This is a genomic window from Marichromatium sp. PS1 (genome assembly GCF_041155115.1).
Classification (GTDB): Bacteria; Pseudomonadota; Gammaproteobacteria; order Chromatiales; family Chromatiaceae; genus Marichromatium; species Marichromatium gracile.
Genome location: NZ_BAAFHB010000007.1, coordinates 1 through 56,896, shown reverse-complemented (window position 1 = coordinate 56,896; position 56,896 = coordinate 1). Strand labels below are relative to the sequence as shown.

Genomic DNA, 56,896 nt, shown 5'->3' with positions numbered 1-56,896 from the left:
TGACCATCGCCACGGTGCTCACCCTGGTCGTCGTGCCGGTGATCTATGCCAGCGTCTTCCGCGTCGAGCCCGAGGCGACGCACCATGAGGCCCCCCCGGGCACGCGCGCGACACGACGCCGCTCGACCTGGCGCACCCGGCACGACCCGCACCACTGGCCGAGCATCGAGCGCTGAGCCCGCGCGGCGCGGGGACACCAATCCGCCACCGCGCCGGGGTCGCCGTCGGCAACCCCGGCGCGGCGCTCAGAGGATCATCCCCGCCCCCACGGTGTCGTTGGTGCTCTCGTCGATGAGCACGAAGGCGCCGGTGGCGCGGTTGCTGGCGTAGGGGTCGGGGTGGATGGGCTGGGCGAGCCGAAGGCGCAGCCGGGCGATGTCGTTCATCCCCAGCTCGGTGGCCGGTTGGTGCGTCAGCGCGTTGAGGTCGATGCGGTGCTCGATGGCCGCGACCCGGGCGCGAACCTCGCGGGTGGTGTGGCGCAGCAGGTAGTGACGCGAGGCCGACAGCGGACGCTCGGCGAGCCAGCAGAGATGGGCCTCGAGCTCGCGCCGGGGCGCCGGCGCCTGATCGGGGCGCACCAGCAGGTCGCCGCGCGAGATGTCGAGTGCATCCTCCAGCAACAGGGTGACCGACTGCTCGGGCCCGGCCTCGGGCTGACCGACCCCGCCGATCTGGATGTCGCGCACCCGGCTGGTCCGCCCCGAGGGCAGCGCCATCACCGCATCGCCGACGGCGATGGCGCCGGACTCCACCCGCCCCATGTAGCCGCGATAGTCGTGCAGCGCCGGATCGGCAGAGTCGCGCGGGCGACAGACGTACTGCACCGGGAAGCGGAAGACGTCCGGACGCGTGCCCTGGGCGCTGGGCGCGCGCTCAAGCAGCTCGACCAGGGTCGGTCCCCGATACCAGTCGAGGTGCGCGCCACGCTCGACGACGTTGTCGCCGTGGAGCGCCGAGATCGGCACGAAGCAGGCCCCCTCGATGCCGAGCCAGGCGGCGAAGTCGAGGAAGTCACGCCGGATGCGCGCGAACACCTCGGCGTCGTGATCGACCAGATCCATCTTGTTGACCGCGACCACCAGATTGGGGATGCCGAGCAGGTGGGCGAGATAGGCGTGGCGCCGGGTCTGGGTCTGCACGCCGCGGCGCGCGTCGATGAGGATGATGGCCAGATCGGCGTTGGAGGCCGCGGTGACCATGTTGCGCGTGTACTGCTCGTGGCCGGGGGCGTCGGCGATGATGTACTTGCGCGTGCCGGTGGTGAAATAGCGGTAGGCGACATCGATGGTGATGCCCTGCTCGCGCTCGGCGGCGAGCCCATCGGTGAGCAGCGACAGATCAACCCCGTCGAGTCCGCGTCGGCGCGAGGTGGCGGCGAGCGTCTCCAGGGTGTCGGCGAGGATCGCGCGGGTGTCGTGCAGCAGCCGACCGATGAGCGTGCTCTTGCCGTCGTCGACGCTGCCGCAGGTGAGAAAGCGCAGCAGGCCGTGGTCGTCGATCTCGGGGAATGCGTGTGGCGATGACATGGGGTGTCCTCTCAGAAATAACCGGCCTTCTTGCGTTCCTCCATCGAGGACTCGCTGGTGTGGTCGTCGAACCGGGTGGCGCCGCGCTCGCTCTGGGTGGCGGCGGCGGTCTCGGCGATGATCGCCTCCAGGGTGTCGGCCTCGGAGACCACCGGCGCGGTGCAGGTGATGTCGCCGACGGTGCGAAAGCGCACCCGCAGCGTCTCGATGCGCTCGTCCTCGCGCGCCGGGGTCAGCGGGGTGACCGGACGCAACCGCGACCCCACGCGCACCACCGGGCGATAGTGGGCGAAATAGATCGACGGCAGCGCCAGCCGCTCGCGGCGGATGTACTGCCAGACGTCGAGCTCGGTCCAGTCGCTGATCGGGAAGGCGCGGATGTTCTCGCCGGGGTGGGTGCGCGCGTTGTAGAGGCTCCACAGCTCGGGGCGCTGCTGCTTCGGGTCCCACTGACCGAAGGCATCGCGCAGGCTCATGATCCGCTCCTTGGCGCGCGCCTTCTCCTCGTCGCGACGCGCCCCGCCGATGCAGGCATCGAAGCCGAACGCCTCGATCGCCTCGAGCAGCGTCACCGACTGGTGACGGTTGCGCGACTCGCCGGGGTCGCGGAGCACCACCGAGCCGCGCGCGATCGAGTCCTCCACCGAGCGCACGATCAGCCGCGCGCCCAGCTCGGCGGCGCGCTCGTCGCGGAAGGCGAGCACCTCGGGATAGTTGTGTCCGGTGTCGATGTGCAGCAGCGGGAACGGCAGCGGCCCTGGGCGGAAGGCCTTCTCGGCCAGGCGCAGCAGGCAGATCGAATCCTTGCCGCCGGAGAACAGCAGCACCGGGTTGGCGCACTGTCCGACCACCTCGCGCAGGATGTGGATGGCGTCGGCCTCCAACCAGTCGAGATGGCTGAGCGTGCGGGTACGTGAAGGTGTCAGGGTGGTCATCTCTGGCCTGTGTGTCGATACGATGGGGCCCGCCCCGGCCGACGGCCGGGACGTGCTCGGGATGGCGGCGATCAAGGCGACGGCGCGTCGTGCGCGGCGCGGCGGTGCAGCCCGCACTCGCGGGTCTCGGGCTGCTCCCACCACCAGCGTCCGGCGCGGATGTCCTCGCCGACGGTGATGGCGCGGGTGCAGGGGGCGCAGCCGATGCTCGGATAGCCCTGGTCGTGGAGCGGGTTGTAGGGCACCTGATGGGCGCGGATGAAGGCCCACACCTCGCCCTCGCTCCAGTCGATCAGCGGACTGAGCTTCTCCAGCCCGTGCTCGGCGTCCCAGGCGCGCGGCGCCAGACCGACGCGGGTGACCGACTGCGCCGCGCGCAGCCCGGTGATCCAGGCCGCCTGTCCGGCCAGCGCCCGTCCCAGGGGTTCGAGCTTGCGCACCCGGCAGCACGCCCGGCGCGCGGCGATCGAGTCGTAGAAGCCGTCGATACCGTACTCGCGGGCATAGTCTTCGACCGCCTCGGGGCGCGGCGCATAGCGCGTAATGCGGATGTCGTAGTGACGCTCGACCCGCTCGATCAGCGCCAAGGTCTCGGCCGGCAGTCGCCCGGTGTCGAGGGTGAACAGGCCGATGGGCAGACGCTCGCGGCAGATGACCTCGGTCAGCACCATGTCCTCGACGCTCAGGCTGGTGGCGAAGACGATCGGCGAGTACGCGCGGCACGAGGCGCGCAGGCGCTCGACCAGCTCGCGCTCGCGGGCGGCCAACTGTTGCGGCGTCGGGGCGCGACGATCAGCCATGGGCCACCTCCCGCGACGCCGCGGCGGCACGCAGCTCCAGCGCCGCGCGGAAGGGCGCGGTGCCGACCCGGCGCACGGTGCCGGCGAAGGGCTCGCCGGGCAGGCGCCAGTGGTGATGGACGCCGAGCAGGGTGTCGATCACCTCGGGCACCTCGGCGGCCGCGAACGAGGCGCCCAGCGGCTCGCCGAGCCGCGCCCCGCGTCCGCCATGCCCGCCGATCAACACCTGATAGCGCGCCCCGCCCTGCTTGCGCAGCCCGCGGATGCCGATGTCGGCGAGGTTGTGGTGGACGCAGGCATTGGGGCAGCCCGAGATCCGCAGCGTCAGCGGGCCGATGTCGCGCAGCGCCGCGCGATCCTGGAAGCGGTCGCGAATCGCCGCGGCGATCGACTGCGGATCGCCGTGCGCCAGATCGCACTCGCGAATCCCCGGGCAGGCGACGAGATCGGTCAACAGCCCGACATTGGCCTCGGCCAACCCCTGGGCGCGCGCCTCGGCCCAGAGCTCGAACAGCCGCGCGCGCCGCACCCGGGGCAGCACCACCTGCTGCGCGCCGGTCAGCCGCGCCTCATCGTCGCTCGCCGTCTCGACCACCCCGGCGAGCCATTCGAGCTGCGCCGCCGACAACCAGCCGGGCAGCACGTCGCGCCCCTTGGTCGAGAGGGTGACGATGGCGCGCTCGGGATCGCGCTGGGCGCGCACATTGGTCGCCACCCAGTCGCGATAGTCGGCCGGGCCGGTGGTCGCGACGGGCTGCGCCGGCGCCTCGGCGGGGACGGGCGCAACGGCGAAGCGGTGCGCCGCCGCGGCGACCTGCTCCCGGTCGAGGGTCCCCGGGCCGTCGCGCAACCCCGCCCACTCGCGCGCCACCCGGTCGGCGAAGGCCGCCATGCCGATGCGTCGCACCAGGGTGCGCAGCCGCGCGCCGCCACCGTCGCGGGCATGGACCCGCAGCACCGCCTCGCTATAGGTGAGCAGGTGCGGCCAGTGGAGGAACCCGGTGAGTTCTTCGGCGAGTCGCGCATCGCGCCCCAGCCCGCCGCCGACCAGCACGCGGAAGCCCAGCTCGCCGCGCGCGTCGCGCACCAGATCGAGCCCGAGGTCGTGCGCGGCCAGCGCCACCCGGTCCTCACGCGCGCCATTGATCGCGATCTTGAACTTGCCGGGCAGACGCGAGGCGAGCGGCAGGGTCTCGCGCCAGCGATCGAGCAGCGCGCGCCACGGGCGCGGGTCCTCCAGCTCGTCGCAGGCGACCCCGGCCAGCGGGTCGAGGGTGATGCCGCGCACGCAGCCGCCCGAGGTCATGAAGCTCGACAGCCCGACCTCGGCCAGCTCGGCGAGGATCTCCGGCACCTCGGCGATCGCCGGGCCGCTGAACTGGAGGTTCTGCCGGGTGGTGAGACGGACGCCGCCCAGCCCGCGGCGGTGGGCGATGCGCGCCAGGGCGCGCAACTGCGCGGCGTCGAGCCGACCGTCGCGCACCGCCACGCGCAGCATGGTGGTCTCGCGCAGACGATAGAGCCCGTGCATCAGCCGCAGCGGGCGGAAGGCCTCCTCGCTGAGACGGCCATCGAGATAGTCACGGGTGAGGTCACGGAAGTGCTCGACCCGTCGTCGCGGGTCGAGTGGGGCAGCGGAGGTCTGTTCGGTCATCGGGGTACTCGCTGGGGATATCGATGGCGGCGATGCTAGCGAGCGCCCATAAGACAAAAAAGGAATTTATCGTTATCTTGATATTCCTTTGAGTTATTTAGAGCCCCGATGAACCTGCAACAACTGCGTTACGTGCACGAGGTCGCCCGCCAGGGGTTGAGCATCTCGGCCGCCGCCGAGGCGCTCTTCACCTCCCAGCCCGGCGTCTCCAAGCAGATCCGCCAGCTCGAACAGGAGTTGGGCATCGAGATCTTTCGCCGCCAGGGCAAGCGGCTGGTGGCGGTCACCGAGCCGGGCCGGCACGTGCTGGCGATCGCCGCGCGCCTGCTCGGCGAACTCGACAACCTGCGTCAGGTCGGCGCCGAGTACAGCAGCGAGAGCGCCGGCAGCCTCACCATCGCCACCACCCACACCCAGGCACGCTACGTGCTGCCGCCGGTCATCCACGCCTTCATGGCGCGCTATCCCGATGTCCGCCTGTCGCTGCGCCAGGTCAGCCCCACCCGGGGTTGCGAGCTGGTGGTCGCCGGCGAGGCCGACCTGGTGATCGCCACCGAGGCCGTCGCCGAGACCCCCGAGCTGGTGAGCCTGCCCTGCTACGAGTGGAACCGCTGCGTCATCGCCCCGCTCGGCCACCCCATCCTCGACACCTCGCCGCTGTCGCTGGAGGCGATCGCGCGCTGGCCGCTGGTGACCTACGACAGCGCCTTCACCGGACGCGGGCTGATCAACCGCGCCTTCCGCGCCCGCGCGCTGGAGCCGCGCATCGTCTTCACCGCGCTCGACGCCGACGTCATCAAGACCTATGTGCGCACCGGGCTCGGCATCGGGCTGATCGCGCGCATGGCGCACGACCCCGAGACCGATCACGGTCTCGGCGTGGCCGACGCCAGCCATCTGTTCGACACCAGCCTCACCCGCATCGGTCTCCGTCACAAGGCCTGGCTGCGCGGTTACGTCCATGCCTTCATCGAGTGCTTTGCCCCGCACCTCACCCGACGGGTGATCGAGCGCGCGCTGAGCGAGACGGGGAGCGCGTTCAGCATCTGAACGCGCGACGGGCGACGGGAGGAGCGCGCCGCCCCCGCCCCGGGGGCAAGGGCGAGACGGCGCACGCGGGAGGACTCAGGCGACGCGGTTGCGCGACGTGCCGGCGAGGAAGGCGGAGATATTGGCGGCGATCTCGTCGACCATGCGCTGGCGCGCCTCGCGGCTGGCCCAGGCGATGTGCGGGGTGACGATCAGGTTGGGGATCGTGGGGTCGAGCAGCGGATTGCCCGCGCGCGGCGGCTCGGCGCTCAGCACGTCGACCCCGGCGCCGCCGATGGTGCCGGCGCGCAGCGCATCGGCCAGCGCCTGCTCGTCGACGATCCCGCCCCGGGCGGTGTTGATCAGCAGCGCGTCGCGACGCATCAATCCCAGCTCGCGCGCGCCGATCAGCCCGCGCGTCGCATCGGTGAGCGGACAGTGCAGACTGAGCACGTCGACCCGTGGCAGCAAGGCCTCCAGCATCAGCCGCCCGACACGCAGCGCCCCGCCCGGGCGCTGCGCAACCAGCACCTTCATGCCGAAGGCCTCGGCCACCCGCGCCACCCCGCCGCCGAGATCACCCAGCCCGACGATCCCCAGGGTGCGCCCGGCGAGTTCGCGGATCGGGTAGTCCATCACGCAGAAGCTGTCGTGACGCTGCCAGGCCCCGGCGTCGATCGCGCGCTGATACTCGGGCAGCCGGGTGGTCAGCGCGAGGATCAGCGAGAAGACGTGTTGCACCACCGAGGGCGTCGCGTAACCGGCGACATTGGCCACCGCGATGCCCAGCTCGCGCGCCGCCTCCAGATCGACATTGTTGGTGCCGGTGGCGGCCACGCACACCAACCGCAGCGACCGCGCCCCGCTCAACGCCTGCCGGTCGAGCACCACCTTGTTGGTCACCACCACCTCGGCATCGGCGATCCGCGCCGCCACCTCGGCGGGCTCGGTATAGGCATGACGCCGCCACCCCTCGCACACCCCCGCCAACGCGGAGAGATCGAGATCGTCCCGATCGATCGTCGCAAGATCGAGCAGGACACCATTCTTCAGGGACATTGCAACACTCTTGGGAGAAAGGACTTGGTGGGATCATACCGAGGGGGTGGGAGGGGCGTCATCCGGGTCGGCGCAGGAGGGTGCTCGGGATGGTCATCAACCACGACGCCACTCAACGGCACCTGTTCGTGGTACACATCGAGCGATCGCCCGTTGGGCCACCCAAGAGGAGAGACGCACCCATGAGCATTCCTGACCGCATCAAGAGCCGTCTGCGCAAGGACCGCCCGATGACCAGCATTACCTTGCGCATCCCCGTCGACATGGTCGAATCGCTCAAGGAGATCGCGCCACTGCGCGGATTCTCCGGCTATCAGGCGCTGCTCAAGCTCTACGTCAGCGAGGGACTGCGGCGCGACGAGGCACGCTACGCCACGGACCAGACCGCGCGATTGATCGCGGCCCTGAAGAAGCGCGGCGTATCGGAGACGGTGCTGGCCGAGGCGGCGATGGAGGCCGAGCGCGCGGCGCATTGAGGACCGATGGGCTCACGCGCTCTGCTCATCCCGACTCCAACCTGTTCGGGTCATGAACTCTGAACTCGGGCGCAGCGGAAGCCAAGGTCGAAGTAACGGAAGGCGGGCTCGCGCCCGCTGCGGCAGGCAGAACGGCAGAACCGCGCCATGTCTGCCCAGGAGCCCCCGTGGGCGGCTCGCAGCGCACCGACCTCGGTCGGACCTTCAGGGTCGACCGCCATAGTCGGCTCATAATGACGTAGACCATCGGCACACAACTCCCAGACATTGCCGAGCATGTCGGTCAGGCCCCAAGGGTTCGGCTGCTTCCTGCCCACTGGATGGGTTCCCGAGCGGGGGTTCGGATGCTGCATATCAAGCCAGGAAGAAGAGTCGACCCCCTCTTCCAACTCGAAGTCGACGCCGCTGTTGCCGCCGTACCAGGCGATCGGGTCCAGCGCCGGAGCATTGTTCTCGCCAAGGATCTCGATGGGGCCGGTGTAGAGCGCGGTCTCGGTGCCCGCCCGGCAGGCATGCTCCCACTGGGCCTCGGTCGGGAGACTCAGCCCGAGGTCGGGAACCCGCGCATTGATCCGGTCGATGAAGGTCTGTACATCGTCCCAGCTCACCTGCTCGACGGGGCGATTCGGGCTCTTGAAGCGGCTGGGGTTCTCGTCCATCACCGCCTCCCACAACGCCTGGGTGCAGGGCGTGTCGAACAGCCAGAAGCCGCGCGAGATGATGACCGCATGCCGTGGATGCTCCTGCTCGAACAAAACGCGCTCTACATCGCTCTCGGCCAACCCCTGGGTCTCTTCCTCCAGCGAGCCCATCCGGAACCGCCCCGGCGGAATCCACCGCAGCCGCTGCGTGACCGCATCCAGGGTGAAGGCGACGAAGACACCGTAACGGTCCTCGCCCCACTCGCTCGCCCACGCGGGCGGGCAGCCGTTGATCAGCGGATGCCAGGACGGATCGATTGAGAGAACGCTGGCCATCTGAGCCCTGTCACCTGATTTCGCCAGCCGGAGCCACACCGGCACGACGAAGCAAAAATGAGCTGTCGCGCGCGCCCCGCCACCCGACGGATGACGACCGCCTCGCGGACAATACCTTGAACCCCATTGCCGTCATGGCGCCCGCTGCGGCTCGACGGCCCCTTTCAGCGTTGACGATCGAGATCGGGTCGACCCACCGGCGAGCCTTCGCCGGGCGACTGCGCCGGCTACCAGCACACCGGGGGTCATTGGGTTGCGGCATCGCGTCAACCGAGGTCGACGCCGGGGCTCGCGCAAGACCCCGCAATCATCAACCTTGCCGCGCCGGGTGGTCGGTGGTCGAGCGCCCTCGCCGGCCGGTTCGTAGGCAATGCAGAGGGCCCAGGCGCTCGCGCCGCCGTCCTCGATCAGATGACGCTCGACGGACAGGATCCGCTGGGCGGCCAGAAAGCGGTTCAGCGCCTCGACGGTCGCCTCACCCCCGTGGATCGGGATGGTGAAGAAACGCAGTTGCATACAAGATGCCTCCGGTTAGCGAGCGGGCACGCATGCCGGGCGTCTGTCGGAACAGGCCATCCCTGGCCATCGCGCTCCGCTCTTCCTAATCCTCGCCTGGCTCACAAGACCTGAACTCGGGCGCACCGGAAGCCAAGGTTGCAGTAGCGGTAGTCGGGCCAGTCCCTGAAGCGGTAGGCGGAACGACAGTACCGCGCATCGCTGAGCCAGGAGCCCCCGCGGATCACCCGCAGCGCGCCGAATTCAGCGGACTCCCAAGCCGAACTGTCGAGTGGCGCGCCCTCGTAGGAGTCATGCCAGGCATCCTGTGTCCATTCCAAAACGTTGCCGAGCATGTCGTACAGCCCCCAGGGATTGGGGAGCTTCCCTTTGACCTGACGCGTACCAGCCCGCTCATGGGGGTATTGTTTCTGCTTCCCCGACCACCAATCGCCGCTCGTCGTGTCCTCACCGTCGGCCAGATCATAATTCACCCCACTGTTGCCGCCATACCAGGCGATCGGGTCCAGGTCGGGGGCATCCATGTCGCCCCGGATCTCGATCGGACCGGAGTAGAGTGCCGTCTGCGTCCCCGCCCGACAGGCATACTCCCATTGCGCCTCGCTCGGCAAGATGAAGCCCGGAATGCGCTCGTTCAGCGCCGGTAAAAACCGCTGCTGGATCTCGTCCCAACTCACTTGCTCCACCGGCCGCGCCGGGTCCTGAAAGCGACTCGGATTCTCCAAACCCAGGGCCACCCATAGCGCCTGGGTACAGGGGGTGTCGAACAGCCAGAAGCCCTGACCGACGGTAACCGAATGTTGAGGCCCCTCGTCGCCCCAACGCCCCGGTTCGTCCTCCGGCGAGCCCATCAGGAAGCGACCGGGCGGAATCCAGCGAAGACGCTGGATCACGGGCTTCGACACGTTCTCGGGAACTGCTTGCGGCGCTTTATTGGGTGATACCGGCTCGATCTGGATCTCGGCCCAGAGACCAAAGCGATCGCGCCCCATGGCCTTGGCCCAGCCGGGCATTGCACAGCGCTGCAAGCGCAGGATCTCGCGATCGGTGCGGATCTCCAGCCCCGGCGCGTCCGGCAGTTCAACCGAGGCCGAGGCGGCGATGTCGAGTCGCAACAATTGCGGTTTGACGTGCCCCTGCCCGGCTGCGCGAGACGGAGCCGTCCCGCCCCGGCCTACTCCGCTCCGCGGGCCGGGTCGCGCCAGCTCCACTCGCTCCGCCTCCGGCGTGCCTGACTCACGGACCTGAACTCGGGCGCACCGGAAGCCAAGGTTGCTGACGCGGAGGCCGGGCCCGACCCTGCCGCGGAAGGCGGAACGACAGCCCCGCGCAACGCTGACCCAGGAGCCCCCGCGGATCACCCGCAGCGCGCCGGATTCGGCGGACTCCCAGGCCGAGCCGTCTTTAGGCGCACCTTTGTAAGTGTTGTGCCAAGCGTCCTGCACCCATTCGTCAACATTGCCGTGCATCTGGTAGAGCCCCCAACCGTTTGGAGGCAATGCCTTGACCGGGACGGTCCCCTGATGATTGCCAGCGTAGTTGACCTGCTCGGGGGTGATGGTCTCGCCGAAACTGAAGGCCGTATCGCTCCCCGCCCGACAGGCATATTCCCACCGCGCCTCGCTCGGCAGGCTCAACGCCAGTCCCGGCAGGCGGGCATTGATCGTCTCGATGAAGCCTTGAACCTGATTCCAGCTCACCTGCTCCACCGGACGCTCCGGACCTTGGAAACGGCTCGGATTCTCGCCCGTCACCGCCTCCCACAGGGCTTGGGTACAGGCGATCTCGAACAGCCAGAAGCCCTCTTGAATCGTCACCTCATGCCGCGGTCCTTCATTGCCACCTCGCCCCAGCTCGTCCTCCGGCGACCCCATCCAAAAGCGCCCCGGCTCGATCCAACGCATGCGCTGGGTGACCGGCTGGCCAGCCTTGTCCTCGATCGCGAATTCCACCCAGGCACCGTAGACGTCCCAGCCCCAGTCGGTGGCCCAGGGCGGTGCCCGCCCACCATCCCAAACCCCATCCCAGAAGCATGGATCAGCGCCTTCGATGACATGCAGATCCAATCGTCCTCCACGGCTGCCGATCTCGACCAGCGCACTGCCAGCCGCGCTGACCGTATCCACGAACGGCACGGCCATCAGCCGCTGTCCAAGCTGTCGTAGCATCCAACGTTCCGTCGACCGACACGCGGCCCCAGCCTGCTCCGCGCGAATCGCATCGGAGGCTGCATTCGGATCCTGACGATACCGGAGAAGCTCATTCGCCCGAGACGCCAAGTCACGACCAACCATGGGATCGGCCCATAGGTAGTCCGTAGAGCGAACCCGAATCCGCTCGAGCCAATCACGGTCATTCTCGGGCCATCCGGCGACCTGTTCGAGATCAGCCTCGTGACAGAACGCATGAAAATAGGCGCGCGCGTCTTCAAGGTCACGGCTCAGATCCTCCAGGCTGGAGTCTTCCAAACCTTTGCCCCGCGTTTCGTCCTCGACGTTGAGTAGTTCATCGAACCAGATCTCTGGGGGTCGCTCGTAGCGCCAGGCCTTGATCAGACGGATCAGTTGACGACGACGATCCAGGGGCTCATCACGACTGAAAGCAGTGCGCAACGCACGCGCCTGCTCCAGCTCGATCGTTGCGCCGGCGGGCGAGTCACCAACAAGTGCCGGGTGTTGCCAAACATCGCACTCGGTCGCGGCATCCGCCTGGTCCGGCGGCAATAGGAGCCGAGCGGCACGCAGCAGGCCCGGCTCGATGCGGGACGCGGGCGAGACCAACCGGAGCAACGCGTCTCGCCGCTCCTGGGCAGAACGGCCATCATGCGCGCGCGGGCGCTCCCAAGGGATCAGTCGCCACACGGCCGCCAACTCGGGCGGACACCGTTCGAGCGGGCCCGGAAAGAGCGCCAAGGGGAAACAGCCGGCCCCCAGGAGCGTGCGGCCAAGCTCTTGCCAGGCAGATTGCAGCTCGTCGCCGACAACCGCCAGGGCACCGAGATCGCTCATGGCAAGCACCAGCGTACCGGGCGGTGGCGGCCAGGAAACCGCTGAGCCGCGCGCGACACGCGGCCGCAGCTCGCCCAAGCCGACCGTGGCCTGGCCAAAGGCGTGAGCCGGCAGCAACCGCGCGAGCCAGCCTCGCACCAGTCGACGATCGAGAAGAAACGGCAACAGTCGGGGGCTGTCGTCGTTGAGCAGCATCAAGGCCGGCCCCCAACGGCGCCGACGCTCGCGGGGAAACCGAGTGAGGACCTGTCCGCGCCCGATGGCGCGGACCGCGCGCTCGACATCAAGCGTGCGACTCTCCCGGTAGTCGCTCAACACTCTGCGCAAGCGTGGCGCGAGTTCCGACCAAGACGTCAGAGGAAAGAACGGCGGCGGTACAGTTGGTCGATCGGTCCAGCCGCGATAGGCAGGCACCGGCATGCTCGTCTCGGTACGATCATGCTGATGAAAGACAACCGAGTGCGGAAACCAGAAACGTACCGGCTGGAACGAGCCGTCCGCCCGCAGCCTGATCGCCGCGTTCGATGGCTGCTCCGTCGTATCACTTGCGGACTCATCCGGAGGAGGTGCATCCAATGGCTGGTCGCGGAGTTCCTTGCGCTCCAGACCAAGCCGCGCGGCGATTGCGTCAGCGGTTACGTCGTCCGCCGCGGCCAACGCAGCGACCAGATCCGCTCGACCAAGCCTTGTTCGTCGGGTGATTGGGTCCATCAGCCCGTGCTATCCAGTGCCTCGCGCGCCGCATCCGGGTGTTTCTTGAGGACGAAGGCCGCAACCTGATCGATCAGCTCCAACTGACGGCTTAAGTCACCATCGGATTGCACAACGACGGCACGCACCAGATCCAGGTACTCGGCCTGTCCCGGCAGCGGACGCCACTGCCGGCGCTCGGCCTCGGCACGATCGTCGGCAAGCAGGTTGGCGGCGACCTCCAGAACCTCGGGGGCGACATCCAGGTCTCCGGTCTCGGCATTGCGAAAGTGTGTACAGCCACGCTCCATCAGTCTGGCAATGAGCGCTTCGCGCTCGCGTGGCAACGTCAGATGCAGCACCAGACAGCGACGGATGAAGGCGTCGGGTAGAACCCGCTCTTCGTTGGTCGTGATGATCACGAGCAACGGCGGACCCTTGGCAAGCACGGGCTGAGAGCGGCCAGGTGGCACAAAGCGTTGGGCACCCAAGGCCTCGAGCAGACCATTGGGGACATCGGACTCGGCCTTGTCGATCTCGTCGATCAGGACGACACACCCGCTCTCCCAATCGCCGCCATCGAGCTGCGGCGGCTGCTCGGCTGCGGCGTCGGGTGCCTGGCTGGCCGCATCCTGGTGATCGAAGGCCCACCAAAGTGCTCGTGGATAGAGGAAGTGGCGGACCGCCAGGTGCTTCTTAGGATCGGAGCCATATCTCTTCGCACAGCTTTTGTGACGTGACTGCAGGACCCCCTCGACCTGGGCAGCCGCAAGTCGTCCGACGGCATCGAAGTGCCAAAGCAGATCGTGCGACTCGGTGCGCGCATCGACTACATGCTGCACGAAAGCACGCTTGAGTACCTTGGCCGCCGCTCGGGCAAGCTGGCTCTTGCCGATACCAGGCTCGCCCCGGACCAGCAGTGGCCGCCCAGCCGAGAGCGCGGCGTTGATGGCTTTCAACTGCTCGGGCTCGAAGCGATGACGGGCAGCGGGATTGTTTCCGCTGGCGGCAAGATCCACCACCAGATCATCTCGGACAGGAAGGAAGCTCATGAGTCGCTCTTGGGCCTCTTGTAGAGCAAGGCCCGTAGATTGCCAAAGGGTTCAAGCTCATCCCAGGGTAGGTTCGGCTTCGGTGCCGTGCAGAGAATGGCGATTTGTGGAAATCGCGCCTTGATCTTACCAAGCGTCTCGTCACGGCGCGCTTGCTCTGCATCGGTGAGCGATGCCGGTGTCTCCACAACCAAGTAATACGTAAAGGAGCACCCATCGACCCGGTGATCTATGGCCAGATCATCCAGCTCATCATTGATCTTCCTGACCAGACCTTTCTCGAACGCCTCGCGTTCTTGGTCAGTCAATCCCTTGGGTTCTACCTGCCAGTCCTGGGGGAGGATGCACTTGAGATGTCCAAAAACGGCACGATCCAGGTCATCCGAAAACGCGAACTCACAGAGCGCGAGCAATTCGGTGGTGATATCCTGCAGGCGCTGATCGCCGCCCGGATCACGCCCCCCCTCCGGCACCCGCCCCACACAAGCCTTGCCTAACGGAAAAGTCCGCCGATCGTGCAGCGGCCGGAACAAGGTTTCGCGACCATCGGCGGCAGCCATCAGGATCTCAACCAAGGTAGGTGAGTGAGCATCAAGACGAATCAAGGCGCTTTCCGTGCCTGGCTGCGCCGGACGAATCTTGCCAAGCTCGGCTGGGTCCGCTCCGGTTGGGAGCAGCGCCTCGACGAAGCGGGCAACCACATTGGCGGCGGATTCCTTCCCTTTAGAGCGAAGCTCTGACTGCACCCCGCGTGCCGTGTCCACGACCTCTCTGAGAGGCAGTTCAAGGACACGGTTAGCGAGTTCCTCACGGCAAGCTTTCAGGTTTCCACACTCGGGAGCGAGCCGGGCCTTGAGCCCGTTAACGGCCTCATCGCTCTTGCCCAGCGCATCGATCATCAGGTTACGCGCACGCGTGCAGAGGTCAGGCAATGCGGCAAAGCCCATCTCGGCGCAGAACGTCGAGTCTTCGAGCATCCGGAAGGTCGGAACCGCACGGAGCAATTGATTGCCGAAGTGATCCGGCACCGCCTGGACGATACCCACGATGCGCTCGCCAACCAGGATTGGCATGCCCGAAGCCCCGCTCCAGTGCCTGGCTTCTTCGCCCGCCGGCAAGTCGCTTTTGACGGAAAAAAACGGATCCTCCCAGCCCATGCTCAGCACAGAGCCACAGAAATCGCCATGACCGCTTTCATCACCCACGACGCTGGCTTGAGGAAAGCCGCGACTCTCCCAGCACGCCAGGGCAGGCGGCCGGGAGATGGCGACACGATAGACCCGCATATCGCGTAACGCCTCGTGGCGTGGACAGACCAGCAGGGCGGCATCCAGGTCGCCCTTCCCCGTCCAGCGGATTGCCTTGTCGTCTTCCTCAAGCTCGACCCAGCCCGAGAAAGGATCATCGTCGGTGCACTGACCGTACCAACGGATTCGGATCGGATGCTCTGGATTGCGCTCCGGCGGCGAGACGACGTGGCGGGCGGTCAGGATCAGGTCCTCGCCGACGACGCAGCCGGTGCCAACAGCACCGTCCCAGGGACCATCTTTGCTGGGGTTGTCAGATCGAGTCGGCACCAGGATCGTGACGATAAGGGCCTTATCGGGGGAACGCATTGGTTTGCCTCCGTGCTACCAAGTGGAGAGGCGATCAATTACGGCGATTCGGACCCTGGCGACGACGCGTATCGTTGATCAGCAGTGGCTCACGATTACCCTTGTCATCGACACGATAAGGGCTCAGGGTGAGATGAAGCTTCTGCAGGGACTCGCCGGCAACCTCACCCTTCGCATCGCCGTTGATGACCCAAAGCTTAAAATCGGCCCCCGCTTCGGCACTCTTCGAGACCGTGACCTGAAGTTCGACGTCGATGGAGTCCACACCGAAGCGTATATCCTTACCCTCTCCTTCGCGCCACGCCTCCTCCAGCTCGCGGCGAAGCTCCTTCAGAGTGTCTGCCAGTGGTGTGCCGTCCTTCATCGTCGAAAGCTCCCCAATGATCATGGTATGCGCAGTGTACACCAGCAGACCGCAGGGCCATGAAGCTAGCCGCCAAGATGACGAGCACCGGCACCACTCCGGGAAACAAGGGGACAGCCATGGCCGGCTTCCCTTGCTCTCGCCCATCGCCCAGAGTGATGAATCAGCGTCACCGAACGGGCCAGAGCCCAAGCAAGTGGCGAGAGGCACGCTGCATTGTCGCGCTTCCCGTCCGGGCCAAGGACGGCCCAGCATGTTCATGCGCCGAAGCGACTGAACACCGGGCGACTCGCAAGCCGCGGTTTCAACTCGCGAGCCGATCGAGGGCGAGGCGGATCAAGCGATCATCGAAGAGGCGGCGCTTGCGTTCACCCGCATCCTTGCCGCCGGGCCAGGTAGCCAGAGCAGCGATCACGCCCTGAACCGACGGCTCACAGCCCTCGCGGCTCAGAAGCCAGTCGACCGTTGCCAAAAGCTCCATTCCGAGCGGCGACTGAAAGCCATCGATCAGGGCGACGGTCTCATCGAACGCCTCGCGATAAGAGGCCATCTCGGGACCGGTAAGATAGGTGCTCAGGTATTCCTTCCGGGCCTCTTCGAACCAGATCACGTCGAGGGGGCCGGCATCGGCCAAGCGCTTGTCGCAGTGCAGATAGCTGCCATCGAGGCCATCGAGCAGGTGGTGCAGCCGATGGGCATAGGGTCCGTAACGGTTGGCCTCGAAACGCAGGTCGAGCGGGTTATCCAGCTCATGACGCTCGATCGCACGCTCCAGCAGCCAGGCCAGCTTCTGGATCTCCAGGAGCGAGCACTCGAAACCGAGGATCCAATAACGCCGGACCAGCTCCGCAATCATCGCGCGGGCAGGGGTCAGCGTCTGGACCCCTGTGCGTTTGGCGACGTTCTGGTACTTGGCCGTCGGCTCGAACACGACGACGCGAACGGATTCGAGATCCCCGAGTGCGCGCTCGATGCAGGGTCTCACCGCTGACCAATCCAGCTTGCCGTTGCCAGCGCCCAGGGGCGGCACGGCGATCGACCGCACCTGGTTAGCCTCAATGAACTCCCGCAACTCGCGGAGGCCGGACTCGATCCATTCCATCTTGCTCGGATGGCGCCAGTGCTGCTTGGTCGCAAAATTCACGATCCAGAGCGGCCCCAACAGATCGCTCTGCCTGGTGACGAACAGGGAGCCGGGCTCGAACGCTCCAGCCTTGCAATAGGCCATGTAAGCCCGGTTGTTCTCGGGATACTTCTCCTTGAACATCAAGGCGATACCCTTGCCCATCACACCGACGGTGTTGACCGTGTTCACGATTGCATCGACGTCCGCATCCAGCAGGTTACCTTGGGTGAATTCGATCATCAGAAGTACCAGTTCGGGCGGCAGATCACTTTCAGATCCAGCCCCAGTGCGCTCACATCAGCGGTCACGCGATCCGTCAGCGCCTCCGCGTGACAGACGACCCCGAGTAAGCTCCGCGTCGGCACCAGATCGCGGATCAGCGCCTCTGCCTGATAGCGCTCGAACTTATCCGGGTCCTCCGGGTCGCGTTTGAAATCCCGGCGCTGGAGGAGATCCCAATCGACCCGATCGAGGTCCGCCAGATTGTTGAAATACTCGGCAGCGATCAGATAGGCGTGCCGATTCGTGAAGACGAACTGCAGGCCATCCTGTTCCGCGCGGCGCAGACTGGACACCAGGATCACGATGTCGTCGTTCGGCACGCGCGGGATGCCGCCATACCCGGTCTTGATGTTCAAGAGCATCGGGGAAAACGGGGTGAAATAGAAGGGCACATAGTCTGCGAGGGTGCCTCCAGGCGCGATCGGAACCGGGCGATGGCATCGCGCCTCGATCAGCTCCGGGTTGCCGATGCGACGAAAGCGCGGATCTTGCCGTGCTCCGCCTCGGCAGGCGATGCCGTTGCGCAGGATCCACCGCAAGTTGTCCCGGTGCGTGATGCGAAAGATCAGCGCTTTGTCCGGGTTGAGGTTCGACTGTCTTGTCATTTGTTCAGCGCCCAGCCAGAGAGCCAGCACCAGGTGGTCAGGCTACCCCGATAGATATCCCCACACGAAGGCTGCGAATTCACCTCGGTTGTGAAGGACTGACGCCGCTACTGCGATCGGCGCGGCATAGTTCGATGATCCCGCCGCGCAAAGGCGTGTGTAAGCCGTTTGCTTGCCCTCAGACGCTCAACAAGCCCGGCAGCCAGAGCCGTCATCAGACCATCGCATGAAAGCCCCGCCTTGAGGGGCCAAAAACCGAGAAAACCTCATTTCTACAGACACAAAAAAAAGCGGCCCTGCCAAAGCAGAGCCGCTTTTTTTATTTTGGTCGGGGCGAGAGGATTTGAACCTCCGACCACCTGAACCCCATTCAGGTGCGCTACCAGGCTGCGCTACGCCCCGTGAAGAGACCGAAATAATATCGGGCTAGCGGTCTCTTGTCAACGCCTCAGGACCTGAAGGATCTCTTCGAGTTCCAGACGCATCTGCCGGAGCAGTTGGTGCGTCTGGTTGAGGTCGTTGCGTGCGCCTTCACCGCTGAGCTGCTGACGGGCGCCACCGATGGTGAAACCCTGGTCGTAGAGCAGGTTGCGGATCTGGCGCACCATCAGCACGTCGTGGCGCTGATAGTAGCGGCGGTTGCCGCGCCGTTTCACCGGTTTGAGCTGGGGGAACTCCTGTTCCCAGTAGCGCAGCACGTGCGGCTTGACGCCGCACAGCTCGCTGACCTCACCGATGGTGAAATAGCGCTTGCCGGGGATGGGCGGGAGTTCGCCCTCCCCCTGGCTGCCGACGCTACCTTTCGTTTCCGGCATAGGCTTCCACCCGCGATTTGAGCTTTTGGCCTGGACGGAAGGTGACGACGCGACGCGCGGTGATCGGGATCTCTTCCCCGGTCTTGGGGTTGCGGCCGGGTCGCTCCTTCTTCTCGCGCAGATCGAAATTGCCGAACCCGGACAGCTTGACCTGTTCGCCGCGCTCGAGCGCGGTACGGATCTCCTCGAAGAACATCTCGACGATGTCCTTGGCCTCGCGCTTGTTGAGCCCCAGCTCGTCGAACAGATGTTCAGCCATGTCGGCTTTGGTCAAAGCCATACCGTCAATCCCTCAATCGTGCGTCAAGTTCGGACGTCAACCGGGCCAGGATGCGGCCCACCGCGTCGTCGATCACTTCTTCGGTAAGTGTCTGAGAAGAAGCCTGTAAAATCAATCCCAAAGCCAGACTTTTTCGTCCTTTCTCGATGTTGTCGCCGGCATAGACGTCGAACAGCACCAGGTCGCGCAGCAGCTCGGAGCCGGCGGCGCGGGCGCAGGCGGCGACGGCGGCGAAGTCGACCTCGGCATCGACCACGATGGCGAGATCGCGGCGGATGCTGGGGAAACGCGAGATCGGACTGAAGCGCGGCGCGACGCCAAGATCCAGCGGGGCCAGCTCCAGCTCGAAGAGGAAGGCGTTGCCGTCGAGGTCGAGTTCGGCGGCGAGCGCCGGGTGGAGCATGCCGATCCAGCCGATCGGCGCGCCGTCGCAGTCGATGCGCGCGCTCTGCCCCGGGTGCAGCGCCGGGTGGGCGGCAGCGACGAAGGCGAAACGCTCGGGCGCGCCGGTGAGCGCGAGCAGCGCCTCGACGTCGGCCTTGAGGTCGAAGAAGTCGGCGGCACGCTCACCCTGCCCCCACTGCTCGGGCGCCACCGCGCCGAGGCTCAGGCCACCGATGGCCTCGCGCTGAGCCAGTCCCTCGGACTCGGGGATGAAGCGCAGCCCGCTCTCGAAGATGCGCACTCGCGCCTGCTGGCGCGCCTGGTTGTGACGGGCGCACTGCAGCAGGCCCGGCCACAGGCTGGTGCGCATGCAGGAGAGTTCGCTGCTGATCGGGTTGGCGAGCTTCAGCGGCTCGCGCTCGGGGTCGATGCGCGCCTGCAGCTCGGGGCCGACGAAGCTGTAGGTGATGACCTCGTGATAGCCACGATCGACCAGCGCGAGTCGCGCGCGATCGGTCTCGAAGGCGCCCTCGGGCACCGGACGCATGGCGCTGTTGGTGGTGGCCTGGCGCACCGGGATGTTGTCGTAGCCGTAGATACGACCGATGTCGGCGATCAGGTCGACCTCGTGGAGCAGGTCGAAGCGCGCGCTCGGCGGGGTGACGCGCCAGCCACCCTCGACCATCTCGAGCGTCATGCCGAGACGCTCGAGGATGTCGACGATGGTCTCGCGCTCCAGCGCGACGCCGAGCACCTGCCCCACCCGCGCCTCGCGCAGGGTGAGCGCGGCGCGTTGCGGCAGCGCCGACTCGGCCACCGCCTCGACCACCGGGCCGGGGGTGCCGCCGGCGATCGCCAGCAGCAGCGCGGTGGCGCGTTCGATCGCCTGGCGCTGCAGCTCGGGGTCGACGCCGCGCTCGAAGCGGTGCGAGGAGTCGGTGTGCAGACCGTAGCTGCGCGCCTTGCCGCTGACGGCCAGCGGCGAGAAGAAGGCGCTCTCGAGGAGCACGTCGCGGGTGTCCGCGCCGACGCCGGAGCCGGCCCCGCCCATGATGCCGGCGACGGCCAGCGGACGGCTGGTGTCGGCGATCACCAGGGTGTCGGCGCGTAGCTCGATCTCGCTGTCGTCGAGCAGCACGAGGCGCTCGCCGGGGGCGGCCATGCGCACCTGGATCTCGCCCTCGACGCGAGCGAGATCGAAGCCGTGCAGCGGCTGGCCGAGTTCGAGCAGCACGTAGTTGGTGACATCGACCACCGGGGAGATGGCGCGCACGCCGCTGCGGCGCAGCCGCTCCTGCATCCACATCGGCGTGGTGGCGGCGGGATCGATGCCGCGCACCACGCGGCAGAGATAGCGCGGACAGGCCTCCTCGGCGAGCAGGCGAACCTCGACGCGATCGTCGCAGACGGGCGCGACCGGGGCGAAATCGGGGCGGGTGAGCGCGGCGCGGTTGATCACCCCGACCTCGCGGGCGAGCCCGGCGATGCTCAGGCAGTCGCCGCGGTCCGGGGTCAGGTCGACCTCGATGCAGTGATCGTCGAGCCCCAGCCAGGCGCGGAAGTCGGTGCCGATGGGCGCGTCCTCAGGCAGCGGCAGGATGCCCTCGGAGGACTCGGCGAGGCCGAGTTCGCTCGCCGAGCAGATCATGCCGAAGGACTGCACGCCGCGCAGCTTGGCCTTCTTGATCTTGAAGTCACCCGGCAGCCGCGCGCCGATGGTGGCCACCGGCACGCGCATGCCGGCGGCGACGTTGGCCGCACCGCAGATGATCTGCAGCGGCTCGTCACCACCGACGTCGACGGTGCAGACGCGCAGCTTCTGGGCGTCCGGGTGCTGTTCGAGCGCCTGCACCAGACCGACCACGACGCCGCTGAAGGCGGCCGCGGCGGGCTCCACCGCGTCCACTTCCAGTCCTGCCATGCTGAGCTGATCGGCCAGAGTCTGAGTATCGACCGGCGGGTTGACCCACTCCCGCAGCCATGCCTCGCTGAATCGCATGTCCCGCTTTCCTGTGCTTCGGTCCCGGCGCGCGTCGGTGCCGGGGCCTCGATGAAGATGTTGGCGAAAGGCCGAGCGGCTCGGCGCTTTCCGTGGCACCCGCGGGTGCCGTCCCGAGCGGAGCGCGGCGCGCGCCTGGGCTCAGGCGCGCGCCGCGCTCCAGCGCGCCTCAGGCGAACTGTCGCAGGAAGCGCAGATCGTTGTCGAAGAAGAGTCGGAGGTCGTCGATGCCGTAGCGCAGCATTGCCAGTCGCTCCACGCCCATGCCGAAGGCGTAACCCTGGTGGCGGTCGGGGTCGATGCCGACGTGGCGGAACACCTCGGGGTAGACCATGCCGCAGCCCAAGACCTCGAGCCAGCCGGTGTGCTTGCACACCCGACAGCCGTCGCCGCCGCACATCACGCACTGGATGTCGACCTCGGCGGAGGGCTCGGTGAAGGGGAAGTAGGAGGGGCGGAAACGCAGCTCCAGATCGCGCTCGAAGAAGTTGCGCAGGAAGTCGTAGAGCACGCCCTTGAGGTCGGCGAAGCTCATCTGCTCGTCGACCACCAGACCCTCGACCTGATGGAACATCGGGGTGTGGGTCAGGTCCGAGTCGCAGCGATAGACGCGCCCCGGGGCGATGAGCTTGAGCGGCGGCGCCTGCTCCTCCATCACCCGCACCTGCACCGGCGAGGTGTGGGTGCGCAGCAGCAGCTCGGCGTTGAAATAGAAGGTGTCGTGCATCGCCCGGGCGGGGTGGTGCGCGGGGATGTTGAGCGCCTCGAAGTTGTGATAGGCGTCCTCGACCTCGGGGCCCTGCTCGACGGCGAAGCCGGCGTCGGCAAACAGCCGCTCGATGCGGCGCAGCGCGCGGGTGACCGGGTGCAGACCGCCGGCGGAGATGCCGCGTCCGGGGAGGGTGACGTCGATGCGCTCGGCGGCGAGGCGGGCCTCGAGCGCGGCCTGTTCCAGCGTCTCGCGACGTGCGTCGAGCGCGCTCTGGACCTGGCCCTTGGCCTGGTTGATGCGCTGCCCGGCGACGGGACGCTCGGCCGGCGGCAGGGTGCCGAGCCGTTTCAGCAACGCGGTCAGCTCGCCGCTCTTGCCCAGATAGCGCACCCGCGCCTGATCGAGCGTGGCGAGATCGGGGGCGGCGGCGATGGCCGCGAGCGCCGTCTCGCAGAGGGTGTCGATATCGAGTCCGATTTCTTCTGCCATACCTGGATCTTCCGACAGGGGTGTCTGTTGAACGGCCTGCCAGCCCCATGACGCAAAAAGAGGGAAAGACCGGGGCCTTTCCCTCTTCCGTTCGGCGGCTACGCAGGCGGGATGGCGGCGAGCGCGGGGCGGGTCGCGATCTCGGCGACGCACCCCTGGCGTTGTCGAGCGACCCGATCCCTGGGAAGGTGTTGCAGGCAGACGCTCGTCACGCGCCCATACCGACCGCCGTCACCGGCGTGGTCAGCCGAGGCGGACCACGCCGCGCGCCTCAAGCCAGCGCTTCCTTCGCCTGAGCGGCGAGCGCGGCGAAGGCGACGCTGTCGTGGTAGGCGATGTCGGCCAGCACCTTGCGGTCGACCTCGACGCCGGCCATCTTCAGACCGGCGATCAGGCGGCTGTAGGACAGACCGTTGGCACGCGCAGCGGCGTTGATACGGGCGATCCACAGGGCGCGGAACTGACGCTTTTTCTGGCGACGGTCGCGATAGGCGTACTGGCCGGCCTTGATGACGGCCTGCTTGGCGACGCGATAGACCTTGCGGCGGGCACCGTAATAACCCTTGGCCTCGTTCAGAACCTTCTTGTGGCGGGCGCGAGCGGTAACACCGCGTTTCACTCGTGGCATGTGGAGTCTCCGGTTGGAATCAGCGGGTTAGCAGTAAGGGATCATGCGCAGCGCTGCACGCACATCCGACTTGTGGATGCGCTGCGGCGCACGCAGCTGACGCTTACGCTTGGTGCTCTTCTTGGTCAGGATGTGACGCCGGTGGGAGGCGTTGCACTTGACCGAACCGGATGCGGTGCGCTTGAAGCGCTTCGCGGCTCCGCGGTTGGATTTCAGCTTGGGCATTCGATACTCCGCTATTTGCTGATCTTTTGTTTTTACAGCGACGGCAACGAACCGACGACGCCACATCGCCCGACCGTCGTGTCGACGACGGTCGGGCGGCGGCCACGCCGGGGCGTGCTCTTCGGGGAAGAGGATCGACGATCCGTTCGGTGTCGCTATTTCTTCTTGGGACCCAGCACCATCACCATCTGCCGCCCTTCCATCTGCGGCTGCTGCTCGACGGTACTGATCTCGGCCAGGTCGCTCTCCACGCGCCGCAGCAGCTCGAGCCCGAGTTCACGGTGAGCATGCTCGCGACCACGAAAACGCATGGTGACCTTGGCCTTGTCCCCTTCCTGCAGGAAACGCGTCAGGTTGCGTAGTTTGACCTGATAGTCTCCCTGATCCGTTCCAGGACGGAACTTGACTTCCTTGACCTGAACCTGCTTTTGCTTCTTCTTGGCTTCGTTCTTCTTTTTCTTCTGATCGAAGAGAAAACGACCGAAGTCCATGAGCCGACACACCGGCGGATCGGCATTAGGAACGATCTCGACCAGATCGAGCGACGCTTCCTGGGCGAGGGTGAGAGCCTCTCGCGTACTGACGACGCCGACCTGGTTACCGTCCGCGCCGATCAGACGTACCTCCTGTACGTTGATTTCCTTGTTGACGCGGTTTCTCTTTGGTGCAGCGATAGCAGGTTCCTCCAAAAGCACAGATCACGATCGATCGGGCATCAGGCAACGTCGATCGTCGTCCGCGCAGCCCGACCGGGTTAGGCGATTCGGTTTGTCATCTCCTCGCCTACACGCTCGACAAAGGCGTCGAGCTCGAGCGTTCCGAGATCTTGGCCCTTGCGGTCACGCACGGCGACGGAGCGGGTTTCCACCTCGCGGTCACCGATGACGAGCAGATAGGGCACCCTCTGCAGGGTGTGCTCGCGGATTTTAAAGCCGATCTTCTCGTTTCTCAAGTCGGTCTCAACACGCAAGCCCTTTGCACGCAAGGTCTTAGCGATCTCAGCGACATAGTCGGCCTGGCGATCGGTGATATTGAGCACCACCACCTGCACCGGAGCGAGCCACAGCGGCAGCAGGCCGGCGTAGTGTTCGATGAGGATACCGATAAAACGCTCGACCGAACCGAGCACCGCGCGGTGGATCATCACCGGGGTCTGCTTGCTGTTGTCCTCGGCGATGTAGTGCGCGCCGAGCCGCCCCGGCATCGAGAAATCGACCTGGATGGTACCGCATTGCCAGGCCCGACCGATGCTGTCGTGCAGGGTGAACTCGATCTTGGGACCGTAGAAGGCGCCCTCGCCCGGCTGTACGCGATACTCGAGACCCTTGGCGTCGAGCGAGTGCTTGAGCGCCGCCTCGGCCTTGTCCCAGAGTTCGTCGCTGCCGACCCGCTTCTCGGGGCGCAGCGAGAGCGCCAGCTCGATGTTGTCGAAGCCGAAATCGCGATAGGTCTCGAAGACCATGTCGATGAGCGTGGCGACCTCGGGCTGGAGCTGCTCCTCGGTGCAGAAGACGTGGGCGTCATCCTGGGTGAAGCGACGCGCGCGCATCAGCCCGTGGAGGGTGCCGGAGGGCTCGTTGCGATGAACCACGCCGAACTCGGCCATGCGCAGCGGCAGGTCGCGATAGCTCTTCAGCCCCTGGTTGTAGAGCTGGATGTGGCCGGGGCAGTTCATCGGCTTGATCGCGAAGTCGCGATCGTCGAGCTGGGTGGTGAACATGCTCTCGGCGAACTTCTCCCAGTGCCCGGAGCGCTCCCACAACGAGCGGTCGAGCACCTGCGGGGTCTCGACCTCCTGATAGCCGTACTCTTCCAGCTTCTCGCGCATGTACTGCTCGGCGAGGCGGTAGACCACCCGGCCCTTGGCGTGCCAGAAGGCCATGCCCGGGGCCTCGTCCTGGAAGTGGAAGAGATCGAGCTGCTTGCCGAGCTTGCGATGATCGCGCTTCTCGGCCTCTTCCAGACGACGCAGATAGGCCTTGAGTTCCTTCTTGTCGCGCCAGGCGGTGCCGTAGATGCGCTGCAGCATGGCGTTGGCCGCATCACCGCGCCAGTAGGCGCCGGCGAGCTTGGTCAGCTTGAAGCCGTTGCCGAGCTTGCCGGTGCTCGGCAGGTGCGGACCGCGACAAACGTCGAACCAGTCACCCTGGCGATAGAGGGTGATGGTCTCGCCTTCGGGGATGGCGTCGATGATCTCGACCTTGTAGTGCTCGCCGAGCTCGGCGAAGACCCGCTTGGCCTCCTCGCGCGGCAGCTCCTCGCGCACGATCGGCAGGTTGCGCTTGACGATCTCGTGCATCCGCGCCTCGATCCGCTCGAGGTCGTCGGGGGTGAAGGGCTCGTCGCGGGCGAAGTCGTAGTAGAAGCCGTTCTCGATCGCCGGGCCGATGGTGACCTGGGTGCCGGGGTAGAGCTCCTGGACGGCCTGGGCCATCACGTGCGCGGCATCGTGACGGATCAGCTCGAGGGCGATCTCCTCGTCCTTGCTGGTGACGATGGCGAGTTCGACATCGCGATCGATGCGATAGGAGGTGTCGACCAGCTCGCCATCGACGCGACCGGCGAGCGCCGCCTTGGCGAGACCGGGACCGATGGATGCGGCAACATCGTGAACACTGACCGGCGCGTCGAACTGACGCGTCGAGCCGTCGGGAAGGGTAATCTGAGGCATGCGCGGACCTTGGGTGTTCAGTGGTGATCGATACGAGGGATCACATGAAAAAAAGCCGCCAGCCTCCTTGGTCGTCGCCACCGTAGTGGGGCATACTGACGTTTGGAGACTGACGGCCCGGTGCTTGGTAGGCGCAATTGGACTCGAACCAACGACCCCCACCATGTCAAGGTGGTGCTCTAACCAACTGAGCTATGCGCCTGTCGTCGTGAGCCATGTATACTACAGACCCTCCCCTGATCGCGCAACCCCTTTTTTGAAAAAAATGACAATCGAGGGTTTCTGACCCTTCGTCCATGTAATGAACGCGCGGGCGCGCGCGAGGCGGCACGCCAAACCCGATTGATATACTGGCGCGAACAGACCGGCCGCCGGCGATGGCGACCACTGCAACACGGGGCGCGCCATCGATGACGGCGAGCCCCTCCCCCACAGCCAAACAGCCACGAGAGACGATGACCACCATTCGCGAGTCTGACTTCGTCGAGAGCATCGCCGATGCCCTTCAGTTCATCTCCTACTACCACCCGCAGGACTACATCCGCGCCCTGACCGCGGCCTACGAGGCCGAGGAGTCGCCGGCGGCCAAGGACGCCATGGCACAGATCCTCGTCAACTCGCGGATGTGCGCCGAGGGCCGGCGCCCGATCTGCCAGGACACCGGCATGGTGGTGGTCTTCCTCAAGGTCGGCATGGAGGTGCGCTGGGAGACCGACAAGAGCGTGCAGGCGATGGTCGACGAGGGCGTGCGCCGCGCCTACACCCACCCCGACAACCCGCTGCGCGCCTCGATGGTCACGCCGCCGATCGGGGCGCGCAAGAACACCCGCGACAACACCCCGGCGATCGTGCACATGGAGCTGGTGCCGGGCGACAGCCTCGAGGTGAAGATCGCCGCCAAGGGCGGCGGCTCGGAGAACAAGTCCAAGTTCGCCATCCTCAACCCCAGCGACAGCCTGGTCGACTGGGTGCTGAAGACGGTGCCGACCATGGGCGCCGGCTGGTGCCCGCCGGGGATGCTCGGCATCGGTGTCGGCGGCTCGGCCGAGCAGGCGATGCTGATGGCCAAGGAGGCGCTGATGGAGCCGATCGACATCCACGAGCTGCAACAGCGCGGCGCCGAGGACGAGATCGAGGCGCTGCGTCTGGAACTGATGGAGAAGGTCAATGCGCTCGGCATCGGCGCCCAGGGGCTCGGCGGACTGGCGACCGTGCTCGACGTCAAGATCCACACCTACCCCACCCACGCAGCCTCCCTGCCGGTGGCGATGATCCCCAACTGCGCAGCCACCCGGCACGTCGAGTTCACCCTCGACGGCAACGGCCCGGCGAAGCTCGAGCCGCCGCGCCTGGAGGACTGGCCGGCACTGGAGTGGGACGGCGCCGCCGGCGCGCGTCGGGTCGATCTCGACACCCTCACCCGCGAGCAGATCGCCGCGTGGCAGCCGGGCGAGCGCCTGCTGCTCTCGGGCAAGCTGCTGACCGGACGCGATGCCGCGCACAAGCGCATCACCGAGATGCTCGCGCGCGGCGAGTCGCTGCCCGAGGGGGTCGACCTCACCAATCGCTTCATCTACTACGTCGGCCCGGTCGATCCGGTCGGTGACGAGGTGGTCGGCCCGGCCGGTCCCACCACCTCCACGCGCATGGACAAGTTCACCGAGCAGATGCTCGCCGAGACCGGGCTGATCGGCATGGTCGGCAAGGCCGAGCGCGGCCCGGCGGCGGTGGAGTCGATCGCACGACACGGCGCGGTCTATCTGATGGCCGTCGGCGGCGCCGCCTATCTGGTGGCCAAGGCGATCAAGTCCTCGCGCCTGGTCGCCTTCGAGGACCTGGGGATGGAGGCGATCCGCGAGTTCGAGGTCGAGGACATGCCGGTCACGGTCGCCGTCGACAGCCGCGGCGGCGCGGTGCACCAGAGCGGCCCGGCCGAGTGGCGCGCGCGCATCGGCAAGATCCCGGTCGAGATCGAGTAAGACGGGCCGGGCGACGCCGCAAGGCGTCGTCCGGGTGCCGCGCAGGCGGCACCCGCCCTGCCCTCACCCCGCGGCGCGCTGCGCCGGGGTCAGGGTGCGGATCGAGATGGCGTGCAAGGCGCCGCTGGCGATCTCCGCCTTGACCGTCTCCATCACCAACCGCTGCTTGGCCAGCGGCGTCAGCCCCTCAAACCGCTCGCTGACCACCACCGCGTCGAAGTGCTCACCATCGCCGGTGACCTCCACCTCGGCCTCGGGCATCCCCCGACGAATCAGATCGGCAACCGCTGTCGTCTCCACGTCTCGACTCCTGCGCAGGCTTGAGAATGAACGCGCACCGACTCGGCGCACCCGCCAGAGATTGGTGCGGCGCGGCCCTGGCTCAAGCCACGGCCAGCTACCAGCTACCAGCTACCAGCTACCAGCTACCAGCTACCAGCTACCAGCTACCAAGGGGATTGAACCGCAAAGCCGCGAAGGACGCGAAGGACGCGCAGAGAAGAAAGGCTTGCAGTCACCAGTCACCAGTCACCAGTCACCAGTCACCAGCTGCCAGCTGCCAGCTGCCAGCTGCCACCCACCGTGGGAAGCCGGCACCACCGCCGAGACCTCGATTCCATCAAGTCTTCTTCGCGTCCTTCGCGGCTTTGCGGTTCGAATCAGCATCCAGCATCCGGTCGGCGAAGCTGGTGTGCTTGATCGGCGATTGACGGGCAAGACGGTATCTTGGCGGTTCAACCATTTCCCCGCCCGAGCCGCCCACCCGGCGGATGAACGCAACCGGGTCGCGGGGATATAATCGGCGGTTTTCCCAGTCCGCAGCCAGCAACGCCAGACACCTCTTATGAGCGAGCTTCAAGCGCAACTCGACAAACGTCGTACCTTCGCCATCATCTCCCACCCCGACGCCGGCAAGACCACCCTCACCGAGAAGCTCCTGCTGTTCGGGGGCGCGATCCAGCTCGCGGGCACGGTCAAGGGGCGCAAGGCCGCCCGCCACGCCACCTCCGACTGGATGGAGCTGGAGAAGCAGCGCGGCATCTCGGTGACCTCCTCGGTGATGCAGTTCCCCTACGGCGAGGCCACCGTCAACCTGCTCGACACCCCCGGCCACGAGGACTTCTCCGAGGACACCTACCGCACCCTCACCGCGGTCGACTCGGCGCTGATGGTGATCGACGTGGCCAAGGGCGTCGAGGACCGCACCATCAAGCTGATGGACGTCTGCCGGCTGCGCGACACCCCGATCCTCACCTTCGTCAACAAGCTCGACCGCGAGGGCCGCGACGCCATCGAGGTCCTCGACGAGATCGAGGAGGTGCTGAAGATCCAGTGCGCGCCGGTGACCTGGCCGATCGGCATGGGCAAGCGCTTCCGCGGCGTCTACGACCTGCGCGACGGGCGCACCCATCTGTTCTCGGCCCAGCACGGCGGGCGCATCGTCGAGGGCGAGGTGATCGAGGGGCTCGACAACCCGCGCATGGACGAGGTGCTCGGCGATCAGGCCGAGGAGCTGCGCGAGGAGCTGGAGCTGGTCGAGGGCGCAAGCCACCCGCTCGACCTCGAGGCCTACCGCGCCGGGCGCCAGACCCCGGTGTTCTTCGGTTCGGCGATCAACAACTTCGGCGTGCGCGAGCTGCTCGACGCCTTCGTCCAGTACGCCCCGCCGCCGCGCCCGCGCAACACCCTGCAGCGCCCGGTCGAGCCCGCCGAAGAAGGCTTCACCGGCTTCGTGTTCAAGATCCAGGCGAACATGGACCCCGCCCACCGCGACCGCGTGGCCTTCATGCGGGTGTGCTCGGGTTGCTACCGCAAGGGCATGAAGATGCGTCACGTACGTATCGGTCGCACCATTCAGATCGCCAACGCCATCACCTTCCAGGCCGATGAACGCCGTCACGTCGAGGAGGCCTGGCCGGGCGACATCATCGGTCTGCACAACCACGGCACCATCCAGATCGGCGACACCTTCACCGAGGGCGAGGAGCTCAAGTACGAGGGCGTGCCCTACTTCGCCCCCGAGCTGTTCCGCCGCGTGGTGCTCAAGGACCCGCTGCGGATGAAGGCGCTGCAGAAGGGCGTGGTACAGCTTGCCGAGGAGGGCGCGACCCAGGTCTTCCGCCCGCTCAAGAACAACGACATGATCCTCGGCGCGGTCGGCGTGCTGCAGTTCGACGTCGCCGCCTACCGCCTCAAGGACGAGTACGGCGTCGACGCCATCGTCGAGGCCGTGAACGTCCAGACCGCGCGCTGGGTGAGCTGCGACGACGCCAAGCTGTTCGAGCGCTTCAAGGACAAGAACCACGAGTATCTCGCCCTCGACGGCGACGACCAGCTCGTCTATCTCGCCCCCACCCGCGTCAACCTCAGCCTCGCCGAGGAGCGCTGGCCCGAGGTCCGCTTCTCCGCCACGCGCGAGCTATAAGCCCCCAACCGCAAAGACGCGAAGCACGCAAAGCAATCCTCGTCACTCGCAGTCAGTCGCCTCCAGCGACTGACTGTGGCGCCATCGTCGTCGAGGCACCTCCCTCCCCTGCAACGCCTTCGCGCGCTTTGTGTCTTTGCGGTTCAATCCCCGGCCAACGCGCCATGCATCCCAGCGAGCTCCCGCGCCAGCACCAGGGCGTCCTCGCGGCCATTGGCGGCGGGGTAGTAACCGCGACGACGGCCGATCTCACAGAAACCCTCGGCCTCGTAGAGCGCGCGCGCGGCGGTGTTGGAGGCGCGCACCTCGAGAAAGGCGGTCTGCGCCCCCTTGGCGCGGGCGCGCTCGACCAGCGCGCGCAGCAGGGCGCGACCGAAGCCGCGACGCTGGCAGTCGGGATGGACGGTGATGTTGAGCACGTGACACTCACCGACCGCCACCGAAACCACCGCATGGGCCACCGGCCTGCCGTCGAGCTCGCCCACCCGGCAGTCGTAGCCGGCGCGCAGACAGTCGCGCATCACCCCCTCGCTCCAGGGGTGGGGATAGGCCGCACGCTCCACCATCATCACCGTCGCGAGGTCGGTCTCGCGCATCTCGCGCAGGGCCAACCCCGCCTGTTCGATCACTGCATTCATCAGGGTTCCTGACATCATCCCCGTCGGTCGATCGCCGCTTGCCCGGCGATCAAAAGCATTCACAGATAGCGACTATAGTTGATCGGGGCGACGTGCCGGACGCCGGATGACAGACCGGCTCGCGCCCCAGTGGTCGGGACAGCCTCCGGACCAGGGGTCACGAGCAACCGCCGCGCCCCCGCTCCAGCCACCTCGCAACCCGGGACAGATCGATGTCGCACACAGAAATGGTCTCGCTCGACGGCAACGAAGCCGCGGCCTACATCGCCCACATGACCAACGAGGTCATCGCCATCTACCCGATCACCCCGGCCTCGCCGATGGGTGAGTGGTCGGACGAGTGGTCCTCGCTGGGGGTCACCAATCTGTGGGGCACGGTCCCCGACGTGGTCGAGATGCAGAGCGAGGCCGGTGCCGCCGGCGCGGTCCACGGGGCGCTGCAGGCGGGGTCGCTCGCGACCACCTTCACCGCCTCGCAGGGGCTGCTGCTGATGATCCCCAACATGTACAAGATCGCCGGCGAGCTGACCCCGACGGTGATCCATGTCTCGGCGCGCTCGCTGGCCGCCCAGGCGCTGTCGATCTTCGGCGATCACGGTGACGTCATGGCCTGCCGCGGCACCGGCTTCGCGATGCTGTGCGCGGCCTCGGTGCAGGAGGTGATGGATTTTGCGCTGATCGCCCAGGCCGCGACCCTGGAGAGCCGGGTGCCCTTCCTGCACTTCTTCGACGGCTTCCGCACCTCGCACGAGGTCAGCAAGATCGCGCGCATCCCGCGCGAGACGGTGCGCGCGCTGATCAGCGAGGAGCAGGTACGGGCCTGTCGCGCGCGCGCCCTCAACCCCGACCGACCGGTGATCCGCGGCACCTCGCAGAACCCCGACGTCTATTTCCAGGGGCGCGAGTCGGTCAACCCCTACTATGAGGCCACCGCGGAGATCGTCGCCCGGGTGATGACCCGCTTCGCCGGACACACCGGTCGTCACTACCAGCCCTTCGACTATGTCGGCGCACCCGACGCCGAGCGCGTGCTGGTGCTGATGGGCTCGGGGATCGGGGCGGCCGAGGAGACCATCGAGCACCTGGTCGCGCGCGGCGAGCGGGTCGGGCTGGTCAAGGTGCGGCTGTTCCGTCCCTTCGCGCCCAAGGCGCTGCTCGCCGCGCTGCCCGCCAGCGCCGCGCGGATCGCGGTGCTCGATCGCACCAAGGAGCCCGGCGCCGACGGCGAGCCGCTCTACAAGGACGTGCTCACCGCCCTCGCCCAGGCCCATGCCAGCGGCGCGCGCGCGACGATGCCCCGGGTGATCGGCGGGCGCTTCGGGCTGTCCTCCAAGGAGTTCACCCCGGCGATGGCCAAGGCGGTGCTCGACGAGCTCGCCGCCGAGCAGCCGCGCTGCCCCTTCACCGTCGGCATCATCGACGACGTCGGCCACACCAGCCTCGACTGGGACCCCGCCTTCCGCCCCGACGCCAGCGCCGGCGTGAGCGCCTGCGTCTTCTACGGACTCGGCTCGGACGGCACCGTCTCGGCCAACAAGAACTCGATCAAGATCATCAGCGAGGAGACGCCCAACTACGGCCAGGGCTATTTCCAGTACGACTCCAAGAAGGCCGGCGCGGTCACCATCAGCCATCTGCGCTTCGGCCCGCGACCGATCTCCAGCACCTATCTGATCGGCGCCGACGAGGCGCAGTTCGTCGCCTGTCACCAACCGACCTTCCTCGAGCGCTACGACATGCTCGCGCTCGCCGCCCCCGGGGCGACCTTCCTGCTCAACAGCGCCGCCCCGCCCGATCAGGCGTGGAACGGCCTGCCACGGTCGATGCAGCAACAGATGATCGACAAGGGGCTCGCCTTCTATGTCGTCGACGCCTATGGCATCGCCGCCGCGACCGGCATGGGACGGCGCATCAACACCATCATGCAGACCTGCTTCTTCGCCATCTCCGGGGTGCTGCCCCGCGACGAGGCCATCACCCACATCAAGGAGGCGGTGCGCAAGACCTACGGACGCAAGGGCCAGCGCCTGCTCGATCGCAACTATCGCGCGATCGACGCCGCGCTCGCCGGGCTGCACCAGGTCAGTGTGCCGGCGACGCCGAGCAGCGACTTCGAGCGCCCGCCGGTGGTCCCGGCCGATGCCCCCGAGTTCGTCCGCCAGGTCACCGCACCGCTGATCGCCGGACTCGGCGACCGGCTGCCGGTGAGCCTGATGCCCGCCGACGGCACCTGGCCGACCGGCACCACCCGCTTCGAGAAGCGCAACATCGCGCTGCAACTGCCGCTGTGGGAGCCGGAGCTGTGCACCCAGTGCGGCAAGTGCCCGCTGGTCTGCCCGCACGCGGCGATCCGCGCCAAGGTCTATCCGGAGGAGACGCTGGCGAGCGCGCCCGCGGGCTTTCTCAGCGCCCCGGTCAAGGGACGCGACTTCCCCGCCGGACACCGCATCAGCTACCAGATCGCCCCCGACGACTGCACCGGCTGCGGGCTCTGTGTCGAGGTCTGCCCGATCCGCGACCGCAAGGACCCGAGCCGCAAGGCGCTCAACCTGGTCGAGGCCGGCGAGATCCATGCCGCCGAGCAGACACACTGGGACTTCTTCCTCGATCTCCCCGAGTACGACCGCACCCAGCTCGAACCGACCAAGATCAAGCACGCGATGCTGATGCAGCCGCTGTTCGAGTTCTCCGGGGCCTGTGTCGGCTGCGGCGAGACGCCCTACGTCAAGCTCGCCACCCAGCTCTTCGGCGACCGCATGCTGATCGCCAACGCCACCGGCTGCTCCTCGATCTACGGTGGCAACCTGCCGACCACGCCCTACACCACCGATCCCGAGGGCCGCGGACCGACCTGGAACAACTCGCTGTTCGAGGACAACGCCGAATTCGGCCTGGGCATGCGCCTGGCGATCGACAAGCAGCGCGATCAGGCGCGCGAGCTGCTCGGTCGGCTCGCCGACACCATCGGCGTGGGGCTGGCGCGCGAGATCCTCGAGGCCGGGCAGTCCGACGAGGCCGGCATCCACGCCCAGCGCGCACGCATCGAGCGGCTGCGCCTGGCGCTCAGCGGCATCGACGCGCCCGAGGCGCGACTGCTCGAGGGGCTGTGCGATCAGCTGGTCAAGCGCAGCGTGTGGATCGTCGGCGGCGACGGCTGGGCCTACGACATCGGCTACGGCGGTGTCGATCACGTGCTCGCCAGCGGACGCGACGTCAACCTGTTGATCCTCGACACCGAGGTCTATTCCAACACCGGCGGCCAGACCTCCAAGGCCACCCCGCTCGGCGCCGTGGCCAAGTTCTCCGCCGGCGGCAAGCCGACCTTCAAGAAGGACCTGGCGCTGATGGCGATGGCCTACGAGAACGTCTATGTCGCCCAGGTCGCCTTCGGCGCCAAGGACGTGCAGACGGTGCGCGCCTTCCTCGAGGCCGAGTCCTACCCCGGCCCCTCGGTGATCATCTGCTACGCGCCCTGCATCGCCCACGGCGTCGATCTCTCCAACAACCTGCGCCAGCAGGACATGGCGGTCAACTCGGGACACTGGTCGCTGCTGCGCTACGACCCGCGCCGCGCCGCCGCCGGCGAACACCCGCTGCACATCGACAGCAAGCCGCCGAGCCTGCCCTATCGCGACTTCATCGCCACCGAGACCCGCTTCAGCGTGCTCGAGCGCATCCACCCCGAGGCCGCCGAACGCTACCTGCAACAGGCCCAGCGTCATGTGCAGACACGCTTCAGCCTCTACGAGCAGCTCGCGCAGATCGCGCTGCAGAAGGCGCCAGCGGCCGATGCCGACGAGCACAACCACTGAACACACCGTCCCGGACCGAACACGGAGCCGATCATGGATCTAGCGACCAAGTATCTGGGTCTCGACCTCAGCAACCCCTTCGTCCCCTCCGCCTCGCCGCTCTCACGCAGCCTCGACCAGGCGCGCGCGCTCGAGGACCACGGCGCCTCGGCGATCATCCTCTGGTCGCTGTTCGAGGAGGCGGTCAGCGCCGAGTCCGAGGCCATGGTGCGCTTCCTCCACCACCAGGAGATCGGCTTCGCCGAGGCCGATGACGGCTTCCTGCCCGACTATCACGACTTCGACAGCCCGCTCGAGCAGTACCTGGCGCACATCGGCCGGCTCAAGGCGGCGCTCGACATCCCCGTCATCGCCAGCCTCAACGGCGTCACCCCCGGCGGCTGGATCGCCCATGCCGGCGAGATCGAGCGTGCCGGGGCCGACGCCCTGGAACTCAACGTCTACTATGTCGCCGGCGACATCGGTCAGGACGGCGCCACGGTCGAGGCACGCTATCTCGACCTGCTGCGCGACCTGCGCGCTCACGTCGCCATCCCCATCAACATGAAGCTCTCGCCGAGCTTCAGCTCGCTCGGCCACCTGATCGGTCAGCTCGCCGCCGCCGGGGCCAACGGGGTGGCGCTGTTCAACCGCTTCTATCAGCCCGACATCAACATCGACACCCTGCGCCTGCAGCCGAGCCTGCACCCCTCGACCTCGGCCGAGGCGCTGCTGGCGATGCGCTGGATCGCCCTGCTCCACGGTCGCTTCGAGGGCCTGTCGCTGGGCGCCACCGGCGGCGTGCACACCGCCGCGGACGCGATCAAGCTGCTGCTCGCCGGCGCCGACGTGGTACACCTGTGCAGCGCGCTGCTCGCCCACGGCCCGGCCTATCTCGGCGAGGTGATCGGCGGGGTGGAGCAATGGATGGAGGAGCAGGGGTTCGAGTCGGTGGAGGACTTCCGTGGCCGGGTCAGCGCCCTGGCCGTGCCCAACCCGGCGGAGTTCGAGCGCGCCAACTACGTCAACGTGCTCGACAGCTACAGCGCCTCGCCCGGGGTCAGGCTGTGAGCCTCAGCCGGCGAGCGCGTGACGGCGCGGGGCGTCGTCGACCCCCGGGGTGAAGAAGCGATAGCGCCCCTTGCCGGCGAGCTTGGCCTGATACATCGCCTGATCGGCGCGGCGCAGCAGCAGATCCGGGGTGATCTCGTCGCCCTGCTTGAAGCAACTGACGCCGAGGCTGGCCGAGACCTGCACCAGGTGATCGGTGATCGGCATGGGGCGCGAGAGCGCCTCGAGCAGACGATCGAGCAGCGGCGCGAGTTCGGCGATCCCGCCCGGATCGAGCAGCACGGCGACGAACTCGTCACCGCCGAGCCGGGCGACGGTATCGCCCTCGCGCAACACCCCGCGCATCCGCACGGCGAGGCCGGCGAGCAGGCGGTCGCCGGCCTCGTGGCCGAGCCCGTCGTTGACCGCCTTGAAGCCGTCGAGGTCGAAATAGACCAGCGCCAGGGCGCCGCCACGTCGCTGCACCTGAGTCATCGCCTGCTCGAGCCGATCGAACAGCAGCGCGCGGTTGGGCAGCCCGGTGAGGCCGTCGTAGTGCGCCGCCTGTTCGAGCCTGCGCTGTTGCAGCTTGAGCGCAGTGATGTCGTGATAGAGCAGGACATAGTGCTGCAACGCGCCCGCCTCGTCGCCGACCGCGGTCATGGTGATCATCGCCACATAGCTCTCGCCGCCGCGTCGTCGGCCCCAGAACTCGCCCTCCCAGTGGCCCTGATCGGCCAGGGTCTTCCAGATCGCCTCGACGGTGACGGCATCGCTGCCACCGAGCAGCCCGGCGCCGGACTCGAGCACCGCCGGACGGCGACCGAGCAGGGTCTCGCGCGACTCGCCGGTGATCTCGACGAAGGCGGCATTCAGGTCGACGATGACCCCCTGCGGGTCGGTGATGACGATGCCCTCGCGGGCATGGGTGAAGACGTTGGCGGCGAGCTGGCGCGCCTCCTCGGCACGGCGCCGCTCGGTAATGTCGCGCACGCTGACCAGTACGCCGTCGATCTCCGTACCCTGATCGCGGTAAGGGGCATAGATCACGTCGAGATAACAGCGCCCGGTGCTGGGCCGCTCGAACCAGGCCTGATAGTTGACCGTCTCGCCGGCCAGACAGCGCGCCAACCGCGGCGCCACCACGCGCTCGAAGGTCTCGTCGCCGAGCAGCTCGCGGGCCGAATGGCCGACGATGTCGTCATAGCGACGCTCGAAGATGCGCAGATACGACTCGTTGACCAGCAGATAGACGGCATTGCGGTCGATCAGCGAGATCGAGTCCTGGGTCGCCGAGACCACCTGGCGATAGCGCCGCAACGCCTGCTCGGCGGCACGCCGCTGCACGACCTCGCGACGCAGCCGCCGATTCCAGATCAAGAAGGTCACCACCAGCAGCAGCAACGGTCCGATCAGCCACGCCGGCTCGATCAACCCCGCCACCGGCTCGGCGCTGGCCGCACCGCTCCAACCCACGGCCACCACCGCACCCGCCACGCGCCACACCGCGACGCGCCCACTGCCATCACGCACTAAACCTCTCCTGGATAATCGGCGATGCCGGGGTTGTCGGCGACGCCCTCGAGACGTGGGGTCTCGAGCCGGGCGATGTCGATCCGCTCGCGATCGCGCAGATAGGTCGCCACCGTCTCCCAGATCGGCTCGCCCTCGGCCTGGGCGCCGACGCTCGCCCAGCCGGCCACCACATAGCGCCTGTCGGCCTCGATGGGCGTGCCGTCGGCGAGACGCAGCGACCGGATCCGCGAGCCGATCGCCGCGCCCGGCTCGCAGACATAGTCGAGCCCGCCGCTACGCACCATGTCGCCGCCCTGCTGGACATAGGGATCGGGGTTGAAGAGGTTGTCGCAGACGTCCTCGAGGATGGCCTTGAGCTCGGCGCCGGTCATCTCGCGCCGATAGGTCTCGGGATAGGTGATGCAGGTCTGGTCGAGCACGTGTTCCATGGTGATGGTCTGCCCCGGCAGCAGGGTGGTCCCCCAGCGGAACCCGGGCGAGAGGGCGATCTCGGCGTCCTTGACCGTGCGCAGCGCATCGCAGATGAGCTGGTCGAAGGTGCCGTTGAAGTTACCGCGACGATACAGCGTCTGCCCGGCCACCGCCAGGGGCTCTTCGAGGCGCGCGCGGTAGGGTGCACGCACCCCGGCGATATAGTCGGTCATCTCCGGATCCGGCGCGATCAGGTCGGAGAACACCGGCAGCAGCCGATAGCGGAAGTCGCGCAGCCCCCCGGGGCCGACATCGAGGTCCATCACCCCGAGGAACTTGCCGTTGGAGCCGGCGTTGGTCACCAGGGTGCGCCCGCCCGGGTTGTCGACCACCTGCGGCGCGGGCACGCCGTCGTGGGTGTGACCGCCGAGGATCAGATCGATGCCACGCACCCGCGAGGCGAGCTTGAGATCGACGTCCATGCCGTTGTGCGAGAGCAGCGCCACCAGCGCCGGGCGCTCGCGCTCACGCACCCGATCGACGATCTCCTGCAGCCGTCCCTCCTGGATGCCGAAGGTCCAGTCGGGGATGAATCGGCTCGGATTGGCGATCGGGGTATAGGGGAAGGCCTGGCCGATCACCGCCACCCGCACCCCGCCGGCCTCGCGGATCACATAGGGGTCGAAGGCCAGCCCGAGGTCCTCGTCGAAGCCGGCGAAGTCCTCGAAGCGATAGTCGAACAGCGCCTCCTCGCGCACCTTGACGTTCTGCGCCACGAAGTCGCCGGCGAAGGCGGCGATGTTGTCGATCACCTCGGCATCGCGATAGGTGAACTCCCAGTGCCCGGTCATCACGTCGACGCCGAGCAGGTTGCAGGCGCCGACCATGTCGCGCCCACGGGTCCAGTAAGCCGTCCCCGAGCCCTGCCAGGTGTCGCCGCCGTCGAGCAGCAGGGTGGCCTCGCGCCCGCGCTCGGCGCGCAGCCGCTCGACCAGGGTACGCAGCTGGGCAAAGCCGCCGACCCGGCCGAAGCGCTCGGCCTGCTCGGCATAGTCGAGATAGGTCAGCGCATGGGCCTCGAGCCCCCCCGGTGCGACCCCGAAGTGATCGAGCAGCGCCTGCCCGACCAGGTGCGGCGCTCGCCCACGCGCCGCCCCCAGCCCGAGGTTGACGTTGGGCTCGCGGTAGTAGACCGGGTTGAGCTGGGCATGGGTGTCGGTGATGTGGAGCAGCCGGAGATTGCCGAAGACCGGCAGGTCGTAGGGATCGGCGGGGATGCGCCGTGCGGCGCGGGCACTGAGCGGGAGCATGCCGGCGGCGCCGGCGAGGGCGAGCAGGCGCACGAAGTCACGTCGCGACAGGGTCATCGAGGCTGTCCTCCTGCTGGGTTCTCTCGGGCTCGGCATCGGGCCGTGCGGACTAACAAGACAAAGAAATCGGCGCTCCCGCCACGATTGCAAGACACCCCGCGACGACATCGAAGGTGTCACGACGAGATTGAAAACACCGGTCGTCACCTTCACCTTCGGCGCACGGGGCGGCGCACACAATAACGATAGAAGACATCCGGTACCGTTCGACCCGGCGCGCACCGCTCCACGATGCGCGCGACACCACCGACGCTCGACCGGATCGCCGACGATCACGCCCCTGGCCGCCCCAGACCACCACCGTCACCAACGGAGATCCAGGAGGCCCCGCATGAGCTCGTCCCCGCACCCCAGGCTGGTGCTGACCGCACTCTCGCTCACCCTGGCGCTCGGCACCGCACCGACGCGCGCCGAGATGCCCTCCGACCTCACGCTCGAGGGCGACATCGAGGCCGGGCGCATCGTCGCCACCACGCGCGCCAAGGGCAATTGCGTCGCCTGCCACGTGATCGCCGGCGCCGAGAGCCCTGGCGCCATCGGCCCGATACTGATCGCCATGCAGACCCGCTACCCGAGCAAACGCGCGCTCGCCGAACAGATCTGGGACCCCACGGCGCAGAACCCCGAGGTGGTGATGCCGCCCTTCGGCAAGCACGAGATCCTCACCGAGCGGGAATTCGCCGATGTGGTCGAGTTCGTCTGGTCGCTATAGAGGATCACGGCACCGCAGCCACCCGACACGGAGGAGCACGCATGACAGCCAAGACCAGCCATCGCGCCCTGGCGCTGCTCGCCGGCGCACTGCTCGCCGCCCCGGTCGCGGCCGGTCCCGAGGAGGACCGCGCCGCCTTCCAGCAGTATTTCGAGACCCGCTTCCCCGCCATCGCCACCGAGGACTTCATCAACGGCGCCTACGCGCTCGACCCGGTCGGGCGCGAGAACTGGGAGGCGATCGAGGAGTTCCCCCCCTACGAGACCGCCCTCAGCAAGGGCGAGGAGATGTGGAACACCCCCTTCGCCAACGGCCAGGGCTATGCCGACTGCTTCCCCGACGGGCCGGCGATCGCCGGGCGCTATCCGCACTGGGACCGCGAGCGCGGCATGGTGATCACCCTGCCGCTGGCGCTCAACGACTGCCGCGCGGCCAACGACGAGCCACCGCTGAAGTACAAGAAAGGCCCGATCGCCGACCTGGTCGCCTACATCGCCTTCGCCTCGCGTGGCCAGATCACCGCCGTCGAGATCCCCGAGGACGACCCCCGCGCGCTGGCCGCCTACGAACAGGGCAGACAGTTCTATTTCGCCCGTCGCGGCCAGCTCAACTTCGCCTGCAGCCACTGCCACATGGGCAACTCCGGCACCACGCTGCGCACCGAGATCCTCAGTCCCGCCTACGGCCACACCACCCACTTCCCGGTCTATCGCTCCAAGTGGGGCGAGATGGGCACCCTGCACCGCCGCTTCAGCGGCTGCAACGAGCAGGTCCGCGCCAAGGCCTTCCCCGCCCAGGGCGAGGAATATCGCAACCTGGAGTTCTTCATGACCTACATGAACAACGGTCTGCCGCTCAACGGCCCGGGTGCGCGCAAATGATCCCGGCCCACGCACCAGAGGAGATGACGGCATGACGCCATTTCGCACCCGCGCCCGCTTCACCCTCGTTCTGGCGCTCACCACACTGATGATCGCACCCGCCTGGGCCACCCACCGCAGCGAGGCCGAGGCGGCGATCGCCGCGGCGCGCGCCGCTCACGAACGCGCCGTCGAGGCCGGGGCCGAGGTCGCCGAGACCGCGGCGCTGATCGAACGCGCGGCGGGGCTGCTGCCCTCGCGCCAATACACCAAGGCGGTGCGGATCGCCGAGCAGGCGATCGCCCAGGACACCCATGCCTACGAACAGGCGCAACGCGACGAGACCGAGCCCGGCGCCGCCGCAGCCGAGGCGGCGATCGCCGCGGCCGAGGCCGCACGCGCGCGCGCCGACGCGGTCGGCGGCGAGTGGCGCGACACCGCCAAACTGATCGCCGAGGCGCAGGGACTGGCCCGCGCCGGTGACTTTGAGGCCGCCATCGCGCTCGCCGAACGCGCCCGCCGCCAGGGCGAACTCGGTCACGCGCAGGCGCTGCGCGAGCGCGACGCCGACTTCCCCGACTATATCCGCCAACCCTGAGCCCAGGAGACCTCCATGCACGCGAACAGCACCCTGATCCTGGTCGCGCTGACCGGCGCGCTCGGCGTCGCCACCGCCGCACCGGCCGCCGAGAACCGGATCTCCCCCGAGATCGAATCGGTCACCGTCACCCACCAGGGCGAGAGCGTCACCATCGCCCGCGGTCACGACCGCGACGCGACCCTGCCCGAGGCGTTCCAGAAGACAGATCGCGGCTGCCCGCCCTTCTGCGTCCAGCCGATGGTCGCCGTCCCCGGCGTCGAGACCATCGGCGAGCTGGAGCTGCTCGACTATCTCAAGCGCATCGAGCAGGGCGACGACAACATCCTGGTGGTCGACTCGCGCACCCCGGACTGGGTACTGCGCGGCACCATCCCGGGATCGGTCAACATCCCCTGGAACACCATCAGCCGCGACAACGCCGGCACCTTCGAGACCCCCACCGAGGCCGACACCTTCCACCACGTGCTGGCCGACACCTTCGCCGCCGAACCACTGGCCGGGGGCGGCTGGGACTTCGGCGAGGCCAAGACCCTGGTGCTGTTCTGCAACGGCATCTGGTGCCCGCAGTCGACCGCCAACATCAAGAACCTGGTCGAGATCGGCTATCCGTTGCACAAGCTAAAGTGGTATCGCGGCGGGATGCAGGACTGGGTGAGCGTCGGCCTGACCACGGTCACGCCCTGAACGACACGGGCGCCGATGGCGATCGGCGCCCGTTTAATCTCGCGGTGGATTCGGTATAGAATGATGCGCTTGCGCGGGTGGCGGAATTGGTAGACGCGCTGGATTTAGGTTCCAGTGGAGCAATCCGTGGGGGTTCAAGTCCCCCCTCGCGCACCAGCCTCCCTCCTCTCTTCCTTGTCCCACCGGCGATGGCCGACCGGGATCTCCCTCAGCCCTCGCCGTCGATCACCCGCCGGTGGAATGCGGCGAACATGAACAGACTCCAGATCGCCGGACTGAACTCGCGCATCCCCGACTGATGCTGGTCGACGATCCAGGCGAGCTGCTTGCTGTCGAACAGCCCGGTGTCGGCGAGCCGGTCGCCGAGCAGGGTCTCGCGCACCTGCTCGCGCAGCGGCCCGCGGAACCAGGCCGAGAGCGGCACCGCGAAGCCCATCTTCGGACGATAGAGGATCTCCGGGTCGAGATGGCGCTCGAGCGCGCGCTTGAACACATACTTGCCCTCGCGCCCGGAGAGCTTGAGGCCGGGGGCGAGCCCGGCGCTCCACTCGAGCAGCTGGTGGTCGAGGATCGGCACCCGCACCTCCAGCCCGTGGGCCATGCTGGCGCGATCGACCTTGGTGAGGATGTCGCCGGGGAGATAGGTCTTGAGGTCGAGATACTGCACCCGCGAGAGCGGATGATCAGGGGCGCGTTCGGCATGACGACGCAGCACCTCGACGGCGCGATAGCCCTGTAACTCGCGCCTGAAATCGGCCGAGAACAGCGACTGACGCAGCCCGTCGCCAAGGATCGAGACGCTCTCGAAATAGCCCTCGAGCGAGTCGCGCGCCAGCGCCTGGAAGGTCGACTTGGCGCGCAGCACCTTGGGCGCCCAGTCGGCCTTGGGATAGACCCGCCCGAGCAGCCCGAACAGCGGCCCGCGCATCCCCTGCGGCAACAACCGGCGCAGCCGTTCCTCGTAGAGATGCCAGCGATAGCGGCGATAGCCGGCGAGGCTCTCGTCGCCGCCGTCACCGGAGAGACAGACGGTCACGCGCTTGCGCGCCAGCTCGCAGACACGATAGGTCGGCAGCGCCGAGCTGTCGGCATAGGGCTCGTCGTAGAGCGCCGAGAGCCGTTCGAGCAGGGCGAAATCGTCGGGGTCGACCGATTCGACCAGGTGCCGGGTGGCGAAGCGCCCGGCCACCTGCTCGGCATAGCGCGACTCGTTGTAGCGCGGATCGCCGAAGGAGATCGAGCAGGTGTTGACCGGCTGCTCGGAGAGCCCGGCCATCATCGCCACCACCGCGCTGGAGTCGACCCCGCCGGAGAGGAAGGCACCGAGCGGCACCTCGGAGATCAGACGGATACGCACCGCCTCGCGCAGCCGCTCGATGAGCTCCTCGCCGGCGCCGTCGAGATCGCGCACGCCGTTGTCGGCGAAATCCAGATCCCAGTAGCGGCGCGGCTGCGGCGGCGCCGTGCGGCCCCGGCGCAGGGTCAGGGTATGACCGGGTTCGAGCTTGCGCACCGCGCCGAAGATGGTGCGTGGATCGGGGATATAGCCGAAGCCGAAGTATTCCTCGATCGCCTGGGGGTCGAGCGCGCGCGGCAGCGTCGGGTCGACCAGCAGCGCCTTCAGCTCGGAGCCGAACAGCAGCCGGCCGTCGTCGAGCAGCGCGTAGTGCAGCGGCTTGATGCCGAGCCGGTCACGGGCGAGGAACAGGGTCTCGCGTCCGCGATCCCAGATGGCGAAGGCGAACATGCCGCGAAAGCGCTCGACACAGGCCTCGCCCCAGGCCTCCCAGGCATGGACGATCACCTCGGTGTCGCTGTGGGTGCGGAAGCGGTGCCCGGCGGCGCGCAGCTCGGCGGCCAGTTCCTGGAAGTTGTAGATCTCGCCGTTGAACACCACGGCGACGGTCTCGTCCTCGTTGAACAGCGGCTGATGCCCGCCGGAGAGGTCGATGATCGACAGACGTCGGTGCGCCAGCCCCACCCCGGGCTCGATGTGGACCCCGCCGTCGTCCGGGCCGCGATGATGCTGCGCCTCGTTCATCCGTCCGAGCAGCTCGGGGTCGATCGGCCCCGGTCCCCGGGTATCGAAGATGCCTGCGATTCCGCACATGATGGACTGTCCTACTCCCCCGGCCCCGCGAGGAGCCCGTCATAGACCTCGAGATAACGCGCGACCATGGTGCCGAGGCCGAACTCGGCCTCGATTCGCGAGCGCGCCGCCGCGCCCTGGGTACGCGCCAGCGCCGGGTCGGCGAGATAGCCCCGCAGCGCGGCGGCAAGTGCCTGGGTGTCGTCGCGCGGCACCAGGGCGCCGGTCTCCCCGGCCACCACCAGCTCGCCGTTGCCGCCGACCTCGGTCGCCACCACCGCCAGCCCCGAGGCCATCGCCTCGAGGATGGTGTTGGAGATGCCCTCGCCGAGCGAGGGCAGCACGAACAGATCGAGCGCGCGCAGACAGGCCGGCACGTCGTCGCGACTGCCGGCGAACCACACCTGGGCGCCGAGCCCGGCGGCATCGACCAGGGCGCCGAGCCGGGTGCGCTGCGAGCCGTCGCCGATCAGCACCAGCCGCAACCGCGCGCCGCGCGCCGGGTCCTCGCGCACCAGGGCGATGAAGGCACGCACCAGGGTGGCCTGATCCTTCACCGGCTCGAGCCGCCCGACGGTGCCGATGACGAGGTCATCCGGTCCGGCGAAGCCCGCGGGCAGGACCGCGCGCGGCTCCTCGTCGGGCCGCGCGGGGCGGAAGCGCTGCTCGTCGACCCCGTTGCGGATGGTGTGGATGCGTTCGGGCGCGACCCCGATATCCACGCGCAGATACTCGGCCAGCTCGCGCGAGAGCGGGATGTAGGCCTCGACCAGCGGACGGAAGGCACGGCGCAGCCAGCGATACCGGCGGCGGGTGTTGTCGAGGTCGTGGACGTCACGCCCGTGCTCGCCGTGGACGCGGTGCGCCACCCCGGCCAATCGCGCCGGGAGCTGCATCTCCAGGGTGGCGAGGTTACGGGTATGGACGATCGCCGGGCGCAGCCGCCGCAGCGCGCGCCACATCCGCAGATAGAGCCCGAGGTCCTGCCCCGGACGCTTGGCGAGGTCGTGGACCTCGACCGGTCGCTCGATGCGCGCGCGGAAGTCAGGATCCACGCCCTCGAGGGCGAGGATCGCATGACGATAGCGCCCCTCCGGGGTGCGGTTGATCAGGTTGACCAGTCCGTTCTCCAGCCCGCCGACGGCGAGCCGGTGGATGACATGGACGATCAGCGGCGGATTATTCTCGGCCATCATGGACTCCGGCGGCGGGACGACTGGGGGCATCGAGCAGGGCGTCGAGCGCGGGGCGCAACGGCTCGGCCAGGGCACGCAACCGCGCGCGCGCGGCCTGCGGATCGAGTCCGAGCGGGGTGTAGATCACCACCCCGGCCTCGTGACGCCCGCGCCCCTGGAGCAGCGCCAGCGCCTCATGGAGCTTGGCCAGGTAGTCGTTGGCGAGATGCGCGCCGTCGATCCAGTACCAGTGCCACACCAGCAGGGTCTGCTCGGGGGTCCGTACCCGCGACTCGATCAGCCCCAGCGAGCCACCGGCAAGATCCTCGCGACGCGGCGCCTGCTGCGGCATCTTCCACCTCGGGTGCTTCTGCGCGACCAGCACGTTCTGCGAGTTGACCAGCTCGCCGCCCTCGCCGGCATAACCGGCGAGATAGAACCCGACGGGCTCGCCATCGCGGACGAAGACCTGCTCCAGGGTGGCGCTCGCGCCGAGATAGGTCGGGCGCCACTCGGTGAAGGCCGCGCCCGTCGTCCAGCCGGCGGGGGCCGCGAGCGGCGCGAGCGCGAGCGGCTGAATCGCGCGCGGGCGCTCGAGGTCGGCGGCGAGCGCCGGCCAGGCGAGCAGCAACGCCAGCCCGAGCGCGGGCAGCGCGTGTCCGCCACGCCGCCGCGCGCCCCGCCGATCGGCGGTGGAGGACACCGTCGGCGTCTCTGGCTCGGCGCGCGGCGGCTCGCGCCACAGCCCGCCGATGAGAAAGAGCACGAACATCACCAGCCCGAAGAACACCCAGCCGTAGATCAGGTGATCGACGCCGACGGCCAGGCGCATGTCGCTGAGGTGGGCGATGATCACGATCAGATAGGCGCGCAACCCGTTGGCGAGCAGCGGCACCACCGCCGCCAGGACGATGAAGGCAAGCCGGCGCCAGGGCGAGCGATAGCTGAGATAGGCGTAGATCACCCCGAGGAAGAGCGAGGCGATCAGATAGCGCACCCCGCTGCAGCCCTCCACCACCGACCAGTCACCGCTGGAGATGCTGAAGAAGGTGCCGTCCCAGAACACCGGGATGCCGGTCAGGCGCAGCAGGTTGACGGTGAAGGCGGCGGTGAACTCCATCAGCGGGTAGATCAACCCCTCGCCCATGGGCACCGCAAACAGCAGGAAGGCGAGCGGAAAGGCCAGACGCCACAGCATCGTCCGGCCGAGCACCAGCCCGATCAGCGCCCAGCTCAGCCCGACCAGCGCCAGCTGCTCGATCACCGCCACCTCGGTGAGCCGCGCCAGCAGCCACACCAGCCCCCCGGCGGCGATCGCCAGCAGCGCCAGCGGCTCGCCGCGCAGCACCACCTCGCGCAGCCCGGCGCGCTCGCGCCAGATCATGAACAACACCGCCGGCAGCACCAGGAAGCCGTGGGTGAAGGTCTCCGAGCGCGTCCAGATCTCGATCATCCCGGCAACCGTCGGCCAGAAGGCGGCGAGCAGCACGAGCAGCAGCAGCGCAAGCCAGATCAGCCGCGCCCGCGGCGAGAGCGGTCGGGACAACCAGTCGACTCGACTCATGATCCACCCTCCAACAGCTCGACCAGCCTGGGCAGGGTCGCCTCCCAGGCGAAATGGCGCTCGACCAGCGCCCGACCCTGTGCGCCCATCGGGTCATCGGACGTCGCCAGCGCGGCGAGACACTCGGCGGCGAAGGGCTCGACTGCCTCGGCCACCCGGGCCTCGCGCCCCGGGGCCGCCGGGATCCCCTCCAGCGCCTGCGGGGTGGCGATGACCGGACGCGCCATCGCCATCGCCTCGAGCACCTTGTTCTGGATACCGCGGGCGATGTGCAGCGGCACCACTGCCGCGGCGGCATGTTGCAGATAGGGTCGCACGTCGGGCACCGCGCCGGTGACCACCACGCCGGGCAGCCGCCCGAGCTGGCGCACCGCGCGGGTCGGATTCATCCCCACCACCCAGAACTCGGCATCGGCCCGACGTGCGCGGATCCGCGGCAGCACCTGCTCGGCGAACCAGGCCGCGCCCTGGGCATTGGCCCAGTAGTCCATGGCGCCGGTGAAGACCAGCCTGGGGGCGAGGTCCGGATAGGGCGATGGCGTCCCGGGAGCCACGGCGAAGTGCGCGGTGTCGACACCATTGCCGACCACCTCGACCCGCGCCGAGGCGTCATCGAGCCGCTCACGAAAGAGCGCCGCCTCGGCCTCGGAGACCAGCGTCGAGGCATCACAGGCGGTGGCCAGGCGACGCTCGAACGCGCCCAGTCGCCGCGCCTCGCGGGCATAGACCCAGCGCATCGGCGGCGGACTCTCGGCGGCGTACTGGCGCCATTTCTCCGAGTCGACATCGACCAGGTCGATCACCCGGCGCAGATCGGCGCAGGCCGGATCGAACAGGTACTGGCCCATCGATGAGGAGAAGGCGAGCACGCGACCGATGGCATGACGCGCGCGAGTCTCGCGCAGCCAGCGCCGCAGCGCGCGATCGCGGTAATAGGTAAGCGTCAACGGCTCGCCGCCGAGCAGCCCGCGCAGGCTCAGGAGCTTGTCGCGGCGCGGATCGAGGGTACCGAACCAGCTGCTCGCGCAGCACTCGGCGACACGCGCGCGATGGACGCGGTCCTCGGGCTGGTCGATGAAGGTCGCCAGGTGCACCCGATAGTGCTCGCTGAGGAAGCGCAGCAGGTGAAAGGAACGGATCTTGTCGCCCTTGTTCGGTGGATAGGGGATGCGGTGGACCAGAAACAGCAGATCATCCATGTCCGGGTGTGATCCTCAGCCGAGATTCCTGGCCAGCAGCGGGCCGATGAGCTGGCTCAGCGGCAGCGGCAGCCGCTTCCAGGCCGCGATGAAGAGCCGATACTTGGGGTTGAGCGGGTTGACATCGGGCAGCTCGCTGGCACGCACCAGCCGATAGGCATAGTGCAGCGGCTCGGGCTCGAAGCCCCAGTTGCGCTTGAAGTCGAAGGCCCCGGTGCCGCGCTTGCTGCGCCCGAAGTCGAAGGTACGCGCGCCGTCGACGCAGGCCCGGCGCATCACCTCCCAGTACATGAAGTCGTTGGCCTTGAGCGCGCGCGCCGCCTGGGTGCCGCCGCCATAGTAGGGCAGCACCTCGTCGCGGAAGCGAAAGCTCATCACCCCGGAGACCAGCGCGCCCTGGTGCTCGACCAGCAGCACCTCGCAATCATCGCCGAAGACCTGCTTGAGCACGCGAAAATAACGACGCGGGAACACCGGGGTGCCGAGGTTGCGCACGCTCTCGCTGTAGACCCGATAGAGAGCATCGACGCCCTCGTCGAAGCGGCTCGACAGCCCCGCCTTGATCCCCTTGCGCACCATCGCCCGCTGCTTGCGCGGGATCTGTTGCAGGTTGCGCTCGGGGTCGGGATCGATCGCTCGACGGAAGGTGGCATAGAGCGCCTTGCCTGGCCACTCCGGGTGATGCGGCTCGCGCTCGCGCAGCTCCAGGTGCCCCACCCCGGCGGTCTCGGCGAGCCGGCAGGCCTCGGCCTCGAGCAGCCCGCGGACCTCCGGGTCGTCGGCGACCGCGCCGCCGTAGACACAAAAAGGGGTGGAGATCAGCGCGCGCCCGAACAACAGGCTGCGGATCTCGCCGAGCGGCAGGATGCCGCACAGCTCGCCGTCACGCTCGGCGTACAGGAAGGGCGCACGATGACCGAGCCCCTGCTCGAGCACCTGCTTCCAGCCGGCGCGGTGGAAGAAGGTCGCCTCGGGGTGACGGTCGACGAAGGCGTCCCAGCGGGCGAGATCGGCGTCCGTCTCGAGTCGGGCGATACGGATTGCGGCGGTTGACGTGTCCGGGTCGGCGGGGGCGGTCGATGGCGAGTCCATCATCGGCGAACAGACACTCCTTGCGGTTCGAGAAAGACCTGGTCCATGCGTCCCCAGTGAAAATCCTGGAGCAGGCGCTCGAGCCGCGCCTCGGTGCGTGCCAGGTTGAGATAGTGACGCACCCGGGTACGCGGCGGGAGACCGCCGACACGGGGCTGGTCGGGGTCGATCTCCCAGGGGTGGAAGTAGAAGATCGCGGCGGCGCCCTCGCGACGGTTGATCCGTCGGATCGCCTGGCGCGAGAGCGCGTAGGGATAGAGTCTGAAGAAACCACCGCCGCCACTGGGCAGGCGGCGCCCGAGGAGCGTGCTGGTGGTGATCGGGATCTCGACGAAGTCCTCGACCCCGGCGAGCGGTCGGTAGGCAAAGCGCGGCGCCTCGGGGATGCCGTAGAGATCATGACGTACCGGGTAGACGCTGGAGCTGTAGCGGTAGCCGCAGTCGTACAGCGTCTCGTGCGCCCAGCGCTGGTTGTCGCGATCGATCGAGTAGCTGGCCGCGCGATAGCCACGGACCTCGACCCCGCCGATGTCCTCGAGCAGCGCCTTGCTGCGGCGCACATCCTCGCGAAAGGACGTCGGCGTCTGCTGGGTGACGCGCACATGGGCCAACCCATGACAGGCCAGCTCATGCCCGGCGGCGACCAGCTCGCGCACCACCCGGGGATGGCGCTCGGCGATCCAGCCGAGGGTGAAGAAGGTCGCGCGGGTGGCATGACGCTCGAGCAGCTCGAGGATTCGATCCATGTTGCGCTCGATCCGGCAGGGGATCTGCTCCCAGTCGGTGCGAGCGATGTGACGCTCGAAGGCGGAGACCTGGAAGTAATCCTCCACGTCGATGGTCATGGCGTTCAGCATGGCTGACGGACTCGCGACAGGGCTCTGCCCCGGACGCCGCTCCGGCGCCGGACGCATGCGAAGGGATGGGGACGGGACGGCATCCAGCACGTTCAGTCCGACCAGCTGGTGACCAGGCCCAGGGTCACGCGGTTCTCGGTGATGTCATCGGAGCTGCTCAACCGATACTGCAGCGCCACCCGGGTGTTGGTGCCGACGCGCCGGCTCAGTCCGGCATCGAGGGTGTATTCGTCGCGCTCGTCACTGCCATCGGTCACGCTGGTCTGGTCGAGCTCGCTCCGGCTCCAGCCGAGGGTGAGGTTGGAGCGGGTCAGGCCGGAGAGTTGCCGACTCCAGAACAGCCGGGCGCGCATCGTCGACTGATCCTCCGCGGTGGCCTCGTACTCGCGCAGCACATAGCCGAGCGTGGCCCCCAGGGTGCTGCGTCGGGTCTGCAGGGTGTAGCTGGTCTCGAAGGTGTTGCTGATATAGGTTCCGGTGGTCGGTGCCGCGGTGTCGTCGGTGACCTCGAAGGGTGCGGTCACCTCGGGGACGGTCGGATCGCCGAAGACGTCCTCGAACGCGAAGACCTCCGAATCGAGACGATCGCCCCGCGCACTGGAGACATCGCGAGCATAGCTCGCGCGCCACATCGAGCGCTTGCTGCGATGGGAGAAGTCGAGCACCGGCGTCATGCCGAAATAGCGGTGACCGACACCGACCCGCAGCGAGGTCCGAGGCGTCGGCGTCCAGGTGGTCGACAGCTCCCAACCGGCCCCACTGGTGCCATCACGCGAGGTGTAGTCGTTGTCCTCGTAGAGCAGGGTGGCGTCGAGGCGCCAGCGCCGCGAGAGCTGGTTGCCGAGCAGAAAGCTGGCATCGGAATAGGTATCCGAGGGCACCTCGTCGTCCTGGTAGTCGATCTGCTCGGAAGAGATCAACAGGGCCCAGTTGGTGGTGCCAAAGGCCGGACCACTGCGCAGCTCGATCGAGCCATCATAGCCGATGCTGTCACTGCCCTCGTCGGAGTAGAAGACCCCGTTGTTGGAGAAGCGCGCGGTCAGCTCCGCACGACGGCCGAAGCGCTCGTAATAAGAAGGCGAGATCTCGTAGGTGTAACTGGTCTGGAGGTTATCGGAGCGGTTGGTGGCATCGCCGCTGGTCGGACCAAGTGGGTCGATCAACTCCTGGCGCGCAGTCGTCTTGGCATCGACGAACAGCCGCTCCCTGAGCAGCTCGACCCGGCCGTTGCCCTGCAGGCGGTGATTGGCCCGGTCGCCGCTGTCCGAACTGAGATAGTTGAGGTACTGCAGCGAATAGGCGAGATCGAGTTCCGCGCGCCCTCCCTTGCCTGAGACCACGAAGCCCGGGGTCAGCTCGACATAGAAGTCGCTGCCCTGATCCTCCTCGGAGAGCGAGAGGTTGTCGGTATAGACCCCGTTGACGCTGAGCTGACGCGACAGCCGCCAGTCCGCGCCCCAGGCGGCGCCCCAGATCAGGGGCGCGGTCGCACACAGGCACAACGACACCAGATGACGATGCCGCGCGGGCTTCAGCATGACTCCACTCCCCGACAGCACGGACCCGGGTCAGACGCCGGGCTGGGCCGCCGATTCGTCCGCCGTTGGCGCTTGTCCATAACCGTATCCGTATCCATAACCATATCGGTAACCGGTGCCATAGCGATTGCCGAGCCCGGGGCGGTACTTGTTGAGCAGCAACCCGATGATCTTGTCCTCGCCGAGTCGCGCCAACCCCTCGTTGACCGCGTGCTGCCCCGTCTGCTCGGCAGCCACCACCATGATCACCTGCCCCATCATCTCGGCCAGTACCGCGCTCTCGCTGGCCAGCAGCAGCGGCGGTGAGTCGAAGATCACCACACGATCACTGTAGCGGGTCGAGAGCTCGGCCATGACCATGCTCATCCGTTCGCTGGCCAGCAGCTCGGTGGCACGCTCGTGACGACGCCCGGCCGGCAGGATGCGCATGTTGGCCACATCGGCATGCACGAGTACGTCGGCCACCGAGTCGCAGCTACCGTCGAGCAGATCGGTCAACCCCAGCTCGGCCTCGATCCCCAGGCGCTTGGCCGCGGTCGGCTTGGCCACGTCACCATCGACCAGCAGCACCGTGCGATCGCGCTCCATGGCGATGCTCATCGCCAGGTTGATCGCCGAGAAGGTCTTGCCCTCGCCCGGCAGGGCGCTGGTGACCATGATCATGTTGGCGTTGTCGACGATGTCGGCACCCTTCTTGTCGACATTCATCAGCAGCGGACGCTTGATCAGCCGGTACTCCTCGGCCAGCTGTGAGCGCTTGGCATCCGGGGTCAGCAAGCCCTGGGCACGCAGACGCTCGAGCGCCAGGTGCTGGACCCGTCCCGGGTCGGTGATGGCTCCCTCCGATACGTGCCCCTGCCTCCCTGCGGACGTCGCCCAACCGGTGGACGAATCGGCAACGCCAGGCTCCGCTGCGCCCTGGCGACCGATCTTGGCAATGGCCTTTTCGATGGTACTCACAAGGATACCCCCTGCATGTCCGTGTGTCGGACTAGATGAGAGACTGCAACAGCGGCAGACCGGAGACAACTAAGATGAAGGCGACCGCAAGCCCCACGGTCATCGCGAAGAACGGGATCAGCATGACCCGTTCACGTCTGCGCTCGGTGGGCGAGCGCACCAGGGCCACGGTGCCGAGCACCGGCAGACCGGTGGCACGATAGAGCAGCCGCCGATCGTCGAACACGGGACGAACCAGATCCATCGCCAGGGCGGCGAGCAGACCGCCACCGAGGGCGACCAGCAACACGCCGCTGGCGAGCAGCAGCCGGTTCGGCGCCGAGGGCTTGAGCGGCGCCACTGGTGGATCGATGACGCGGAACTTGACCCCCTCGGCGGTCTTCTCGACCTCGCTCGAGAGCCGCGCCGATTCACGCCGCTCGAGCAACTCGGCATGCTGGGCGACGATCGTCTTGTAGTTACGGGTGAGCTGGGTCAGCTCCGCCTCGATCTCGGGGATGGTGTCGATCTTCTGATCGAGGTCACGCACCCGCTGGCCATGATCATCGACCCGCGCCTGCAGTGCCGCCACCTGTGCATCGGCCTGACTGAGCGCCATGCGCAGGCTGCCATAGAGGCTGTCGGCCTGTACCGTGGTGGCCATCAGCGAGCTACCGGTGATCTCGTTGCGCTGCTGCTGACGCGAGCGGATCTCGCGGATCAATCGGCGCAGCTCGATGACATCGGGGTGGCGTTCGGTGTAGCGCAGCAGCAGCTCGTCGAGCTTGGTCTGCAGCGCAGCGATGCGCGGATCATCGGGCAATTGCGGAACCAGCGCCTCGGCGTTCTCCAGCGCCTGCTCCTGGGTCTCGATCTGCTGCTGGAGCTGATCACGACGCCGCTTGGCCTCCTGCAGGGTCAGCTCGGCGTCCTTGAGCTCCTTCTGCGCCGCTTGGAGGTTGGAGTAGTAACTGCCGATATCTCCCGACAGCAACCCGGCATAGCGACGCTTGAAATCGGCGAGACGGTGCTCGGAGTCACGCAACCGTGCCTCGTACTCCTCGATTTCCTGATCGAGGAAGTCCTGGGCGTTGGAGGTGGCGCGCTGATCGCTCACCAGCGCCTCCTCGATGAAGATCGACACCAGCGACTGCACCACCAGCTTGGCGCTCTGGGGATCGCGATCCTCGAAGGAGATGGTGTAGAGCGAGGGGTTGGAGCGATCGCCACGGATCTTGATCTTGTTGCCGAGATCGCTGATCAGCCGCTCGCGCTCGGCCTCGGTGCGCAGCTTCAGATCCAGATCGCTCATGCGGATGATCTTTTCCAGATTCGGTCGGCTCAGCAGCATTCGGCTCATCAGCGCCACGCGCTGCACCAGATCCGGCTGGATGGTCAGACCGCGCAGCAGAGGCCGCAGCACACTGTTGGTGTCGACGAACACCCGCGCCGAGGAGCGATACTCATCGGGGATACGCGAGACGATGGTCCATCCGGCGATCGCAATCGCCCAGGCGACGACGAGCGCGAGCCAGCGGTAACGCCACATGCCGCGCGCGTAGCCGAACAGTTGGGCCAGGAGTTCGTGCATCGCCGTCCTCTTTCAGTCTAAACCTGCATCACGCCGGGCTGTTGCACGGCTTCAGAACCAAGCTTCGGGGATGATCAGGATATCGCCCGGGAGCAAGCTCACGTTCTCCGCGATTTCACCATCGCGAATGAGATCATCCAGCCGTACCGAATACTCCTGGCGCTCCCCACCGTAGTAGCGCACCAGCACCGATTTGTTGCCGGCGGCGAAATCGGTCAGTCCGCCGACGGCGATCATCAGGTCGAGCAGAGTCATGTGCTTGCGAAACGGCACCGCGGCTGGCGCCATCGCCTCGCCGATGACCCGCACCTGCTGCGAGGGCAGTCCGACGAAGCCCTTGACGATCACGGTAACGATCGGCGAGCGGACATAGACCGCATATTCCTTTTCGAGATCGCGGGCAAGCTGCGACGGGGTCTTGCCGCTCGCCGGCATGTCCTCGATCAGCGGCGTGGTGAGCATGCCGTCGGGGCGCACGGGGACCGTTCCCGAGAGGTCGTTGAGGCCCCAGACGAAGATGCTGACCGAATCGCCCGGAGCGATCTCGTAGAAGTATCCCTGCTGCACCGCCAGCTCGCGCTGCTCCGGCGGGACCGGCGGCAGGTCCTTGCCGGAGCCAGAACAACCGGCCAGCAGCACCAGTGCCGCGCCCATGCACAACCGCGACCAGGCGCCGTCGATCGATCCAAGATACGCGCTCAACAGTGTTCCCCCTGTAACCAAGCTCCAGGGACCAGCCCTGGTCCGATACCGCGCCCGGCGAGGCCGGGCGCGGCTTGTTCATGATCTTCGCCGAGCGCCGCGTCCGTACTCCGCCATGCGTTGCATAGATGTGGCGCAAACCACGAGGACAAAGCACCAAGCACCAATCGTGTAAACACGATCACAGTGCCTGAAGGTCGCCACGACCTCATTCCTTGAGCCCATACTTATCGAGCAGGCCGTACAGGGTCGGACGGGTCACGCCCAGCAACCGCGCAGCCTGAGTGATATTGCCGTCGACCCGGGCAAGCGCCTGACGGATCGCCCGAGTCTCGGCCTGTTCACGGACCTGCTGCAGGTTCAGCGGCAGGACCGGCTCGGCGCCGGCGGGCGCCAGCTCGAGATCGGCAGGTGTCAACTGCTGCCCATCGGCCATGATCACCGCCCGCCTGACCCGACTCTCGAGTTCGCGCACATTGCCCGACCACGCATAGGTCTCCATCGCCGCCAGCGCATCCTTGGTGAAACCACGCACCGTCTTGGCGTACTCACGGTTGTAGCGCTCGAGAAAGGCGCGCGCCAGCACCAGCAGATCACCCTCGCGATCGCGCAGCGGCGGCAGGGTGATGGTCACCTCGCTGACCCGATAGAAAAGGTCCTCGCGAAAACTGCCCTCGGCGATCTGTGCCCGCAGATCGCGATGGGTCGCGCAGATCACCCGCAGGTCGACGGGGATCTCCTGACGACCACCGACCCGCTCGATCACCCGCTCCTGCAGAAAACGCAGCAGCTTCGCCTGCAGCGGCTGCGACAGGTCGCCGATCTCGTCGAGAAACAGGGTGCCGCCATCGGCGTACTCGATCTTGCCCCGGGTCTGCTTGACCGCGCCGGTGAAGGCGCCCTTCTCGTAGCCGAACAGTTCGCTCTCGAGCAGGTTCTCGGGGATGGCGGCACAGTTGATCGCCACCAGCCGGCCCGAGGCGCGCGGCCCCATCTCGTGCAGGGCGCGGGCGAACAGCTCCTTGCCGGTCCCGCTCTCGCCGAGGATCAGGGTGGTGACGTCGGTCGGCGCGACCTTCTCGACCGCACGACAGACCTCGAGCATCGGCGTGCTGCTGGCGATGATGCCGCGCAGCGGCGAGTCCATCTGGCTGTGCTGCAGGCGGAGATTCTCGGTCTCGAGCGCATGCAGCCGATGGCCACGCTCGACCACCAGGTTGAGGGTCTCGGCGTCGATCGGCTTGAGATAGAAGTCGTAGGCCCCGAGGCTGATCGCCTTGAGCGCATGACTGCGATCATCGTTGCCGGTGACCACCACGACCTTGGTCTGTGGGGCCAGCGCGACGATCTCCTCGAGCAGCGCGAGCCCCTCGCTCACCCCGCCGGGGTCGGGCGGCAGGCCAAGGTCCAGGGTGACCACGCTGGGACGGTGGCGACGCAACTGCGCCAGCGCCTCACGCCGATCACCGGCGAGCACCACCTCGAAACCATCAAAGCACCAGCGCAGCTGGCTCTGCAGCCCTGGGTCGTCCTCGACGACCAACAGACACTTCTCCGAGCCCTTCATGAGGCCACTCCATGATGCCCGGCGTGCACGCGCTCCTCCTGCTGTAACTCGCCATCCAGCGGCAAGCATACACGAAACAGCGTACCCTCCCCCGGCTGACTACACACCAAAAGATCACCGCCGAGCAGCCGGATGAACTCGCGGCTCTCGAATGCGCCGATCCCCATGCCGGTCAAGCCCTTGGTCGAGTCGAAGGGCCTGAACAGCCGCTCGCGGACGAATTCCTGCGACATGCCGACGCCATCATCCTCGATCTCGACGATCGCGAATCGGCCCTCTGCGAACAGACGAACCACCACGCGCCCTTCCGGCGTGGTCGCTTCCTGTGCATTTTGCACCAAATGACCGAACACAGTCAGCAAACGCTCGCGATCGGCACACACACAGGGCGACGATAGCGGCGCCTCGAACACCGGCACCGGGGCATGCCCGCCACGCCCGCGCACCAACTCCTCCAGCAAGGGCGCCAGACTCAGTCGCTGCGGCGCCTCGCCGCGCACACCATCGCGCAACTGCTCCATCAACCGGGTCATGCGCTCGACCGAGCTGCGCACGGTACGGATGACATCATCGAAAAAGGCAGGATTGTCGCGATGACGCTCGGC

The 56,896-nt window shown here is 67.5% G+C and carries 49 protein-coding genes and 3 tRNA genes (1 of these 52 cut by a window edge); 12 read left to right on the top strand and 40 right to left on the bottom strand.

What is annotated here, in order from left to right; genetic code table 11:
- On the top strand, window positions 1–176 hold the 3' portion of the coding sequence (locus ACAM26_RS16490; protein WP_369614141.1) for an efflux RND transporter permease subunit. Its footprint begins 2,953 nt before the window's first position; the window shows 176 of its 3,129 coding nt (coding positions 2,954–3,129); its start codon lies beyond the left edge, outside the window; the stop codon is at window positions 174–176.
- A gap of 69 nt (window positions 177–245) precedes the next feature.
- Here ACAM26_RS16490 and ACAM26_RS16485 read toward each other — a convergent pair whose 3' ends face one another.
- From ACAM26_RS16485 to ACAM26_RS16470, 4 genes are all read right to left on the bottom strand, one after another.
- Window positions 246–1,529, bottom strand: coding sequence for a sulfate adenylyltransferase subunit 1 (locus ACAM26_RS16485; protein ID WP_369614140.1), 1,284 nt, complete (start codon window positions 1,527–1,529; stop codon window positions 246–248).
- Window positions 1,530–1,540: 11 nt separating this feature from the next.
- Entirely contained in the window at window positions 1,541–2,464 is a 924-nt protein-coding gene (gene cysD / locus ACAM26_RS16480; RefSeq protein ID WP_369614139.1) for a sulfate adenylyltransferase subunit CysD, read from the bottom strand.
- A gap of 71 nt (window positions 2,465–2,535) precedes the next feature.
- The gene (locus tag ACAM26_RS16475) at window positions 2,536–3,264 is read right to left on the bottom strand and encodes a phosphoadenylyl-sulfate reductase (RefSeq protein ID WP_369614138.1); all 729 of its coding nucleotides are present in this window, start codon (window positions 3,262–3,264) and stop codon (window positions 2,536–2,538) included.
- A complete protein-coding gene (locus tag ACAM26_RS16470; RefSeq protein WP_369614137.1) occupies window positions 3,257–4,918 on the bottom strand; it encodes a nitrite/sulfite reductase in 1,662 nt (553 codons plus the stop codon). Before ACAM26_RS16470 ends, ACAM26_RS16475 begins: the two co-directional genes overlap by 8 nt.
- Before the next feature lie 108 nt (window positions 4,919–5,026).
- On the opposite strand from ACAM26_RS16470, the gene ACAM26_RS16465 reads away from it, so the two are divergent.
- Entirely contained in the window at window positions 5,027–5,968 is a 942-nt protein-coding gene (locus ACAM26_RS16465; RefSeq protein ID WP_369614136.1) for a CysB family HTH-type transcriptional regulator, read from the top strand.
- A gap of 75 nt (window positions 5,969–6,043) precedes the next feature.
- Here ACAM26_RS16465 and ACAM26_RS16460 read toward each other — a convergent pair whose 3' ends face one another.
- Window positions 6,044–7,006 carry a 2-hydroxyacid dehydrogenase gene (locus tag ACAM26_RS16460; protein WP_369614135.1) on the bottom strand — a complete coding sequence of 321 codons (963 nt, stop codon included), beginning with the start codon at window positions 7,004–7,006 and terminating at the stop codon, window positions 6,044–6,046.
- Window positions 7,007–7,188: 182 nt separating this feature from the next.
- On the opposite strand from ACAM26_RS16460, the gene ACAM26_RS16455 reads away from it, so the two are divergent.
- Window positions 7,189–7,482, top strand: coding sequence for a hypothetical protein (locus ACAM26_RS16455; RefSeq protein ID WP_369614134.1), 294 nt, complete (start codon window positions 7,189–7,191; stop codon window positions 7,480–7,482).
- A 50-nt stretch (window positions 7,483–7,532) separates the two neighbouring features.
- Here ACAM26_RS16455 and ACAM26_RS16450 read toward each other — a convergent pair whose 3' ends face one another.
- The 18 genes from ACAM26_RS16450 to ACAM26_RS16365 all read right to left on the bottom strand — a co-directional run bounded on the left by ACAM26_RS16450 (window position 7,533) and on the right by ACAM26_RS16365 (window position 26,123).
- Window positions 7,533–8,459, bottom strand: a complete 927-nt coding sequence (locus ACAM26_RS16450; RefSeq protein WP_369614133.1) for a formylglycine-generating enzyme family protein — start codon at window positions 8,457–8,459, stop codon at window positions 7,533–7,535.
- Window positions 8,460–8,591: 132 nt separating this feature from the next.
- Window positions 8,592–8,975, bottom strand: coding sequence for a hypothetical protein (locus ACAM26_RS16445; protein WP_369614132.1), 384 nt, complete (start codon window positions 8,973–8,975; stop codon window positions 8,592–8,594).
- A 101-nt stretch (window positions 8,976–9,076) separates the two neighbouring features.
- Window positions 9,077–12,694: an SUMF1/EgtB/PvdO family nonheme iron enzyme gene (locus tag ACAM26_RS16440; RefSeq protein ID WP_369614131.1), complete on the bottom strand. Its 3,618-nt coding sequence runs from the start codon at window positions 12,692–12,694 to the stop codon at window positions 9,077–9,079.
- Window positions 12,694–13,725, bottom strand: a complete 1,032-nt coding sequence (locus tag ACAM26_RS16435) for an AAA family ATPase (RefSeq protein WP_369614130.1) — start codon at window positions 13,723–13,725, stop codon at window positions 12,694–12,696. Before ACAM26_RS16435 ends, ACAM26_RS16440 begins: the two co-directional genes overlap by 1 nt.
- Window positions 13,722–15,341: a hypothetical protein gene (locus ACAM26_RS16430; RefSeq protein WP_369614129.1), complete on the bottom strand. Its 1,620-nt coding sequence runs from the start codon at window positions 15,339–15,341 to the stop codon at window positions 13,722–13,724. Before ACAM26_RS16430 ends, ACAM26_RS16435 begins: the two co-directional genes overlap by 4 nt.
- 34 nt (window positions 15,342–15,375) lie before the next feature.
- Window positions 15,376–15,705, bottom strand: a complete 330-nt coding sequence (locus tag ACAM26_RS16425) for a trypco2 family protein (RefSeq protein WP_369614128.1) — start codon at window positions 15,703–15,705, stop codon at window positions 15,376–15,378.
- Window positions 15,706–16,009: 304 nt separating this feature from the next.
- A complete protein-coding gene (locus ACAM26_RS16420) occupies window positions 16,010–17,071 on the bottom strand; it encodes a macro domain-containing protein (protein WP_369614127.1) in 1,062 nt (353 codons plus the stop codon).
- Window positions 17,071–17,748, bottom strand: coding sequence for a DUF4433 domain-containing protein (locus tag ACAM26_RS16415; RefSeq protein WP_369614126.1), 678 nt, complete (start codon window positions 17,746–17,748; stop codon window positions 17,071–17,073). Before ACAM26_RS16415 ends, ACAM26_RS16420 begins: the two co-directional genes overlap by 1 nt.
- 295 nt (window positions 17,749–18,043) lie before the next feature.
- Window positions 18,044–18,120, bottom strand: a tRNA-Pro gene (locus ACAM26_RS16410).
- A gap of 38 nt (window positions 18,121–18,158) precedes the next feature.
- Window positions 18,159–18,533 (bottom strand): MerR family transcriptional regulator, encoded by a 375-nt coding sequence (locus ACAM26_RS16405; RefSeq protein WP_005220610.1) that lies wholly within the window; start codon window positions 18,531–18,533, stop codon window positions 18,159–18,161.
- The gene (ihfA, locus tag ACAM26_RS16400) at window positions 18,514–18,813 is read right to left on the bottom strand and encodes an integration host factor subunit alpha (RefSeq protein WP_005220608.1); all 300 of its coding nucleotides are present in this window, start codon (window positions 18,811–18,813) and stop codon (window positions 18,514–18,516) included. The genes ACAM26_RS16405 and ihfA overlap by 20 nt, the downstream gene beginning before the upstream one ends.
- A 4-nt stretch (window positions 18,814–18,817) precedes the next feature.
- Complete coding sequence (gene pheT, locus ACAM26_RS16395) at window positions 18,818–21,196, bottom strand: phenylalanine--tRNA ligase subunit beta (RefSeq protein ID WP_369614125.1); 2,379 nt, start codon at window positions 21,194–21,196, stop codon at window positions 18,818–18,820.
- 169 nt (window positions 21,197–21,365) lie between these two features.
- Window positions 21,366–22,397 carry a phenylalanine--tRNA ligase subunit alpha gene (gene pheS / locus ACAM26_RS16390; protein ID WP_369614124.1) on the bottom strand — a complete coding sequence of 344 codons (1,032 nt, stop codon included), beginning with the start codon at window positions 22,395–22,397 and terminating at the stop codon, window positions 21,366–21,368.
- A 271-nt stretch (window positions 22,398–22,668) separates the two neighbouring features.
- Entirely contained in the window at window positions 22,669–23,025 is a 357-nt protein-coding gene (rplT, locus tag ACAM26_RS16385) for a 50S ribosomal protein L20 (RefSeq protein ID WP_005220602.1), read from the bottom strand.
- Window positions 23,026–23,052: 27 nt separating this feature from the next.
- The gene (gene rpmI, locus ACAM26_RS16380) at window positions 23,053–23,250 is read right to left on the bottom strand and encodes a 50S ribosomal protein L35 (RefSeq protein WP_005220599.1); all 198 of its coding nucleotides are present in this window, start codon (window positions 23,248–23,250) and stop codon (window positions 23,053–23,055) included.
- A 155-nt stretch (window positions 23,251–23,405) separates the two neighbouring features.
- Window positions 23,406–23,939 (bottom strand): translation initiation factor IF-3, encoded by a 534-nt coding sequence (infC, locus tag ACAM26_RS16375; protein WP_123140427.1) that lies wholly within the window; start codon window positions 23,937–23,939, stop codon window positions 23,406–23,408.
- Between the two features lie 65 nt (window positions 23,940–24,004).
- On the bottom strand, window positions 24,005–25,921 hold the full coding sequence (gene thrS, locus ACAM26_RS16370) for a threonine--tRNA ligase (protein WP_369614123.1): 1,917 nt from the start codon (window positions 25,919–25,921) through the stop codon (window positions 24,005–24,007).
- Window positions 25,922–26,046: 125 nt separating this feature from the next.
- Window positions 26,047–26,123: transfer RNA gene (locus ACAM26_RS16365), tRNA-Val, on the bottom strand.
- A 253-nt stretch (window positions 26,124–26,376) separates the two neighbouring features.
- On the opposite strand from ACAM26_RS16365, the gene ACAM26_RS16360 reads away from it, so the two are divergent.
- Window positions 26,377–27,900, top strand: a complete 1,524-nt coding sequence (locus ACAM26_RS16360) for a fumarate hydratase (protein WP_369614122.1) — start codon at window positions 26,377–26,379, stop codon at window positions 27,898–27,900.
- Window positions 27,901–27,963: 63 nt separating this feature from the next.
- On the opposite strand, the gene ACAM26_RS16355 is transcribed toward ACAM26_RS16360, so the two are convergent.
- Window positions 27,964–28,200 (bottom strand): BolA family protein, encoded by a 237-nt coding sequence (locus ACAM26_RS16355; RefSeq protein ID WP_005220592.1) that lies wholly within the window; start codon window positions 28,198–28,200, stop codon window positions 27,964–27,966.
- Between the two features lie 319 nt (window positions 28,201–28,519).
- On the bottom strand, window positions 28,520–28,759 hold the full coding sequence (locus ACAM26_RS16350; RefSeq protein ID WP_369614121.1) for a hypothetical protein: 240 nt from the start codon (window positions 28,757–28,759) through the stop codon (window positions 28,520–28,522).
- Between ACAM26_RS16350 and ACAM26_RS16345 the strand changes: the two genes are divergently transcribed.
- Window positions 28,745–30,325 carry a peptide chain release factor 3 gene (locus ACAM26_RS16345; RefSeq protein ID WP_369614120.1) on the top strand — a complete coding sequence of 527 codons (1,581 nt, stop codon included), beginning with the start codon at window positions 28,745–28,747 and terminating at the stop codon, window positions 30,323–30,325. The genes ACAM26_RS16350 and ACAM26_RS16345 overlap by 15 nt on opposite strands.
- A 143-nt stretch (window positions 30,326–30,468) precedes the next feature.
- On the opposite strand, the gene rimI is transcribed toward ACAM26_RS16345, so the two are convergent.
- Window positions 30,469–30,963 (bottom strand): ribosomal protein S18-alanine N-acetyltransferase, encoded by a 495-nt coding sequence (rimI, locus tag ACAM26_RS16340; protein ID WP_234523701.1) that lies wholly within the window; start codon window positions 30,961–30,963, stop codon window positions 30,469–30,471.
- A gap of 212 nt (window positions 30,964–31,175) precedes the next feature.
- Between rimI and nifJ the strand changes: the two genes are divergently transcribed.
- Both nifJ and ACAM26_RS16330 read left to right on the top strand, forming a co-directional pair.
- A complete protein-coding gene (nifJ, locus tag ACAM26_RS16335; protein WP_369614119.1) occupies window positions 31,176–34,775 on the top strand; it encodes a pyruvate:ferredoxin (flavodoxin) oxidoreductase in 3,600 nt (1,199 codons plus the stop codon).
- A 33-nt stretch (window positions 34,776–34,808) separates the two neighbouring features.
- Window positions 34,809–35,825, top strand: a complete 1,017-nt coding sequence (locus ACAM26_RS16330) for a dihydroorotate dehydrogenase-like protein (RefSeq protein WP_123140310.1) — start codon at window positions 34,809–34,811, stop codon at window positions 35,823–35,825.
- Window positions 35,826–35,828: 3 nt separating this feature from the next.
- Here ACAM26_RS16330 and ACAM26_RS16325 read toward each other — a convergent pair whose 3' ends face one another.
- Both ACAM26_RS16325 and soxB read right to left on the bottom strand, forming a co-directional pair.
- The gene (locus tag ACAM26_RS16325; protein ID WP_369614118.1) at window positions 35,829–37,337 is read right to left on the bottom strand and encodes a diguanylate cyclase; all 1,509 of its coding nucleotides are present in this window, start codon (window positions 37,335–37,337) and stop codon (window positions 35,829–35,831) included.
- Window positions 37,337–39,118 (bottom strand): thiosulfohydrolase SoxB, encoded by a 1,782-nt coding sequence (gene soxB / locus ACAM26_RS16320; RefSeq protein ID WP_369614117.1) that lies wholly within the window; start codon window positions 39,116–39,118, stop codon window positions 37,337–37,339. Before soxB ends, ACAM26_RS16325 begins: the two co-directional genes overlap by 1 nt.
- Window positions 39,119–39,452: 334 nt before the next feature.
- Between soxB and soxX the strand changes: the two genes are divergently transcribed.
- The 5 genes from soxX (at window position 39,453) to ACAM26_RS16295 (ending at window position 42,134) form a co-directional block, all read left to right on the top strand.
- Entirely contained in the window at window positions 39,453–39,833 is a 381-nt protein-coding gene (soxX, locus tag ACAM26_RS16315) for a sulfur oxidation c-type cytochrome SoxX (protein ID WP_132229895.1), read from the top strand.
- Window positions 39,834–39,874: 41 nt separating this feature from the next.
- Entirely contained in the window at window positions 39,875–40,714 is an 840-nt protein-coding gene (soxA, locus tag ACAM26_RS16310) for a sulfur oxidation c-type cytochrome SoxA (RefSeq protein WP_123142491.1), read from the top strand.
- Window positions 40,715–40,745: 31 nt separating this feature from the next.
- Window positions 40,746–41,291 (top strand): hypothetical protein, encoded by a 546-nt coding sequence (locus ACAM26_RS16305; protein WP_369614116.1) that lies wholly within the window; start codon window positions 40,746–40,748, stop codon window positions 41,289–41,291.
- Between the two features lie 15 nt (window positions 41,292–41,306).
- A complete protein-coding gene (locus ACAM26_RS16300; protein WP_132229891.1) occupies window positions 41,307–41,978 on the top strand; it encodes a rhodanese-like domain-containing protein in 672 nt (223 codons plus the stop codon).
- 71 nt (window positions 41,979–42,049) lie between these two features.
- Window positions 42,050–42,134 (top strand) — tRNA-Leu (locus tag ACAM26_RS16295).
- 52 nt (window positions 42,135–42,186) lie between these two features.
- On the opposite strand, the gene ACAM26_RS16290 is transcribed toward ACAM26_RS16295, so the two are convergent.
- The 12 genes from ACAM26_RS16290 to ACAM26_RS16235 form a co-directional block, all read right to left on the bottom strand.
- A complete protein-coding gene (locus ACAM26_RS16290; RefSeq protein ID WP_123142494.1) occupies window positions 42,187–44,088 on the bottom strand; it encodes an XrtA/PEP-CTERM system amidotransferase in 1,902 nt (633 codons plus the stop codon).
- Window positions 44,089–44,099: 11 nt separating this feature from the next.
- Window positions 44,100–45,260, bottom strand: a complete 1,161-nt coding sequence (locus ACAM26_RS16285) for a TIGR03088 family PEP-CTERM/XrtA system glycosyltransferase (protein ID WP_123142495.1) — start codon at window positions 45,258–45,260, stop codon at window positions 44,100–44,102.
- Window positions 45,247–46,806 (bottom strand): exosortase A, encoded by a 1,560-nt coding sequence (gene xrtA, locus ACAM26_RS16280; RefSeq protein ID WP_369614115.1) that lies wholly within the window; start codon window positions 46,804–46,806, stop codon window positions 45,247–45,249. The genes ACAM26_RS16285 and xrtA overlap by 14 nt, the downstream gene beginning before the upstream one ends.
- Complete coding sequence (locus tag ACAM26_RS16275) at window positions 46,803–48,005, bottom strand: TIGR03087 family PEP-CTERM/XrtA system glycosyltransferase (RefSeq protein ID WP_123142496.1); 1,203 nt, start codon at window positions 48,003–48,005, stop codon at window positions 46,803–46,805. Before ACAM26_RS16275 ends, xrtA begins: the two co-directional genes overlap by 4 nt.
- A 15-nt stretch (window positions 48,006–48,020) precedes the next feature.
- Window positions 48,021–49,100: a FemAB family XrtA/PEP-CTERM system-associated protein gene (locus ACAM26_RS16270; protein ID WP_123142497.1), complete on the bottom strand. Its 1,080-nt coding sequence runs from the start codon at window positions 49,098–49,100 to the stop codon at window positions 48,021–48,023.
- The gene (locus ACAM26_RS16265; RefSeq protein ID WP_123140322.1) at window positions 49,097–49,954 is read right to left on the bottom strand and encodes an XrtA system polysaccharide deacetylase; all 858 of its coding nucleotides are present in this window, start codon (window positions 49,952–49,954) and stop codon (window positions 49,097–49,099) included. Before ACAM26_RS16265 ends, ACAM26_RS16270 begins: the two co-directional genes overlap by 4 nt.
- Window positions 49,955–50,046: 92 nt before the next feature.
- Window positions 50,047–51,492 (bottom strand): TIGR03016 family PEP-CTERM system-associated outer membrane protein, encoded by a 1,446-nt coding sequence (locus ACAM26_RS16260; RefSeq protein ID WP_369614114.1) that lies wholly within the window; start codon window positions 51,490–51,492, stop codon window positions 50,047–50,049.
- 30 nt (window positions 51,493–51,522) lie between these two features.
- Complete coding sequence (locus ACAM26_RS16255; RefSeq protein WP_123142498.1) at window positions 51,523–52,452, bottom strand: XrtA-associated tyrosine autokinase; 930 nt, start codon at window positions 52,450–52,452, stop codon at window positions 51,523–51,525.
- A gap of 31 nt (window positions 52,453–52,483) precedes the next feature.
- Entirely contained in the window at window positions 52,484–54,022 is a 1,539-nt protein-coding gene (locus tag ACAM26_RS16250; RefSeq protein WP_123140325.1) for an XrtA system polysaccharide chain length determinant, read from the bottom strand.
- Between the two features lie 51 nt (window positions 54,023–54,073).
- The gene (locus tag ACAM26_RS16245; protein WP_062277964.1) at window positions 54,074–54,676 is read right to left on the bottom strand and encodes an XrtA/PEP-CTERM system exopolysaccharide export protein; all 603 of its coding nucleotides are present in this window, start codon (window positions 54,674–54,676) and stop codon (window positions 54,074–54,076) included.
- A gap of 256 nt (window positions 54,677–54,932) precedes the next feature.
- Window positions 54,933–56,291: a PEP-CTERM-box response regulator transcription factor gene (gene prsR, locus ACAM26_RS16240; RefSeq protein ID WP_123142499.1), complete on the bottom strand. Its 1,359-nt coding sequence runs from the start codon at window positions 56,289–56,291 to the stop codon at window positions 54,933–54,935.
- On the bottom strand, window positions 56,288–56,896 hold a 609-nt coding region (locus ACAM26_RS16235; RefSeq protein WP_369614113.1), incomplete at its 5' end, for an ATP-binding protein. The genes ACAM26_RS16235 and prsR, both read right to left, overlap by 4 nt.

Excerpts from the sequence above, each read along its gene's own strand:
- ACAM26_RS16360 (WP_369614122.1), top strand. The coding sequence starts at position 26,377 with ATGACCACCATTCGCGAGTCTGACTTCGTCGAGAGCATCGCCGATGCC.
- rplT (WP_005220602.1), bottom strand. The coding sequence starts at position 23,025 with ATGCCACGAGTGAAACGCGGTGTTACCGCTCGCGCCCGCCACAAGAAG.
- rimI (WP_234523701.1), bottom strand. The coding sequence starts at position 30,963 with ATGAATGCAGTGATCGAACAGGCGGGGTTGGCCCTGCGCGAGATGCGC.
- ACAM26_RS16300 (WP_132229891.1), top strand. The coding sequence starts at position 41,307 with ATGCACGCGAACAGCACCCTGATCCTGGTCGCGCTGACCGGCGCGCTC.
- ACAM26_RS16345 (WP_369614120.1), top strand. The coding sequence starts at position 28,745 with ATGAGCGAGCTTCAAGCGCAACTCGACAAACGTCGTACCTTCGCCATC.
- ACAM26_RS16485 (WP_369614140.1), bottom strand. The coding sequence starts at position 1,529 with ATGTCATCGCCACACGCATTCCCCGAGATCGACGACCACGGCCTGCTG.
- ACAM26_RS16440 (WP_369614131.1), bottom strand. The coding sequence starts at position 12,694 with ATGGACCCAATCACCCGACGAACAAGGCTTGGTCGAGCGGATCTGGTC.
- pheS (WP_369614124.1), bottom strand. The coding sequence starts at position 22,397 with ATGGCAGAAGAAATCGGACTCGATATCGACACCCTCTGCGAGACGGCG.
- ACAM26_RS16460 (WP_369614135.1), bottom strand. The coding sequence starts at position 7,006 with ATGTCCCTGAAGAATGGTGTCCTGCTCGATCTTGCGACGATCGATCGG.
- ACAM26_RS16260 (WP_369614114.1), bottom strand. The coding sequence starts at position 51,492 with ATGCTGAAGCCCGCGCGGCATCGTCATCTGGTGTCGTTGTGCCTGTGT.
- soxA (WP_123142491.1), top strand. The coding sequence starts at position 39,875 with ATGACAGCCAAGACCAGCCATCGCGCCCTGGCGCTGCTCGCCGGCGCA.
- ACAM26_RS16285 (WP_123142495.1), bottom strand. The coding sequence starts at position 45,260 with ATGGCCGAGAATAATCCGCCGCTGATCGTCCATGTCATCCACCGGCTC.
- ACAM26_RS16435 (WP_369614130.1), bottom strand. The coding sequence starts at position 13,725 with ATGAGCTTCCTTCCTGTCCGAGATGATCTGGTGGTGGATCTTGCCGCC.
- ACAM26_RS16330 (WP_123140310.1), top strand. The coding sequence starts at position 34,809 with ATGGATCTAGCGACCAAGTATCTGGGTCTCGACCTCAGCAACCCCTTC.
- ACAM26_RS16455 (WP_369614134.1), top strand. The coding sequence starts at position 7,189 with ATGAGCATTCCTGACCGCATCAAGAGCCGTCTGCGCAAGGACCGCCCG.
- ACAM26_RS16430 (WP_369614129.1), bottom strand. The coding sequence starts at position 15,341 with ATGCGTTCCCCCGATAAGGCCCTTATCGTCACGATCCTGGTGCCGACT.
- ACAM26_RS16450 (WP_369614133.1), bottom strand. The coding sequence starts at position 8,459 with ATGGCCAGCGTTCTCTCAATCGATCCGTCCTGGCATCCGCTGATCAAC.
- thrS (WP_369614123.1), bottom strand. The coding sequence starts at position 25,921 with ATGCCTCAGATTACCCTTCCCGACGGCTCGACGCGTCAGTTCGACGCG.
- ACAM26_RS16275 (WP_123142496.1), bottom strand. The coding sequence starts at position 48,005 with ATGGATGATCTGCTGTTTCTGGTCCACCGCATCCCCTATCCACCGAAC.
- prsR (WP_123142499.1), bottom strand. The coding sequence starts at position 56,291 with ATGAAGGGCTCGGAGAAGTGTCTGTTGGTCGTCGAGGACGACCCAGGG.
- ACAM26_RS16405 (WP_005220610.1), bottom strand. The coding sequence starts at position 18,533 with ATGCCGGAAACGAAAGGTAGCGTCGGCAGCCAGGGGGAGGGCGAACTC.
- xrtA (WP_369614115.1), bottom strand. The coding sequence starts at position 46,806 with ATGAGTCGAGTCGACTGGTTGTCCCGACCGCTCTCGCCGCGGGCGCGG.
- pheT (WP_369614125.1), bottom strand. The coding sequence starts at position 21,196 with ATGCGATTCAGCGAGGCATGGCTGCGGGAGTGGGTCAACCCGCCGGTC.
- ACAM26_RS16245 (WP_062277964.1), bottom strand. The coding sequence starts at position 54,676 with ATGGGCGCGGCACTGGTGCTGCTGGCCGGTTGTTCTGGCTCCGGCAAG.
- cysD (WP_369614139.1), bottom strand. The coding sequence starts at position 2,464 with ATGACCACCCTGACACCTTCACGTACCCGCACGCTCAGCCATCTCGAC.
- nifJ (WP_369614119.1), top strand. The coding sequence starts at position 31,176 with ATGTCGCACACAGAAATGGTCTCGCTCGACGGCAACGAAGCCGCGGCC.
- ACAM26_RS16265 (WP_123140322.1), bottom strand. The coding sequence starts at position 49,954 with ATGCTGAACGCCATGACCATCGACGTGGAGGATTACTTCCAGGTCTCC.
- ihfA (WP_005220608.1), bottom strand. The coding sequence starts at position 18,813 with ATGGCTTTGACCAAAGCCGACATGGCTGAACATCTGTTCGACGAGCTG.
- soxB (WP_369614117.1), bottom strand. The coding sequence starts at position 39,118 with ATGACCCTGTCGCGACGTGACTTCGTGCGCCTGCTCGCCCTCGCCGGC.
- ACAM26_RS16425 (WP_369614128.1), bottom strand. The coding sequence starts at position 15,705 with ATGAAGGACGGCACACCACTGGCAGACACTCTGAAGGAGCTTCGCCGC.
- rpmI (WP_005220599.1), bottom strand. The coding sequence starts at position 23,250 with ATGCCCAAGCTGAAATCCAACCGCGGAGCCGCGAAGCGCTTCAAGCGC.
- ACAM26_RS16445 (WP_369614132.1), bottom strand. The coding sequence starts at position 8,975 with ATGCAACTGCGTTTCTTCACCATCCCGATCCACGGGGGTGAGGCGACC.
- ACAM26_RS16270 (WP_123142497.1), bottom strand. The coding sequence starts at position 49,100 with ATGATGGACTCGCCATCGACCGCCCCCGCCGACCCGGACACGTCAACC.
- ACAM26_RS16250 (WP_123140325.1), bottom strand. The coding sequence starts at position 54,022 with ATGCACGAACTCCTGGCCCAACTGTTCGGCTACGCGCGCGGCATGTGG.
- ACAM26_RS16305 (WP_369614116.1), top strand. The coding sequence starts at position 40,746 with ATGACGCCATTTCGCACCCGCGCCCGCTTCACCCTCGTTCTGGCGCTC.
- ACAM26_RS16290 (WP_123142494.1), bottom strand. The coding sequence starts at position 44,088 with ATGTGCGGAATCGCAGGCATCTTCGATACCCGGGGACCGGGGCCGATC.
- ACAM26_RS16465 (WP_369614136.1), top strand. The coding sequence starts at position 5,027 with ATGAACCTGCAACAACTGCGTTACGTGCACGAGGTCGCCCGCCAGGGG.
- ACAM26_RS16475 (WP_369614138.1), bottom strand. The coding sequence starts at position 3,264 with ATGGCTGATCGTCGCGCCCCGACGCCGCAACAGTTGGCCGCCCGCGAG.
- ACAM26_RS16470 (WP_369614137.1), bottom strand. The coding sequence starts at position 4,918 with ATGACCGAACAGACCTCCGCTGCCCCACTCGACCCGCGACGACGGGTC.
- ACAM26_RS16420 (WP_369614127.1), bottom strand. The coding sequence starts at position 17,071 with ATGATCGAATTCACCCAAGGTAACCTGCTGGATGCGGACGTCGATGCA.
- soxX (WP_132229895.1), top strand. The coding sequence starts at position 39,453 with ATGAGCTCGTCCCCGCACCCCAGGCTGGTGCTGACCGCACTCTCGCTC.